General features: G+C 62.9%; 55 protein-coding genes and 1 other annotated feature (2 of these 56 only partly in view). Of the genes, 30 read left to right on the top strand and 25 right to left on the bottom strand.

The features are described from left to right. Positions 1-1,402, top strand: partial view of a peptidoglycan DD-metalloendopeptidase family protein gene (locus tag H8790_RS12580; protein ID WP_187332859.1) — the 3' portion only. It extends 287 nt beyond the left edge of the window; the window shows 1,402 of its 1,689 coding nt (coding positions 288-1,689); the start codon falls outside the window, past its left edge; it ends in the stop codon at positions 1,400-1,402. Between the two features lie 67 nt (positions 1,403-1,469). On the opposite strand, the gene H8790_RS12575 is transcribed toward H8790_RS12580, so the two are convergent. Then, positions 1,470-2,096, bottom strand: coding sequence for a GntR family transcriptional regulator (locus tag H8790_RS12575; protein WP_187332858.1), 627 nt, complete (start codon positions 2,094-2,096; stop codon positions 1,470-1,472). Positions 2,097-2,294: 198 nt separating this feature from the next. On the opposite strand from H8790_RS12575, the gene H8790_RS12570 reads away from it, so the two are divergent. Beyond that, entirely contained in the window at positions 2,295-3,722 is a 1,428-nt protein-coding gene (locus H8790_RS12570) for a sodium:solute symporter family protein (RefSeq protein WP_187332857.1), read from the top strand. A 40-nt stretch (positions 3,723-3,762) separates the two neighbouring features. After that, positions 3,763-4,761 carry an ornithine cyclodeaminase family protein gene (locus H8790_RS12565; protein WP_187332856.1) on the top strand — a complete coding sequence of 333 codons (999 nt, stop codon included), beginning with the start codon at positions 3,763-3,765 and terminating at the stop codon, positions 4,759-4,761. Positions 4,762-4,894: 133 nt separating this feature from the next. Here the strand turns inward: H8790_RS12565 and H8790_RS12560 are convergent, their stop codons facing one another. The 16 genes from H8790_RS12560 to H8790_RS12485 all read right to left on the bottom strand — a co-directional run bounded on the left by H8790_RS12560 (position 4,895) and on the right by H8790_RS12485 (position 19,736). Then, entirely contained in the window at positions 4,895-5,773 is an 879-nt protein-coding gene (locus H8790_RS12560) for an HAD family hydrolase (protein ID WP_187332855.1), read from the bottom strand. 63 nt (positions 5,774-5,836) lie between these two features. Beyond that, positions 5,837-6,505, bottom strand: a complete 669-nt coding sequence (locus H8790_RS12555; RefSeq protein ID WP_187332854.1) for a DivIVA domain-containing protein — start codon at positions 6,503-6,505, stop codon at positions 5,837-5,839. Positions 6,506-6,624: 119 nt separating this feature from the next. Then, complete coding sequence (locus H8790_RS12550; protein WP_187332853.1) at positions 6,625-7,077, bottom strand: cell division protein SepF; 453 nt, start codon at positions 7,075-7,077, stop codon at positions 6,625-6,627. 31 nt (positions 7,078-7,108) lie between these two features. Next, complete coding sequence (locus tag H8790_RS12545; RefSeq protein WP_187332852.1) at positions 7,109-7,807, bottom strand: YggS family pyridoxal phosphate-dependent enzyme; 699 nt, start codon at positions 7,805-7,807, stop codon at positions 7,109-7,111. A 41-nt stretch (positions 7,808-7,848) separates the two neighbouring features. Further along, on the bottom strand, positions 7,849-9,057 hold the full coding sequence (locus tag H8790_RS12540) for an HlyD family efflux transporter periplasmic adaptor subunit (RefSeq protein ID WP_187332851.1): 1,209 nt from the start codon (positions 9,055-9,057) through the stop codon (positions 7,849-7,851). A gap of 49 nt (positions 9,058-9,106) precedes the next feature. Further along, positions 9,107-9,334, bottom strand: coding sequence for an RNA chaperone Hfq (gene hfq, locus H8790_RS12535; RefSeq protein WP_187332850.1), 228 nt, complete (start codon positions 9,332-9,334; stop codon positions 9,107-9,109). A gap of 71 nt (positions 9,335-9,405) precedes the next feature. Continuing rightward, positions 9,406-10,350, bottom strand: a complete 945-nt coding sequence (gene miaA, locus H8790_RS12530) for a tRNA (adenosine(37)-N6)-dimethylallyltransferase MiaA (protein WP_187332849.1) — start codon at positions 10,348-10,350, stop codon at positions 9,406-9,408. Position 10,351: 1 nt separating this feature from the next. After that, positions 10,352-10,543, bottom strand: a complete 192-nt coding sequence (locus H8790_RS12525) for a DUF6440 family protein (RefSeq protein WP_187332848.1) — start codon at positions 10,541-10,543, stop codon at positions 10,352-10,354. Positions 10,544-10,564: 21 nt separating this feature from the next. Next, positions 10,565-12,577, bottom strand: coding sequence for a DNA mismatch repair endonuclease MutL (gene mutL, locus H8790_RS12520; RefSeq protein ID WP_187332847.1), 2,013 nt, complete (start codon positions 12,575-12,577; stop codon positions 10,565-10,567). Positions 12,578-12,593: 16 nt separating this feature from the next. Then, a complete protein-coding gene (locus H8790_RS12515; RefSeq protein WP_187332846.1) occupies positions 12,594-13,085 on the bottom strand; it encodes a hypothetical protein in 492 nt (163 codons plus the stop codon). A 13-nt stretch (positions 13,086-13,098) separates the two neighbouring features. After that, positions 13,099-13,809, bottom strand: a complete 711-nt coding sequence (locus H8790_RS12510) for a CPBP family intramembrane glutamic endopeptidase (protein ID WP_187332845.1) — start codon at positions 13,807-13,809, stop codon at positions 13,099-13,101. A 35-nt stretch (positions 13,810-13,844) separates the two neighbouring features. After that, a complete protein-coding gene (gene mutS / locus H8790_RS12505) occupies positions 13,845-16,442 on the bottom strand; it encodes a DNA mismatch repair protein MutS (protein ID WP_187332844.1) in 2,598 nt (865 codons plus the stop codon). Positions 16,443-16,474: 32 nt separating this feature from the next. Beyond that, positions 16,475-16,930, bottom strand: coding sequence for a SufBD protein (locus H8790_RS12500; RefSeq protein WP_187332843.1), 456 nt, complete (start codon positions 16,928-16,930; stop codon positions 16,475-16,477). Between the two features lies 1 nt (position 16,931). Beyond that, a complete protein-coding gene (locus H8790_RS12495; protein ID WP_187332842.1) occupies positions 16,932-17,759 on the bottom strand; it encodes an MBL fold metallo-hydrolase in 828 nt (275 codons plus the stop codon). A gap of 19 nt (positions 17,760-17,778) precedes the next feature. Next, the gene (gene miaB / locus H8790_RS12490; protein ID WP_243208509.1) at positions 17,779-19,197 is read right to left on the bottom strand and encodes a tRNA (N6-isopentenyl adenosine(37)-C2)-methylthiotransferase MiaB; all 1,419 of its coding nucleotides are present in this window, start codon (positions 19,195-19,197) and stop codon (positions 17,779-17,781) included. A 152-nt stretch (positions 19,198-19,349) separates the two neighbouring features. Next, positions 19,350-19,736: a hypothetical protein gene (locus H8790_RS12485; protein WP_187332841.1), complete on the bottom strand. Its 387-nt coding sequence runs from the start codon at positions 19,734-19,736 to the stop codon at positions 19,350-19,352. A gap of 117 nt (positions 19,737-19,853) precedes the next feature. Between H8790_RS12485 and H8790_RS12480 the strand changes: the two genes are divergently transcribed. The 3 genes from H8790_RS12480 to H8790_RS12470 all read left to right on the top strand — a co-directional run bounded on the left by H8790_RS12480 (position 19,854) and on the right by H8790_RS12470 (position 21,975). Next, positions 19,854-20,111, top strand: coding sequence for a helix-turn-helix domain-containing protein (locus tag H8790_RS12480; RefSeq protein WP_187332840.1), 258 nt, complete (start codon positions 19,854-19,856; stop codon positions 20,109-20,111). A gap of 130 nt (positions 20,112-20,241) precedes the next feature. Continuing rightward, positions 20,242-20,772 (top strand): inorganic diphosphatase, encoded by a 531-nt coding sequence (locus tag H8790_RS12475; protein WP_187332839.1) that lies wholly within the window; start codon positions 20,242-20,244, stop codon positions 20,770-20,772. A 108-nt stretch (positions 20,773-20,880) separates the two neighbouring features. Continuing rightward, on the top strand, positions 20,881-21,975 hold the full coding sequence (locus H8790_RS12470) for a hypothetical protein (RefSeq protein ID WP_187332838.1): 1,095 nt from the start codon (positions 20,881-20,883) through the stop codon (positions 21,973-21,975). 80 nt (positions 21,976-22,055) lie between these two features. Here the strand turns inward: H8790_RS12470 and H8790_RS12465 are convergent, their stop codons facing one another. Beyond that, positions 22,056-24,206: a polyribonucleotide nucleotidyltransferase gene (locus tag H8790_RS12465; protein WP_187332837.1), complete on the bottom strand. Its 2,151-nt coding sequence runs from the start codon at positions 24,204-24,206 to the stop codon at positions 22,056-22,058. A gap of 196 nt (positions 24,207-24,402) precedes the next feature. Then, positions 24,403-24,669, bottom strand: a complete 267-nt coding sequence (gene rpsO / locus H8790_RS12460; protein WP_187332836.1) for a 30S ribosomal protein S15 — start codon at positions 24,667-24,669, stop codon at positions 24,403-24,405. Positions 24,670-24,975: 306 nt separating this feature from the next. Here rpsO and H8790_RS12455 point away from each other — a divergent pair, with 306 nt between their 5' ends. Genes H8790_RS12455 through H8790_RS12435 form a run of 5 tightly spaced genes read left to right on the top strand, consistent with a single transcriptional unit; the run spans position 24,976 to position 29,222 of the window. Beyond that, the gene (locus H8790_RS12455) at positions 24,976-25,341 is read left to right on the top strand and encodes a GntR family transcriptional regulator (protein ID WP_187332835.1); all 366 of its coding nucleotides are present in this window, start codon (positions 24,976-24,978) and stop codon (positions 25,339-25,341) included. After that, positions 25,334-26,230: an ABC transporter ATP-binding protein gene (locus H8790_RS12450; RefSeq protein ID WP_187332834.1), complete on the top strand. Its 897-nt coding sequence runs from the start codon at positions 25,334-25,336 to the stop codon at positions 26,228-26,230. Before H8790_RS12455 ends, H8790_RS12450 begins: the two co-directional genes overlap by 8 nt. After that, positions 26,205-28,211: an ABC transporter permease gene (locus tag H8790_RS12445; RefSeq protein ID WP_187332833.1), complete on the top strand. Its 2,007-nt coding sequence runs from the start codon at positions 26,205-26,207 to the stop codon at positions 28,209-28,211. The genes H8790_RS12450 and H8790_RS12445 overlap by 26 nt, the downstream gene beginning before the upstream one ends. A 6-nt stretch (positions 28,212-28,217) precedes the next feature. Next, a complete protein-coding gene (locus H8790_RS12440) occupies positions 28,218-28,859 on the top strand; it encodes a peptidoglycan recognition protein family protein (RefSeq protein ID WP_187332832.1) in 642 nt (213 codons plus the stop codon). Between the two features lie 3 nt (positions 28,860-28,862). Then, positions 28,863-29,222 carry a hypothetical protein gene (locus tag H8790_RS12435; RefSeq protein WP_187332831.1) on the top strand — a complete coding sequence of 120 codons (360 nt, stop codon included), beginning with the start codon at positions 28,863-28,865 and terminating at the stop codon, positions 29,220-29,222. Positions 29,223-29,314: 92 nt separating this feature from the next. Here the strand turns inward: H8790_RS12435 and prmA are convergent, their stop codons facing one another. From prmA to mnmE, 4 genes are all read right to left on the bottom strand, one after another. Beyond that, positions 29,315-30,268 (bottom strand): 50S ribosomal protein L11 methyltransferase, encoded by a 954-nt coding sequence (gene prmA, locus H8790_RS12430; protein ID WP_187332830.1) that lies wholly within the window; start codon positions 30,266-30,268, stop codon positions 29,315-29,317. 14 nt (positions 30,269-30,282) lie between these two features. After that, on the bottom strand, positions 30,283-31,155 hold the full coding sequence (locus H8790_RS12425) for a DegV family protein (protein ID WP_187332829.1): 873 nt from the start codon (positions 31,153-31,155) through the stop codon (positions 30,283-30,285). 36 nt (positions 31,156-31,191) lie between these two features. Then, entirely contained in the window at positions 31,192-31,719 is a 528-nt protein-coding gene (locus H8790_RS12420) for a DUF1836 domain-containing protein (RefSeq protein ID WP_187332828.1), read from the bottom strand. 131 nt (positions 31,720-31,850) lie between these two features. Continuing rightward, positions 31,851-33,194 (bottom strand): tRNA uridine-5-carboxymethylaminomethyl(34) synthesis GTPase MnmE, encoded by a 1,344-nt coding sequence (mnmE, locus tag H8790_RS12415; protein ID WP_187332827.1) that lies wholly within the window; start codon positions 33,192-33,194, stop codon positions 31,851-31,853. A 172-nt stretch (positions 33,195-33,366) separates the two neighbouring features. Here mnmE and H8790_RS12410 point away from each other — a divergent pair, with 172 nt between their 5' ends. The 11 genes from H8790_RS12410 (at position 33,367) to H8790_RS12360 (ending at position 45,776) form a co-directional block, all read left to right on the top strand. After that, positions 33,367-34,167: a ParB/RepB/Spo0J family partition protein gene (locus tag H8790_RS12410; RefSeq protein ID WP_187332826.1), complete on the top strand. Its 801-nt coding sequence runs from the start codon at positions 33,367-33,369 to the stop codon at positions 34,165-34,167. A 135-nt stretch (positions 34,168-34,302) separates the two neighbouring features. Continuing rightward, positions 34,303-36,138 carry a VanW family protein gene (locus H8790_RS12405; protein WP_187332825.1) on the top strand — a complete coding sequence of 612 codons (1,836 nt, stop codon included), beginning with the start codon at positions 34,303-34,305 and terminating at the stop codon, positions 36,136-36,138. A 193-nt stretch (positions 36,139-36,331) separates the two neighbouring features. Further along, positions 36,332-37,000 carry a TVP38/TMEM64 family protein gene (locus H8790_RS12400; RefSeq protein WP_187332824.1) on the top strand — a complete coding sequence of 223 codons (669 nt, stop codon included), beginning with the start codon at positions 36,332-36,334 and terminating at the stop codon, positions 36,998-37,000. Positions 37,001-37,108: 108 nt separating this feature from the next. Continuing rightward, positions 37,109-37,345, top strand: a binding site (T-box leader). A 46-nt stretch (positions 37,346-37,391) separates the two neighbouring features. Further along, positions 37,392-37,652, top strand: coding sequence for a PF20097 family protein (locus H8790_RS12395; protein WP_187332823.1), 261 nt, complete (start codon positions 37,392-37,394; stop codon positions 37,650-37,652). 15 nt (positions 37,653-37,667) lie between these two features. Next, complete coding sequence (gene ileS / locus H8790_RS12390; RefSeq protein ID WP_187332822.1) at positions 37,668-40,481, top strand: isoleucine--tRNA ligase; 2,814 nt, start codon at positions 37,668-37,670, stop codon at positions 40,479-40,481. 111 nt (positions 40,482-40,592) lie between these two features. Beyond that, positions 40,593-41,651 (top strand): acyltransferase, encoded by a 1,059-nt coding sequence (locus H8790_RS12385; protein ID WP_187332821.1) that lies wholly within the window; start codon positions 40,593-40,595, stop codon positions 41,649-41,651. 25 nt (positions 41,652-41,676) lie between these two features. After that, the gene (locus tag H8790_RS12380) at positions 41,677-42,114 is read left to right on the top strand and encodes a GNAT family N-acetyltransferase (RefSeq protein WP_187332820.1); all 438 of its coding nucleotides are present in this window, start codon (positions 41,677-41,679) and stop codon (positions 42,112-42,114) included. Between the two features lie 33 nt (positions 42,115-42,147). After that, positions 42,148-42,639, top strand: coding sequence for a signal peptidase II (gene lspA / locus H8790_RS12375; RefSeq protein WP_243208508.1), 492 nt, complete (start codon positions 42,148-42,150; stop codon positions 42,637-42,639). Beyond that, positions 42,620-43,537 (top strand): RluA family pseudouridine synthase, encoded by a 918-nt coding sequence (locus tag H8790_RS12370; protein ID WP_187332818.1) that lies wholly within the window; start codon positions 42,620-42,622, stop codon positions 43,535-43,537. The genes lspA and H8790_RS12370 overlap by 20 nt, the downstream gene beginning before the upstream one ends. Positions 43,538-43,647: 110 nt before the next feature. Beyond that, on the top strand, positions 43,648-44,328 hold the full coding sequence (locus tag H8790_RS12365) for a DUF2461 domain-containing protein (protein WP_187332817.1): 681 nt from the start codon (positions 43,648-43,650) through the stop codon (positions 44,326-44,328). A gap of 248 nt (positions 44,329-44,576) precedes the next feature. Continuing rightward, positions 44,577-45,776, top strand: a complete 1,200-nt coding sequence (locus H8790_RS12360) for an aminotransferase-like domain-containing protein (protein ID WP_187332816.1) — start codon at positions 44,577-44,579, stop codon at positions 45,774-45,776. A 23-nt stretch (positions 45,777-45,799) separates the two neighbouring features. On the opposite strand, the gene H8790_RS12355 is transcribed toward H8790_RS12360, so the two are convergent. Both H8790_RS12355 and H8790_RS12350 read right to left on the bottom strand, forming a co-directional pair. After that, complete coding sequence (locus tag H8790_RS12355; protein ID WP_187332815.1) at positions 45,800-46,783, bottom strand: ATP-binding protein; 984 nt, start codon at positions 46,781-46,783, stop codon at positions 45,800-45,802. Between the two features lie 16 nt (positions 46,784-46,799). Beyond that, positions 46,800-47,711: a DnaD domain-containing protein gene (locus H8790_RS12350; protein ID WP_187332814.1), complete on the bottom strand. Its 912-nt coding sequence runs from the start codon at positions 47,709-47,711 to the stop codon at positions 46,800-46,802. 250 nt (positions 47,712-47,961) lie between these two features. Between H8790_RS12350 and H8790_RS12345 the strand changes: the two genes are divergently transcribed. The 8 genes from H8790_RS12345 to H8790_RS12310 form a co-directional block, all read left to right on the top strand. Next, positions 47,962-48,288 carry a cell division protein ZapA gene (locus tag H8790_RS12345; protein ID WP_187332813.1) on the top strand — a complete coding sequence of 109 codons (327 nt, stop codon included), beginning with the start codon at positions 47,962-47,964 and terminating at the stop codon, positions 48,286-48,288. Beyond that, positions 48,278-50,371, top strand: coding sequence for a U32 family peptidase (locus H8790_RS12340; RefSeq protein WP_187332812.1), 2,094 nt, complete (start codon positions 48,278-48,280; stop codon positions 50,369-50,371). Before H8790_RS12345 ends, H8790_RS12340 begins: the two co-directional genes overlap by 11 nt. A 159-nt stretch (positions 50,372-50,530) precedes the next feature. Beyond that, positions 50,531-50,962 carry a dUTP diphosphatase gene (locus tag H8790_RS12335; protein WP_187332811.1) on the top strand — a complete coding sequence of 144 codons (432 nt, stop codon included), beginning with the start codon at positions 50,531-50,533 and terminating at the stop codon, positions 50,960-50,962. 76 nt (positions 50,963-51,038) lie between these two features. Beyond that, entirely contained in the window at positions 51,039-51,620 is a 582-nt protein-coding gene (locus H8790_RS12330) for a Maf family protein (protein WP_187332810.1), read from the top strand. Positions 51,621-51,638: 18 nt separating this feature from the next. Continuing rightward, positions 51,639-52,478 (top strand): rod shape-determining protein MreC, encoded by an 840-nt coding sequence (mreC, locus tag H8790_RS12325; RefSeq protein WP_187332809.1) that lies wholly within the window; start codon positions 51,639-51,641, stop codon positions 52,476-52,478. 18 nt (positions 52,479-52,496) lie between these two features. Further along, positions 52,497-53,009 carry a hypothetical protein gene (locus H8790_RS12320; RefSeq protein ID WP_187332808.1) on the top strand — a complete coding sequence of 171 codons (513 nt, stop codon included), beginning with the start codon at positions 52,497-52,499 and terminating at the stop codon, positions 53,007-53,009. Positions 53,010-53,020: 11 nt separating this feature from the next. Further along, a complete protein-coding gene (locus H8790_RS12315; RefSeq protein ID WP_187332807.1) occupies positions 53,021-55,111 on the top strand; it encodes a peptidoglycan D,D-transpeptidase FtsI family protein in 2,091 nt (696 codons plus the stop codon). A 41-nt stretch (positions 55,112-55,152) separates the two neighbouring features. Then, positions 55,153-55,253: the beginning of a glycoside hydrolase family 13 protein gene (locus H8790_RS12310; protein ID WP_187332806.1), read on the top strand. 1,753 nt of this gene lie beyond the right edge of the window; the window shows 101 of its 1,854 coding nt (coding positions 1-101); the start codon lies at positions 55,153-55,155; the stop codon falls past the right edge of the window.

Raw genomic sequence — 55,253 nt, 5'->3', positions numbered from 1 at the left:
AAAGACCTGGAGCCTTCGCAAAAGAAGCATCAACGCCTACGCCCACCTGCGTTCCGGTTTGGAGCGCCGCAAAATCCACCCCGCCCTCTTTTTAAGCTCGGCGGCAGTGGTGGCGGTATTGGCCGTCCTCTCCTCCCTCTACACCTTCGGCACCACGGTGAAGTTCGACGGCAGCGTCATCGCCTCCGTCCGCTCGCTGAACACGGTGGAAAGCGCCTTTACCGACCTGGAGCGCATCACCGCCCGCACCCTGGGCAGCGCCTACACCATCGACGAAAACCGCATCCAGTACACCTCCGGCTTCATCTCCCGGTCCGCGCTGGTGGACGAGGCCACGCTGGAGGAGGAGCTTTCCGACCAGCTGGGCCTGGTCACCTACGGCTACTCTTTGTACGTGGACGGCGAGCTCATTGGCGCCACCACCTATGAGGGCGCCCTCGAGGAGCTGCTCCAGCAGATCCGGGAGGCCTACACCGACGAGAACACCGTCTCCTGTGACATCATCGAGGACGTTCAGATCCGCCCGGAGTACGTGCCCACGGACAAGGTGATGAACCTGGGCTATATCGCCGAGCTGCTCAACAGCACCAAGGCCGGCGAGGTGACCTACACCGTGGTCAAGGGCGACACCTGGTCTGAGATCGCGGAGCGCTACGACATGACCTCCAAGGAACTTCTGGCCATGAACCCCGGCTACGACATCAACAAGATCGCCATCGGCGACGTGCTGACCATCTCCAACGCGGTGCCCTACCTGACCGTCACCCAGGTCCAACAGGAGCGCTATGTGGAGGATATACCCTACGCCATCGAGTACCAGGACAGCGCCTACCTCTATCAGGGCGACTACAAGGTACTCTCCGCCGGTTCCTACGGCTCCGCCGACGTGGTGGCCAACGTCACCTATGTCAACGGCGAGGAAACCCAGCGGGATGTGCTCTCCTCTGTCACGCTGGTGAACCCCACCACCGAAGTCCAGGCCCGCGGCACACTGGAGCGGCCCACCTGGGTGGCCACCGGCAACTTCCGCTGGCCCTGCTCCGGCCGGATCACTTCCCGCTACGGCTACCGGAACCTGAGCTATGCCAAGGCCTCCAAGAACCACAAGGGCATCGACATCGCCAACGGCTACGGCACCGCCGTGTGCGCGGCCGACGGCGGCACTGTGGTCTACGCCGGATGGATGAGCGGCTATGGCTATCTGGTCCAGATCGACCACGGCAACGGCTATGTGACCTACTACGGCCACAACTCCAGCCTCCTGGTCAGCGTGGGCGACCACGTGTACAAGGGCCAGCAGGTGGCCCGCATGGGCTCCACCGGCAACTCCACGGGCAACCACTGCCACTTTGAAATCCGCTACAAGGGAACGCCCAAGAATCCCCTGAACTACCTGCCTTAAGCAAAATAAAAAAACGCCTCCCTCGTCCGTTTAGGACTGGGGAGGCGTTTTTTTTCGGTCTGTTGTCTCAATCCCCGGCAATGTGGGAGTTGGATCGCTCGCACAGGATATCCTTGACCAGCTCACTCTTCCCTTCCCGGACTGCCTCGATCAGGGCCCGGCTGCGCTGGGCATTGTGCTCCCAGTCAATGGAGCGGTCGCAATGGTTATAAACATAGGCCAGGTATAAAAAGTCCAGCTGGCCGTCGAACATGGAGAGGAACATATCGTTTTCCGTGGCGGTGACAAAGCAGCGGTCAAAATACAGGATGCCATAAATCCGCGCCTTTTCCCCGGAGGACAAGCTGGCCAGAAGGTCCTCATAGCGCTGTTCCAGCTGGAGCAGCAGCGTCTGCTTTTTCCCCCGGCGGCAGCAAATCTCGTACGCCCCAAGCAGCATGGTATTTACCGCGTCCGTCAGCTCATTGTAAATCCGGGGCGTCAATTCCACCACATGGGCACCGGTATTGGGCCGCATAACCACCAAATGATCCTTCACCAGCAGGGCCAGCGCCTCCCGGACGGGAGAGTTGCTGACGGACAAGTCCTTGCAGATGGCGTCGATATTCAACTTTTCCCCAAAGGCATACTGGCCGTCCAAAATACGCTCTTTCAGCGTATGATAGATCATCTGCTTGACGGTAACAGCCTCCATATACATCACTTCCCTTGCAGCGCTAATTTTATTATTTTACCCCTCTTTTCCCGATTCGTCAATGTTGCCGGCGCCTGGGGAAAAAGATGGCAAATGTCCCTCTTGACAAATTGTGCATCATGCATTATTCTCTTAGTAAGAATCGTGCACGATTTGTAGCAATCCTCCAGGAGCCTACTACAGAAAAGAGGGTGAAACATGACATCAACGACGAAAGCTCTGATCACAGTCGCGGCGACCATCGGAATTTTGGCCTTCAGCTTCCTGCTGACGACTTTGATCAACAACCGCGGGAAAAAGCACACTGGCAGTGACGCCACCGATGATTGGAACATCGGCGGACGCAGCCTCCCCCTCTACGTTGTGATCGGCACCCAGTTCGCCAGCGCCATGGGCGGCGGCGTTTTGGTAGGCCAGGTCGGCAACGCCTATAACAACGGCCTGGCCATGATGATCTATTCCCTGTTCGCCTGTCTACCCTTCCTGATCTATATGCTCATTGGAAACTGGATCCGGGAGAATGAGTTTGAGACCATCCCCGACATGGTGGGAAGCTTCTGTCAGGACGACCGCTTCGTGCGATTTCTCGCCTCCATCCTGACCATCCTGGTGCCCTTCGGCTGGCTGATCTCCCAGATGACCGCCTTTGCCAAGATCTACCGGGAAATCACCGGCATTCCCCTGGAAGTTCTGATCATTGCCATCGCGGTGTTCAGCATTCTGTTCGTCATGCCCGCGGGTATGAAAACCGTGGCCTGGACCGACTTCTTTTTCGCCTGCTTCATGATCCTGATGATGATCGTCACGCTGGCTTTTGTGGTAAAGAACGGCGGCTCCTTGGCGGAAATCCGCTCCTTGGTGCCCGCTGAGATCATTGACATGCCCAAAGGCTTTATCAGCGTGGGTTGGAGCACTGTATTTTTGTGGATCTTTGCCACCGTGCCCGGCGGCATGACCAACCAGATGTATTTCCAGCGCATCTGCGCCATGAAGGAGAAAAAGCAGATCAACAAGAGTCTGGTGATTTCCGGCAGCGTCACCTTCATCGCCCTGATCTGGTCGTGCTATCTGGGCCTGGGCATCCACGCCATGAACCCCGGCCTGGAGGGGGAAAACGCCACAGGCTGGCTGCTGACCCAGCTGCCCATTGGGCTGATCGCCCTGTTCGCCGGGCTGATCGTGGCCACCATCATGTCCACCATCAGTTCCGCCGCCCAGTCCGTGGTGGTGAATATCACCCACGACATCTATCAGCCCGTCCATCCCGAAGCCAGCAGCCAGCAGGTTCTGAAGCTCTCCCGGATGCTGAGCGTGTTGGTTCTGTTCATAGCGGCTGTGCTGTCTATCGTCTACCCTAACGTACTCAACGCCATCGTCACCACCTATGCCTATTCCGCCGCCGGACTGGCCGCGCCCATGTATCTGGGCTATGCCCTGCGCAAGAAGAATATGCTGACCACCATGGGCATCCGGGCCAGCATGGTGTGCGGCATTCTGGGCTGCGTGGCAGCCACGCTGCTCAAGTCCTCCGTGCCCTATGTGATCTGGGGGCTGGTGGCCTCCGTAGCGGCTCTGTTCCTGGGCAGTATGCTGAGCAAGCAGAGCAAGGTTTCCCCGAAGGAATAAGTTTACATCAATCATTGAAATGGAAAGGGAGTAAAAAAGCATGGAACACAAGACAATGTTGCTGAACCAATCCGATATCAAGAGCCTCCTCACTATGAAGGACATTGTTGAGATCGTGGACAAAACCTTTGTCGGCTTCGGCGAGGGTACCACCATCAATCCCACCAAGGTCAACCTTGACCTGGGCGAAACAGCCTCCTATCCTGACTACCATGGCTTTATGAACGCCATGCCCGCTTATGTGGGCTGGGAGGACATCGCGGGCATCAAGTGGGCCGGCGGCTTCCTGGGCAAGCGCCGGGAAATGGGCCTGCCCTACGTCACCGCCATGATCATGCTGATCGACCCCGCCATCGGTGAGTTCAAATGCGTCATGGACGGCGCCCTGATCACAAACCTGCGCACCGGTGCCCAGGCTGCCGTGGCCGCCAAGTACATGCATCCCGGCAAGGAGATCACCATCGGCCTTTACGGCGCCGGCATGCAGGGGCACATGCAGACCCTGGCTTTCGCGGAGCTGTTTGACATCAAGGAGCTGCGGGTTTACGACGTGTTCCCCGCCGCTGCCGAAAAGTTCAAAGAGGACATGAAGGACACGGTCAAGGGCGAGATTATTGTCTGCAAAGAGCCCCAGGAGGCCTCCATCGGCGACGTGGTGGTGGGCTTCACCCAGTCCAAAGATAAATTCATCAAAAGCGAGTGGATCAAGCCCGGCCAGATCGTCTTTCCCATGGGCTCCTATACCGAGTGCGAGGATGAGCTGCTATTGAACGCCGACAAGATCATCGTGGACCATATTGGTCAGTGCATGCACCGCGGCGCTCTGCACGATGTGGCGGCGGCCGGAAAGCTCCACGAAGAGGACATCTATGCCACCATCGGCGATGTGGCCGCCGGCAAGAAGCCGGTTTCCAATCCCCAGAACGAGCGCATTGTCTGCGTACCCATTGGCACCGGTGCCATGGATATCGCCGTGGCTGGCGTAGCCTACAAGCGGGCCCTGGAAAAAGGTCTGGGCGGTTCCTTCAACTTCCTGTAAGTCCCTTGTAAACTTCTGCTCCTGTTTTTATACCTTGTTCTATTCCTGCTGACATTTGAATACACTCACTTTCTTCTTATTGCCAAGGAAGCCCCCGGGTCCACACTCCCGGGGGCTTCCGCCTTTATTCCTGTCAATCCTGGAACAAACTGGCCTGGTCTGGCAGCACGTCCCAGCCGATCCGCTTGAGCTGCTGTGTGTTCTCCTCCGTCAGTCGGTCCAAAATGGACATCTTGGTGATGATGTTCTTCACCGTGGCGTCCAGGTCCGTGCCCTCGCTGTAGTCCGCCGGGAAGATGAAGTCCACCCGCCCCTTGCTCAGCAGGTCCTCCACGCCGGGGCGGTTGCCGTCCTGGTACACGGCGATGGCCTGGCCGCCGTAGGCCCGCATCATCTTCATGCAGGGCACGTCGGAGAGCCCGTCGCCCATGTAGATCATGTTGGTGAAAGGCACCCGCTTGCTGTCATCGGGCATGGAGGCGTTCAGGTCCTTGTCGTTGGACACGTCCAGCACGCCCTTGTTGATGCGGTAGACGAACTGGGTTTTGGCCGTAAAGTTGACCGCCAGCTTGGGCCACACCGGCACGCCGGTTTCATCGTAATAGAACTCACTGGCGTAGATTTCCTTAAACTCGCCGCTGATGGACGAGCCCTCAATGATCTCCCGCAGGCCGGAGGAGATGATGTAGTGCTCCACCTCCACCCCCTGGGACGCTCCGAACGCATTGATCCGCCGGAACCAGTCCTGCACCCCTGGGAAAAGAACGATGCTCCGGCCCTTTTCCACCAGGCCCTGGCGGGTCCAGGGCAGGTTCCTGCTCCTGGACTCCTGAAGCATGGTGTACATGTAGGCCAGGATGCCGTCCATGTGGTTCTCCCAGCCGAACCGGTTGGCCTTGCGCCAGAACTCGGACGGGGTCATCCCCAGGCTGGGGATGAAGGCGTAATCCTGCATGTCCGTGGTGCAGAGAGTCTTGTCAAAATCATACAGGATGGCGACGATGGGCGTCATGGCGCCCCTCCTTTCTCTTTCGCGGCTCAGAAAAAAAGCGGCTCTTGCAAGAGCCGCTTTCCATTATTTCCCGCCGTTGTAGTTGCGGCCGAACTTCAGATCATCCAGGTTGATGGTCCGGGTGGCGTCGTCTAAGAAGGGGTTTTGCTCCTCTTCCTTCGCAGGCTTCTCCTCCTCCGGCTCCCCGGCGGCAGGCTGCTCTTCGTTGTAGGCGGCCAGGATCTGTTCTTCGATCTCCTCAACGGAGTGGCTCTTCTCCTCCGGGGGCTGCACCGCCTGGACCGGCAGCTCCGGCAGCCCCTCCAAGAACGCCAGCTGCTTTTCACAGGCCTCCTTGGAGGTGCGGATGAACTCCGCCAGGGACTGCTGGCCGGCGCTCAGCCGCTGCTGCTGCGCCGACACCTCGTTCTGCAGGTCGCCGATCCGCTCTCTGGCCTTGGTCTCCGCCTCGGCAAGCAGCTCGTCCCGCTTCTTCTCGGCCTCCTGCACAATGCTGCCCGCCATCTTCTGGGCCGTCAGCAGCGCGGCTCGCATGGCGTCCTCCGTGGAGCGGTATTCCTCCACCTTGTCCACCAGGACCTTCAGCTTCGCCTTCAGCGCGGCGTTCTCCTTGTAAAGCGACGTATAGTCGTCGGTCAGTTCATCCAGGAACTCGTCCACCATGGCCATGTTGTAGCCACCCATCATCGCCTTGGTAAAGGCGTGGTTTGAAACCTCCTGCGGCGTCAGCATCAGAAAAACCCTCCCATAGGGGCGTCGCCCCTGTCTTTATTCATCAGCCTGACCAGCTCAGGCCACACATTCCCAGGCCGCGGCAGGGCGGCCGTCTCTTCGGCGTTCAGGACCGGCGCTCAAAAGTACAGGCCGTTGTTCTCCAGCTCGTCGATCAGGTCGCCCTCAATGTCCACATGGTAGGGGGTGATGATGTACGTGTTGGCAGCCACCTTTTTGATCTTGCCCTCGCCGGCATAGGCCACGCCGGACAAAAAGTCGATCAGGCGGCGGGCAATGTCCTTGTTGGTGGACTCCAGGTTGATGACCACGGTGCGCTTGTCCTTCAAGTGGTCGGCAATCTCAGAGGCGTTTTCAAAGCGCTCCGGCTTCACCAGCACCACCTTCAGCTGGGTGGTGGCGTGGATGTTTACCACCTTGTTGCGCCGGTCCTCGGCCACGGCCTTGCGCTCCGAGCGCCGGTCCTCAAAGGGGGACTCCTTCTTGCTCAGGTCAGGGAAGTCGTCCTCATATTCCTCGTCCTCATCCTCATAGGGATGAGTCCACTTCTTCAGCTCGTCCAGAATGCTCATGGCCGCAGCCTCCTCTTCTTGTGTAAGTCGTTTATTGGGCGCCATAATTCCGGGCGCCAAAGATCGCAGTGCCCACGCGGACCATGGTGGCACCGGCACGGATGGCATCGGCGTAATCGCCGCTCATGCCCATGGACAGGTATTTTAATTTATTATGAAACAATTTCTCGTTCATGTCAACATATAGTGTGTGAACTTGATGAAAAAACACCATATTTGCATGGGGAGCCGTTTCCACCGGGGGGATGGTCATGACCCCGCAGACCTCGACGTGTTCTTTTTTCAGGGCCTGCTCCGCCGCGCCCATCATCTCCGAGGGCGCAAACCCGGACTTGCTCTCCTCCCCGCCGATGTTGACCTCCAGCAGCACCTTCTGCCGCAGGCCCTGCTTGGCGGCGCATTTTTCAATCTCCTCCAGCAGCTCCAGGCTGCCCACGGACTGAATCAGCTCCACCTTGCCCACCACCTGGCGGACCTTGTTGCGCTGCAGGTGGCCGATAAAGTGCAGCGGCGCGCCGTCGTAGGCGTGCTGTTCGTACTTTTGCAGCATCTCCTGGACCCGGTTCTCCCCCAGCACGTCGATGCCGGCGGCAATGGCCTCCCGGCAGGCGGCCGCGTCGTTCATCTTGCTGGCGCCCACCAGGGTGATCTCCTCCGGCGCCCTGCCCGCCTCCCGGGCTGCGTCGGCGATATTCCGGCGCACTTGTGCAATGTTTTCCGCAATAGTCATATGAAAGCCTTCCTTTCCCAAACGCTTCTCTGTTTCCTCCGTCAATTTCCCACAATCTTTCCGTCGTACAGCTCACCCGCCGACAGGATCACCTGGTCGCCGGCGCGCAGCCGGCGCTTGTCCTCATCGGACGTGCCCCGGATCAGGCAGAAGTCCTCCCCGGTGTAGGTCACCTCCACAGGCTTAAACCGGGCGGTGACGCCCACCCGGCAGTAGACGCCGCTTTGGCCCGATTCGTCCACACGGACGGCGCTGCGCGGCACCCGCAGCCCCTCATGGGAGGAGCGGACCACGTCCGCGCTCTGCTGGCGCAGCAGCGTCACCTCGGAGAGGAACTTGTTGGTGGAAAAGACCACCACGCATCGGCCCTCCTCCGGCTCGCTCACGGACTCCACCTTCACGCGGAAGGGCGTGTCGATGCCCTTTGCAAAGCGCAGCGTGGTGCTGGAGGCCAGGCTCTCGGCGTCGGACTGGCGCAGCAGCGTCACAAAATACCAGGTGTCGCCGTAGATCAGCTTCCCCACCCGGGAGGAGACGGATCCGTCCCGCTCGATGGCGCGGAACTCCTTCGCCGTCATGGTCTTCAGCGTGTCCGGCACCAGGACGGTCTCATAGCCGTCCACCACCGCCGAATAGACGCCAGAGCTCTTGGCGGCGATCACTGTGGTGGCCGCCGAGGTCGTAGAGCGCAGGGCCTGGATCTGGCTCTGCACGTCGGCGATCTCTCCGGAGAGGTCCGCCGCGTCGGTATATGTATAGTCCCGTTTTAAAATCAGGGACCGCAGGTCGGAGAGGACGCTGTCCGCCGAGGTCAGCTTGTCCTCGGAGAGCGTCGTATGCAGGCTGGTGATCCGGGAGAGGATGTCGCTGTCCAGCCGCAGCGACACTTCCGAGGAGAGGGAGGCGTCCTGGGCGTACTGAAGCTGCTCCAGACGGGCGGAAAGCGCCTCGATCTGATCCCGGGCGTCCAGGGTGGACTGGTCCTTGTAGACCACGGCCAGCGTCTGGCCCGCGCCCACTTTTTCCCCTTCGCTCCGGCGCAGGTCCAGCACCCCGGCGCCGGCGTCGGAGAGCACCTCCTCCTGGCGCACCACGTACCCGGTGACGGTGACCGCGTCCTCCACCTGATACTCGTAGGCCGTGACCGTGGACAGCGGATCGGAGAAGTATCCGCCGATCTGGATCCCAAAGTAGGCCAGGATGCCCAGCATCAGCACGGTCAAAATTCCTTTTGTGACACCCGACTTCATGAAGCTTTCCTTTCTTCTGTAGACGCCCGCGGCCGAGGGCCGCCTTTTTTTATTCCTCTTCCTTCATCTCCACCGACCTGGCCGGCACCACCGTGGAGATGGCGTGCTTATAGATCATCTGCTGCTTGCCGTCGCTGTCCAGCATCACCACAAAGCTGTCAAAGCCGGAAATCACGCCCCGCAGCTGGAACCCATTCACCAGAAATACCGTCACCGGGATCCGGCCCCGTCTCACCTGGGAAAGAAACAGTTCCTGGTAGTTGGCTTGCTTTTGCATAAAACGTCCCCTTTTCTCTCTTGCGGCATGGCCGCTTCTTTGAAGTACGGACGTCCTGCGCCCGCCTGAGCTTATCCTAAGCCCTGGGCGGTGAGGATTTCTGTCGAACGGCGGAGCGCCGCGGCAAAATCCCGCTCCTTTTCCCACCAAATCCAGTGAATCTCCGGATTGCGGCGCAGCCACGTGAGCTGCCGCTTGGCATACTGGCGGGAACGGAGCTTGACCTCTTCAATGGCCTCCTCCTCGCTCTTCTCCCCCTCGATCACACCGGCAAACTCCTTGTAGCCGATGGCCTGGAGCGCGGTGGCGTCCCGGGGGAGGCCGCTTTGCAAAAGAGCCTTCACCTCATCCACCAGCCCATCGGCCACCATGCGCTCCACCCGGGCATCGATGAGGCGCTTCATCTCCTCCCGGTCCCGGAAGGCAAGGCCGATATACACCGCCTCATACCGGGGCGGCCGGAGCCTGCTCTCCTCGTTGTGGGCGGTGATGGTCTTTCCCGTCTCCAGATAGACCTCCAGCGCCCGCAGGATGCGCTTTTCATCCGCCGGATGCAGCCGCTCGGCGGCCTGGGGGTCCACTTGGCGCAGCTCCCGGAGCAGCGGTTCGATGCCCTGGCGCTCCAGCCGCTCCTGAAGCTCATGGCGGATTGCCCCGCCGGAGCCGCCGGGGGCGAAGCGTTCGCCCCGGATTAGAGCGTCCAGGTAGAGGCCCGTGCCGCCCACCAGGACCGGCTGCTTTCCCCGGCGGAGGATGTCCTCCACGCAATGGGTGGCCTCCTGGACAAAGCGGGCCACAGACCAGCTCTCCGCCGGATCGGCCACCCCCACCATGTGGTGGGGGACACCCCGCATCTCCTCGGGCGTGGGTGCCGCAGTGCCAATGGCCATGCCCCGGTAGATCTGCATGGAGTCCACGCTGACCACCTCGCCGCCCCAGCGCATGGCGATCTCCACGCCCAGGCGGGTCTTCCCCGAGGCGGTGGGGCCCACCACACAGATCAGCTTTCCCGCCATGTCAGTCCTCCGTGTCCATCAACCGTGTGACCAGCGGCCTGCCGTCCGCTCCCAGAAGCGGCGTCAGCCCGCCGCCGTAGCCCGAGCTGTGGTAAAAATAATTCACGCCGCTGGTCCGGTCCACCCAGACCTCGTTGGACTCCCCAATGGAGGATTCCTTATAAACCCGGACAAATCGCTTTTCCTTTCCCATATGGCTCCTCCCTTGCGGGCACTATGCCCGCTTGAACATCTTCTCCAATTCGTAGCGGCTTAGCTTCACCGCCACAGGGCGGCCGTGGGGGCAGTATTTGATCTCCCCCGACTGGACCCGGTCCACCAGCACCCGCAGCTCCTGCTCAGAGCTCTCCATGCCCGCCTTGATGGCGGCCTTGCAGGCCATGGTGTGGAGCAGCTTCTCCCTGCGCTCATCCACGTCCCGGCCGCTGCGCAAATTTTCCGCAAACTCCTCCAGCGTGGCCTCCGCGTCGGCCGCGTCGATGTCCGCGGGCACCTCCCGCACCAGGACCGACCCACCGCCGAAATCCTCGCAGGCAAAGCCGAATTCCCTTAATAGCTCCAGGTTCTCAAGCAGCAGCGCCCCGTCCTCCCGGGAAAGCCCCAGCGCAATGGGCGAGAGGAGCTGCTGGCGCATGGGAGGCTCCAGGCGGGCCTTCATGCGGTCAAAATTCACCCGTTCATGGGCGGCGTGCTTGTCGATGAGCCACACGCTGCCGCCCGCCTCCTCGCAGATGATGTAGGTCTTGAGCACCTCCCCGGCAATGCGCCAGGGCGTCTCATCGTCCCCGCCTCCCCCGTCGGGCAGGGGCATGGACTGCTGCTCCGCTTCCGGAGGGCGCCCGGCAGTCTGCTCCGCCAAAGCCGGCTTCTCCCCGCCCGCCGCGCGCTCTCCACGCAAAGGCTCCGCGTCCGGCGGGGCGAACTCAGATTCCCGCCGGTAGGCCGGGGCCTGAGGCGCCGTGTCATGCACCGCCCACTTCCCGCTCAGCTCCGTGTCCCAGGCCGGAGGCTGAGCGGGCAGCACAATACGGCCTGACGCCGGTCGCACGGCCGGCGCGGCGGGGCGTACGGGCGCGGCAGGAACGATGGGCCGCGTGCCGGAGGGCGCCGGAGCAGAGGGCCTTGGGGCCGCAGAGGGCACGGGAACCCCATCCGCCCGTCCGCCAACACTCTCCCGATAGGTTTGGGCGTCCATGGCCTTGAAGAAGTCCTCCCGGTGAGCGGGGGCCGCTGGTTTCCCATCCTGGTCCAGCGCGTCCAGCACCGTGTGGAACACGGCGTCAAAGACTTCCTTCTCCCGGGCGAACTTCACCTGGGTTTTGGCCGGATGGACGTTCACGTCCACCGCCGTCACCGGCAGCTCCACATGGAGCACGCAGCCGGGAAAGCGGCCCTTCATAATCTGGTTGCGGTAGCCCTCCTCCAGCGCCGCCGTCAAAAGAGGCGACTTGATGAAGCGGCCGTTGACAAAAAAGGTCTGCATGCTGCGGGACCCTCGGCCCGCCAGGGGCTTGGTGACAAAGCCATGCACCGCCACCTCGCCGCCCCGGCCGGAGACCTCCACCAGGCTGTGGGCAAAGTCCCGGCCCAGTGCGGCGTACACGGCGGAGGACAGCTTCCCGTCCCCCGGGGTGTGAAGGGCCTCCACGCCGTCCTTGATGAACTGGCAGGAAACCTCCGGGTGGGACAGCGCCAGGTGCTGCATCAGCCCCATCACCGCCGCCGTCTCAGCCATGTCCTTCTTCATGAACTTGAGCCGGGCCGGTGTGTTGTAAAAAAGGTCCTGTACTGAAACCGTGGTGCCCTGAGGAGCCCCGGTCTCCTCCACCCGGCCGGGCACGCCCCCCTCCAGATGGAGCCGGGCGCCGGTCAGCGCCCCGGCGGGGCAGGTGCAGATATCCAGCCGGGACACGGCCGAGATGGCGGCCAGCGCCTCGCCGCGAAACCCCAGCGTGCCGATCTTCCCCAGGTCGCTCTCCTGGCGCAGCTTGCTGGTGGCGTGGCGCAAAAAGGCGGTGGGCAGCTCCTCCGGCGCGATGCCGCAGCCGTTGTCCGTGACACGGATCAAGCCCATGCCGCCCCGGCGCACCTCCACCGTCACGGCGGTCGCGCCCGCGTCCACCGCGTTTTCCACCAGCTCCTTCACCACGCTGGCAGGGCGCTCCACCACCTCGCCGGCGGCAATCAGGTCCGCCACATGGGAGCTCAGTTGTTGAATTCTTGCCATGTTCCGGTTCCTTTCCCTATGGCCTGCTCCAGGCTCCGCCATAGCCCAGTGCCTCCACCAGATTCCTAAGCGACTGGGCGGACTGCTCCGCCCGTCCCTCCTCGCTGAGAGACCGCAGCAGGATGTTTTTCCCGTCGGTCTCAATGTTTACGGTCCAGCCCGGTTTGTCGTTGCCCAGGGCGTCGCGGTTGGGCCAGCAGTGGACGGAGCGGATCTGATCGCGGCCGATGGATGTTCCCGCCAGCTTCAGCGTGGAGCCGGACACCGTCCACTCCACCGACTCCTCCCGCCTGCCGCCGGGGAGCAGGCGGTCAAAGACGGGGTAAAAGACCCTAAGCAGCACATAGGCCAGCAGCGCCGACAGGATGCTGAGCGGCAGGGCGTCTATGGGCAGGGACCGCACGGCCCAACAGACCGCGCCGCCGCAGAGCAGCGCGCTCAGCAAAGCCGTCAGCGCCGTGTGCTTCCATTCCCCGGCCGGGGCCAGGGTCAGCGTTCCGCTTTTCATACCGTATCCCCCCTCATGAAAGCAGCATGGTCACCGACAGGGCGTTGACCCCGGCGTGGAGCAGAATGGACGTCCACAGCGTCCCGGAGTGCTCGTAGGCCCAGCAGAAGACCACGCCGGGCACCAGGTACTCCACCGTCAGCACCAGATAGGAGAGATCGTGGCTGCCCACGGCGTATTGCCACACATGGAGCAGGGCAAAGAGCAGGCAGGACGCGGCGTAGGCCGCGAAGCGGCTGCGGGGCCGTATGCCGCCGAAGACCAGCCCCCGGAACAGCACCTCCTCCACAAAGGGCGCGAGGGCCACCACAATGAGGATGGTGGTGCGGGGCGCGGCGCTGATCTGAGCGGAGATGGTCATGTCGTTGAGGTTGGTGTGGGCGCCGGTGGCCATTTTGGCCAGGCGGTACACCAGCTCGTTGAGGCCGTAGAAGGCCACAAAGCCCATGGCCAGCGTTTTGAGGCTGTTGTTGAGATTGTTGACGAACAGAGTGGACGTGCGTCCAATGAAGCGGTGAAACAAAATCAGCGTCACCGCAAATACGACATAATAATAAATGGTGTTGCCCAGGGACTCCCCGATCTCCACCCCAAGCAGCCGGCCCAGCAGGTCCAGGGCCGGGCGGGTGGCAAAGGGCAGCACCGCCACATAGAGCACAAAAAACACGGTGCCGGCGATCTTTTCCCCGTCGCTTAAGCCGGCGGCAGCGGCCCGTCTTGCCATGGATGTTCCTCCTCTTGTTGAGTTTGTTCCGCCGCCTACGACAGCTTCTGCTTGAGCTGGTAGAGGAGGTTCATGGCCTCCAGGGGCGTCAGCGTCTCCACCTGGCAGCGGCGCAGGGCGTCCAGCACCTCCGCCTCCCCCACGGCCGAGAGGGATACCTGGGGCTCCTCGGTCCGGGGCGCCACGTACTGCACGCCGTTGGCCTCCTCCAGTTCCTTAAGAATCATTTTAGCCCGCTCCACCACCTTCGCGGGCAGGCCCGCCAGCCTGGCCACCTCGATGCCGTAGCTGCGGTCCGCGCCGCCGGGCAGGATCTTGCGCAGGAAGATGATGTCCTCGCCCCTGGTCTTCACGGCGATGTTGTAGTTCACGGCGCCGCTGAGGCTGTTCTCCAGCTCCGTCAGCTCGTGGTAATGGGTGGCGAACAGTGTCTTGGCCCGCTTTTTCTCCGCGCAGTACTCCAGCACCGCCCGGGCGATGGACATGCCGTCAAAAGTCGAGGTGCCCCGGCCGATCTCATCCAGGATCAGAAGGCTCCTGGAGGTGGCCTGGTGGAGAATCTCCGACACCTCGGTCATCTCCACCATAAAGGTGGACTGCCCGGCGGCCAGGTCGTCGCTGGCGCCGATGCGGGTGAAAATCCGGTCCACCACGCCGATGCGGGCGGAGGCGGCCGGTACAAAGGAGCCCATCTGGGCCATGAGGACGATCAGCGCCACCTGGCGCATGTAGGTGGACTTTCCCGCCATGTTGGGGCCGGTGATGATGGCCACCCGGTTCTCCTTCTCCCCCATGAAGGTGTCGTTGGGCACAAAGAGGCTGTCCTTGAGCATCCGCTCCACCACTGGGTGGCGGCCCTCGTGAATCTCCAGGGCGCCGGATTCATCCACGCTGGGGCAGCAGTAGTGGTTGCGCACCGCCACCTCCGCCAGCGAGCACAATGCGTCCGCCTCCGCCGCGGCAGCGGCCGTCCGCTGGATGCGGACAGCCTGGGCGGAGACCTTCTCCCGCAGCCGGGTAAAAAGCTCATATTCCAGCGCCTTCACCCGGTCGGAGGCCGTCAGGATGGTGTGCTCCAAATCCTTGAGCTCCTGGGTGATGTAGCGCTCTCCGTTGGCCAGGGTCTGCTTGCGGATATAGTGGTCCGGCACCTTGTCAGCGGCGGACCTGGATACCTCGATGTAGTAGCCGAACACTTTGTTGTAGCCCACCTTCAAGGTGCGGATGCCGGTCTTCTCCCGCTCCTGGGATTCAATGCCGGCGATGACGCCCTTGCCGCCGGAGAGGATGTCCCGCAGCCGGTCCACCTCCGCGTCGTAGCCCGGGCGGATAAAGCCACCCTCCCGGACGGAAAAGGGCGGCTCGTCCCCAATGACGGCGGCGATCTCCTCCGCCAGGTCCGTGAGGGGGTCCAGCTCCCCGGCCAGCTCGCCAAGGCGGCGGTCGGTGAAGCGGCCTAACTGCTCCAGCACGGCAGGCAGCCGCTCGGCGGAGGCGCGCAGGGCGGCCATATCCCGGGCCCCGGCGGTGCCGTAGACGATGCGCCCGATGAGCCGCTCCAAATCCCCCATGCCGGTGAGGGCCGCCACGATCTCCTCCCGGGCCGCCGTATCCTCCACCAGGGCAGAGACGGCGCTCAGTCGGCGCTGGATGGCCGTAACGCTCAGAAGGGGCCGCTCTAAGAAGCTGCGGAGCATCCGCCCGCCCATGGCGGTTTTCGTCCGGTCCAGCACCCAGAGGAGGCTCCCCTTCTTCTCCTTGCCCCGGAGCGTCTCCGTCAGCTCCAGGTTCCGCCGGGCGGTCAAATCCAGCTCCATGAACCGGCCCTGCTCATAGTAGTCCAGGTCGTTGATGTGGGAGAGGGTGGTCTTCTGGGTCTCATAGAGATAGCTCAAAAGGCCCCCCAAGGCCATGGCGGCCGCGGGATTCCCAACGGGCAGGCGGGAGAGCGCCTCCCGGCCGAACTGCATGGCGATGTGCTCCTCCGCAGCCTTCAGGCCGAAGCGGCCCTCGCCGCCGTTTTCCACCCGGCAGTGAAACCGCTCCCGCAGCGTCTCCGTCAGCTGCCCCTCCGACGCGGCGGCATCGTTTAAAATGGCCTCCGCCGGGGAAAAGCGGCCGATCTCGTTGATCACATGCTCCAGCCGCTCCCGGCCGGAGCAGGAGGTAAGGTGGGTTTTGCCGGTGGTGATGTCACAAAAGGCCACGCCGGCGTTCTGTGAGTCCAGGTACACGCCGCACAAAAAGTTGCTGCTCTTATCCTCCAGGCAGGCGCTGTCGATCACCGTGCCCGGGGTGATGACACGGATGATGTCACGCTTCACCAGCCCCTTGGCCGTGGCCGGGTCCTCCATCTGCTCGCAGATGGCCACCTTATAGCCCTTGGCGATGAGCCGGGCGATGTAGCTGTCGCTGGCGTGGTAGGGAATCCCGCACATGGGAATTTTCTCCTCCGCGCTCTTGTTGGGGTCCTTGTCCCGGCTGGTCAAAGTCAGGTCCAGCTCCTGGGAGGCTGTCCGGGCGTCCTCGTCGAACATCTCGTAAAAGTCGCCCAACCGGAAAAAGAGGATGGAATCCTTGTTCTCCTCTTTGATCTTCAAATACTGCTTCATCATGGGGGTCAGCTCTGCCATGTACTCACCTCGCCTGTTTTTCTCTGTCTTTTTTATTCGGCGGCCAAAAGGCGGTCCAGCGCCTCATTCCGGTCCGCCTCCACCAAAGGGGCCATGGATGGGGCGTACCGGGAGGCGTCCGCCTGCCGCAGCGCACGCTTAAGAACCGGTTTCAGGTCCGGCCGCGCCTCGCCGATCAGCCACAGGTGCTGGATGCACTGCCGGGCCACGATGGGCTTAGGATCCTCCACGCAGGCAAGGTAGTCCCCCAGCGCCCGATCCACTTTTCCATCCCGGTCCCATTGGGCGTTGGCCGCCACCAGCCGCAGTCCCCGCATGCGCACAAAGCTGCTCTTGTGGGCCAGCATGGCGGCAAAGTCGTCGAACCAGCCGAAGACAGCGTCGCTCTCACGGCTTTCGGCCTCCAGGGCCAGGAGGCTTGCATAGGCGGCGCCTGCGTCCTTGCCGGTCAGCAGGGCCACATGGGCGCCGATCTCACGCTCCAGCATCCTACACCTCAAATACGGTGCCGGCGGACATGTAGTCCATCCGGCCGCCCAAGAGTTCCTTCAAAATCCCATAGGCCTCGGCCCCGGTGCAGTGGCCCGTGCGGTAGACGGTGCCCGCTCTTCCGGCAAGCTCCCGCCCCACGGCCTCCACCAGCTCCCGGGGCTCGGCGGCGCCGGTGCCGGGGTTGAAGAGGTGGAAGCCGGAGAACACGCAGTCCGGTGAGCGGCCCAACATCCCCTCCGCCGCGCGGAGGATGTTGACGATGCCCCGGTGGGCGCAGCCGGCCACCAGCACCGTCCTGCCTTCGGCGGTGATCAGAAGGTTCTGCTCATGGCGGAAGTCCTCCGCCGGATACTCGTCCCCTTCCCTGCGCCGCAGCGTTTTGTTGGCGCCGGAAGGATAGTCGCGGCTCTCCACCCGGGAGAAAAGGCGCAATTCATCGTCTATCACCTCGTCCTCGCCGCACAGGACAAAGCGGCCCCCGTACCTGCGCGCCGCCTCGGAGAGGCCGATGTACTCCGGCGTGCCGCTTCCCACGGCGTAGTGAGGCTCAAAGGCGTAGCGGCTCATGTAGACTTTGGCGCGGCTGTTGCGCCTGCAAAAGAGCTCCAGGCCGCCGCCGTGGTCATAGTGGCCGTGGGAGAGCACCGCCGTGTCCACGGCGGAAATGTCCACGCCCAACTTCTCCGCGTTTTCCAAAAAGGCCGCGTTTGGCCCCATGTCAAAGAGAAGCCTGTGGCCCGGCGTCTCGATATACAGGCTCAGCCCATGGGCGTGGGCCAAGTCCGGCCGGCAGGCTGTGTTTTCCAAAAGGGTGACGACTTTCATCCGCTTCTCCTTTCCTTACTCACTCCACCGCCTCACCGAAGAGGGCCCAGGTGTTGGCGTCCGTGATGCGGGCGGTGGCAAAGCTGCCGATCAGGTCCCTGCTTCCCAACAGGTGCACCAGCCGCCCGCCGTTGGTCCGGGAGCTGAGGGGCCAGCGCTCATCGCCGCTCTCCCCATCCACCAAAACCCGGACCGTGCTGCCCACATAGGCCGCGTGCTGCCGGGCAGAGATTTCGTTCTGTGCGTCTAACAGCCGGTCGAACCAGACCTGCTTTTCCGCCCGGGTGGCTGGGTCGGGCATGGCCGCGGCCGCCGTGCCCGGCCGGGGGCTGTAGATAAAGGTGAAAAGGGCGTCAAAGCCCACCTCCCGCACCAGGGACACGGTGTCCATGGCCTCGGCCTCCGTCTCCCCGGGAAAGCCGATGATCACATCCGAGGTCAGAACCAACCCCGGCATCACGTCCTTGGCGTAATTCACCAGCTCCAAATACTTCTCCCGGGTGTAGCGGCGGTTCATGGCCTCCAGCACCCGGTTGTTGCCGGACTGGAAGGGCAGGTGGAGCTGCCGGGCCACGTGGGGGCAGCGGGCCATAGTGTCAAAGAGCTTGGGCGTGGCATCCTTGGGATGGCTGGACATAAAGCGGATGAGGTAGTCCCCCTCCACCTCGCCGTCGATCCGCGCCAGAAGGTCTGCAAAGTCCATGCCCGTGCCCAGGTCCCGGCCGTAGGAGTTGACGTTCTGTCCCAGGAGGGTGATGTCCTTGTACCCCTCCGCCACCAGGCCCCGCACCTCCTCCAGAATGCACTCCGCATCCCGGGACCGCTCCCGGCCGCGGACGTAGGGCACGATGCAGTAGGAGCAGAAGTTGTTGCAGCCGTATATGATGGAGACCCAGGCCTTGACGCCCTTGTCCCGCACCACCGGCAGCCCCTCGGCAATCGTGCCCGGCTCGTCGTCGATGGAAAAGACGCGACCCCGGCGGGTGTAGACCTGGTAGAGGAGCTCCGGGAACCGCCACAGGGCGTGGGGGCCGAACACCAGGTCCACGTGGCGGTAGCTCTCCCGCACCTTTTTGGCAACGGAGGGCTGCTGGGCCATGCAGCCGCACAGGCAGATCACCTGGGCGGGGTTGGCCTTTTTCGTATGGGTCAGGGCGCCCAAATTGCCATAGACCCGCTTTTCCGCGTGCTCCCGGACGGCGCAGGTGTTCAGAAGCACCAAATCCGCCTGGGCGGGCTCGTCGGTAAAGGTGAAGCCCATAGTCTGGAGCATCCCCATAATCCGCTGTCCGTCGGCCACATTCTGCTGGCAGCCGAACGTATCCACGCAGGCCGTGGGGGCCTTTCCCTGGTCCTGCCAGTAGGCCATGATTTTTTGCTCAAATCCCCGCTGGCGGGCAAGGTCCGCCTGGGGAACCAATACACGATTTCGTTCCAAACTTCTATCCTCCGAAAAAAGGGTAAAACCCGCGAATTTAACTGAATGATTATAGCACAACGCACAAAAAAGCACAAGAAGACATTCCGGGAAAGCGCGGCGATTACAGCAAAGGCAGCCGGCAAATACCTATCTGTCGGCTGTCCATCCGCTTAATTTACGTTTTCTCCGTCTATCTCTATAAATTGTGGGTATCTTTCACAAATCAAAGTCATTGCAGCCATTGTGTTCGGCAGATCATCTTTTTCCCAGTGAGCAGCCTTTCTCCAACCCTGTGCGGCGCCTCGTTTCCATCCTCTTAATAGAAACCGGCTGATTCCCTGCTTGATCGTCGTACACGTGACTCCCTGCTCGTCGGCAATCTGCTTGATAAAGGAATTGCAGTCAAGGCAATCTTTGTTTTGTATGGAAAGTGTCAACATCCGTTTGAGATACTTCCTGCCCTTTCCCAACGGCAGCCCAAACTGGCTGATGTAGCGTTCTATCCGGTATTCATCCTCGTCATGCATACCTGCCCCCGCCCCCTGTTCAAAAGCCAAATTTGCACCATCATTATACTTTTGCTCATAATATTAGTCAATAGCTTACCAATAAAGACAGCAATATCCTGCGCAAAACTTTATACTATCCATATAGCAAGCGAAAGGGCGGTGTTTATGAAAGAAGTCGAATTCTCGAACCGCGACCGGTTTATAGAACTTGGCCTCACGATCGCCGCCCTGCGGAAGAGAAAAGGCATGTCTCAGGAGCAATTGGCAGAAAGGGCCAGGATCAGCCGTTCGTTCTTGAGCACCATCGAAGCACCAAACATCCTGCGTCCTTTCTCTGTGGAGGTGCTCTACAACATTGCCGATGCCTTGGAAGTCCGGGCGGGGGACCTGCTGAACAGTTCTTTTCCTGCGGAGAAAAAGTAAATCAAATATACGAAGCCCGCCTTTTATAAAGGCGGGCTGGTTTTATGAATTACCTGCCGCCGCCCTTTCATAGCCATTGCTGCAAGAAACGGCCTCCCGCGGGCATACTACGGAAAAAGGAGGAGTTTCCATGCATCTTTGGCACGACGTCTCCCCGGCCCACATGGCCCCGGAGGACTTTTGGGCGGTGATCGAAATTGAGAAGGGCTCCAAGAACAAGTACGAGATCGACAAGGAGACCGGCGCGCTGCGGCTGGACCGCATCCTCTACACCTCGACCCACTACCCCGCCAACTACGGCTTTCTGCCCCGGACCTTCGCCGACGACGGCGACCCCCTGGACGTACTGGTGCTGTGCAGCGAGGGCATCCACCCCATGAGCCTGGTGCGCTGCTTCCCCATCGGCGTCATCGTCATGCACGACGGCGGCAGCCGGGACGAAAAGATCATCGCCATCCCCTTCGACGACCCGGCCTGGAACGTCTACAGCGACATCTCCCAGCTACCCGCCCACATCGCCACGGAAATGCGCCACTTTTTCTCCGTCTACAAGAACTTAGAGGGTAAGCGCACGGAGATCGGCCAGGTGTTCTCCCGGCCGGAGGCCGTCCGGGTCATCGAAGACTGCCTGGAGGCCTACCGGATCAAATTTGAACAATAGTCGAGAAGGAGGAACGGACGTTCCTCCTTTTTTGCCGCTGGAAAGGGTGGATTTCCCGGGAAAATCAGATTACAATGTCCCTTAAGCTACAAAGAAAAGAGGGATTCCATGAAATCAGACCGGACCCACATCGGCCTTTCGCCCCTGGGGCTGGAGCCGGGCAGCGAAACCGGGGCCCTTCAGGAGAAATCCGGCGGCCCGGAGCCCCTCCCCGCGCTCCTGCAGGAGCAGGAGTGGAAGGTCTTCTTCACCGGCAGCTTTTGGGGCCACCACGGCCGGGAGCGGGCGGGCCGGGAGGTTCGCGTCGGGGCCTCCTTTCCCTGGGGAGACGCGCTGTGGCGGGTTCCGGCGGTCTACGTCTGCGGCAAGGGGCTGGTGGCGGACTTCTGTGCCCGGGTGGCGCCGGAACGGGTGCTCGCCTTTTGGAACAAGTGGGACCTCTCCCCGGAGCGCGGCGAACCAAATCTCACCGACGAGCAGCGGATGGAACTGGAGGCGGAAAATCCCTTGTCCCTGAACGTGGACACTCAGATGGCGGTGAACGGCAGGCCCCTGCCCAACTCCCACGGCTGCGGCTTGAGCTGGAACCCCTGCCTGCCGGGGGAGATGCAGGAGCGGGAGGCCCGGGACATCCTGGCCCACTACAGCCTGGACCCGGCCTATGGCTGGATTTTGCTGCGCCGTTCCTTCCGCTGGGTTACATCGCGCCCGCCGGCTCTGCGCTCCCTCCAGGTGACGCTGCGCCAGGAGCCGCTCTCCCTCCCCGGGCCCCGGTTCCGTGTCTCCGGGCCAGGCGATTCCGTCCCCTTTACCCATCCCCTCACCGGCGCATCCCACACGCTCTATGTGGACGACTGCCAGCCCCAGGAGCTTTCCAATCTCCGGACGGACGGCCTGCCCACCCACTTTTGCCTGATGCGCTACCACCTTCTGCCGGACCTGCCGCAGGACGGCTTTTCCGTCCGGGACTGCCGGGAAAGCGACCCGCCCCGGAACCGGGAGGGGGCCGGTACGGCCCTGGGCGGCGCGGTGACGGTGGGCATCATCGGCGGCGCCGACGGCCCCGTCGCCGTATTCACGGAGGGAGGCTCCAATCAGCGCGCTGCCTGCTCCTCTCTAAGGTTCGAGCCACCGCCGGAGGTGGAGTGGCGCATGGAGTTCCGGGTCAAAACCCAGCCGGATCAAACGGCGGACCTCCTGTAAGCACGCTCCCCGCGGAATGCGCGATTGTCGCTGCCATATTAAAAAAAGAGCGAAGGCCGAATGGCCTTCGCTCTTTTGGCTTATTTGACGCGCTCGCCGGCTGCTTCCTTGGCGGCGATTTCCTTCATGGCGTCCTTGTGGGAGAGGTTCACACGGCCCTTCTCGTCGATCTCGGTGACCTTGACCCACATCATGTCGCCGATCTTGCAGGCGTCCTCCACCTTTTCGATGCGGTGATCGGCCAGCTTGGAGATGTGGACCAGGCCGTCCTTGCCTGGGGCCAGCTCCACAAAGGCGCCGAAGGTCATCAGGCGCACCACGCGGCCGTAGTACAAAGAGCCCACCTCGGGCACGAACACGATGTCGTCGATGCACTTCTTGGCGGCGTCGCAGGACTCGGGGTTGGGGGCGGAGATGAACACGGAACCGTCGTCGTTGATGTCGATCTTGGCGCCGGTGTCGGCCACGATCTTCTGGATGACCTTTCCGCCGGAGCCGATGACCTCCCGGATCTTATCGGGGTCGATGTGCATAGTGATCATCTTGGGGGCGTACTTGCTGACCTCCTTGCGGGGTGCGGCGATGCAGGGCAGCATGATCTGGTCCAGAATCTCACAGCGGGCGTCGTAGGTGATGTCCAGCGCGTTGCGGATGATCTCCATGGTCAACCCGTCGTTTTTGAGGTCCATCTGGATGGCGGTGATGCCCTTCTTGGTGCCGGCCACCTTGAAGTCCATCTCGCCGTGGAAGTCCTCCACGCCCTGGATGTCGATGAAGGTGGTGAAGCCGCCGTTGTCGTCCTGGATCAGTCCGCAGGAGATGCCGGCCACAGGGGCCTTGATGGGCACGCCGGCATCCATGAGGGCCAGCGTGGAGCCGCAGATGGAGCCCTGGGAGGTGGAGCCGTTGGAGGAGACCACTTCGCTGACCACGCGGATGGCATAGGGGAACTCCTCCACAGAGGGCAGCACCGGCAGCAGCGCCCGCTCAGCCAGGGCGCCGTGGCCGATTTCCCGGCGGCCGGGGCTCCGGGCGGGCTTGGCCTCGCCCACGCTGTAGCCGGGGAAGTTATAGTGGTGCATATAGCGCTTTTCCGTCTCCTCCCAGATGGTGTCCAGCTTCTGGGCGGCGGAAAGGGTGTCCAGGGTGCAGGCGGAGAGGACCTGGGTCTGGCCGCGGGTGAAGAGGCCGGAGCCGTGGACCCGGGGCAGGATGCCCACCTCGGCGCTTAAGGGACGGATCTCGTTGCTCTTGCGGCCGTCCACACGGTGGCCCTCCAGCAGCCAGGCCTTGACGATCTTCTTCTGGAACTTGTAGGTGATCTCCTCCAGGTACTGGTCCATGTTGGGATAATCCTCCAGGAACAGCTCGTGCCAGTGGTCGATCAGGGCGTTCCAGCGGCTTTCCCGGACGTTCTTGTCGTCGGTGTCCATGGCGGCCTTGGCCTCGTCCATGGTGGCGGAAACAATCTTGTCAAAGAGCTCCTGGTCAAAGTCCGCGTGGGGGTAGTCGAACTTGGGCTTGCCGATCTCGCTCACCATCTGGTTGATGAGGGCGATCTGCTTCTGGTTCTCCTCATGGGCCATGCGGATGGCCTCGTACATGGTATCGTTGTCCACCTCGTTGGCGCCGGCCTCGATCATGACCACCTTCTTGCCGGTGGAGACCACGGTGACGTCCAAATCGGAGGTCTTGCGCTGCTCACTGGTGGGATTGAAGACCAGCTTGCCGTCCACCAGGCCCACCTTCAGCGCGCCGATGGGGCCGTTCCAGGGGATGTCGGAGATGGCCAGGGCGGCGGAGGTGCCGATGAGGGCGGCGATCTCCGGGGAGCAGTCGTGATCCACGCTCATGACCGTGGCCATGATGGAAACGTCGTTGCGGAAGTCATAGGGGAACAGGGGGCGGATGGGGCGGTCGATGACCCGGGCGGTCAGGATGCCCTTCTCGCCGGGGCGGCCTTCCCGGCGGTTGAAGCTGCCGGGGATGCGGCCCACGGAGTACATCTTCTCCTCAAAGTCCACACTCAGGGGGAAGAAGTCGATGCCGTCCCGGGGGCGGGGGGCGGCGGTGGCGCACACCAGCACACGGGTGTCGCCGTAGCCCACCATGACGGCGGCGTTGGCCAGCTCGGCCAGCTTGCCCACCTCCAGGAAGAGGGGCCGGCCGGCCAGCTCCATTTCGTATCTGCGGCAGCCGGGGAATTGTCTTTGGGTGATGATTGTTGACATGGTTTGTCTCCTTTACAGAATTTTTCCGCATGGGAGCCAAACCATTAGCACTTGAAGCGGCGCCCGCAAAGCGCTGCGCGACCAGCGCGGCGCTGAAAAGGCGCTCCTTCAACTGCTAAAGGCTTTGTATGGCTCTCATGCGACGCGGGGATGAAAGAAAGGGTGGTGCGCCAATGCCACACCACCCTCATTTCCATTACTTGCGCAGGCCCAGCTTGGCAATCAGGGCGCGATAGCGCTCGATGTCCTTGCGCTGGAGATAATCCAGCATGTTGCGGCGCTTACCGACCATCTTCAGAAGGCCTCTCTGGGAGTGCTTATCCTGGGGGTTCTTCTTCATGTGTTCGGTGAGCTGGTTGATGCGCTCGGTCAGAATGGCCACCTGTACCTCGGGGGAACCGGTGTCCTTCTCGTGGGTGCGGTTTTCGCTGATGATCTTCGTCTTCTGCTCTTTGAGCATCATAGGGTTTGTCCACCTTTCCATAAGTCCCCGCAAAGCTGAGTCCCGGGCCGGTGAATCCTTCCGCGGGCCAAGCTCTGGGGCAGTTTCAAATTCACGCCTCATACGCGTGCTCTTTTATTATACCACAAAAAAGGCGGATGTAAAGCGAAATTTTATGAAAAATCGCTGAGTTTTCAACGCTTTTCCCCCTTTCCCACCGGGAATTTGCGGCAAAAAAGCGGCTCTTGACAGCGGGCGGGAAATGGTCTATATTAACTGTATTAGTACGAATAGTACAGTTGGAGCTGATGAACAGGAGGTGAGTGGATGATCAGTCTGAACTATCGGGACTCCCGGCCCATCTACGAGCAGATACGGGACGGCCTGAAAAAGCTGATTGTCACCGGTGCGCTGGCTAAGGATGACCGGCTGCCCTCAGTGCGGGCGCTGGCAACACAGTTGGCCATCAACCCCAACACCATCCAGCGGGCGTACAACGAGCTGGAGACGGAGGGCTATATCTATTCCGTGCAGGGCAAGGGAAGCTTCGCCGCGGGAAACCCGGAGGCGGACCAGGCCCGGAAGGAAGAGCTGATGAACCGTGTGAGGGAAACTCTGGCCGAGCTGCGCTATCTTCAGGTGGCGGAGCAGGACCTGGAAGCACTGTTCAGGGAAGGAGCAAGACATGATTGAGGTGAACAACGTCGTCAAGCGCTTTGACGGCTTTGCCGCTTTGGATGGGGCCAGCCTGAGCGTGCCGGCGGGCGCGGTCTACGGGCTGGTGGGCCCCAATGGCGCAGGAAAATCCACGCTGATCCGCCATCTGACGGGCATTTACCGCCAGGACTCCGGCACCATCACCATCGACGGGCAGAAGGTCTGGGAGAACCCGGAGCTCAAATCCCGCATCGCCGCCATCCCCGACGACTGGTACTATTTCCTCCAGTCCTCCGCCCGGGATATGATGCGGTTTTACCGCGGGTTTTATCCCCGCTTCTCCATGGAGCGGTACGAGAAGCTGAAGGATATCTTTGAAATCGACGAAAACCGCACCATCCGCCGCCTGAGCAAGGGCATGCAGAAGCAGGTCGCCTTCTGGCTGGCCATGTGCTGCCTGCCGGACGTACTGGTGCTGGATGAGCCGGTGGACGGCCTGGACCCGGTGATGCGCCGCCAGGTGTGGGGCCTCATTATGAACGACGTCAGCGAGCGGGGCACCACGGTGCTGGTCTCCTCCCACAACCTGCGGGAGCTGGAGGACGTCTGCGACCACGTGGGCATCATGAACCACGGCCAAGTCCTCCTGGAGCGGTCCCTGGCCCAGCTCCAGGACAACATGGTCAAGATGCAGGTGGTCTTCCCCGACGGCGTTTCGGAGGTTCCCCCGGAGCTCCCCGTGCTCCACGCCTCCCGGGTGGGCCGCATCCACACGCTGATCATGCGCATGGGGGCCGAGGAGGCCGAGGGCCGCCTGGCAGCATACACTCCCCTGCTGGCGGACGCCGTGCCGCTGACGCTGGAGGAAATCTTCATTTATGAGTTGGGAGGTGCCGACTATGCAGTCAAAGACATCATCCTCTGATCCGGTCAGGATGCCCCTGCTCTCGGGCACCTTGTTCCGCAAAAACCTCACCCGGTTCTGGCCCCTGTGGGCGGCCTATGCACTGATCTGGACCCTGGCCCTGCCGCTGACCCTGTTCACCCGGCTGCACAGCGGGTACAGCTACTACCCGGAGCCCGCCTACCCGGACCTGGCCCGGGATATTCTCAGCAGCGCCAGCGACTTCTCCCTCTATATGACGCTTTTGTTCGGCTGCCTGATGGCCATGGCCCTCTACAGCTATCTCTGCACCGCCCGGTCCGTGGGTTTTGTCCACACGCTGCCCATCCGGCGCGCCGGGCTCTTCTGGACCAACTATCTCTCGGGGCTGTTCATGTTCTTCTCAGCCCATGTGCTGGTCTTTGTCCTGACCTATCTGGTGCTGCTCACCGGCAGCGCAAGCATGCCCATGCGGGAGCTTGTGATCTGGCTGGGGGTGAGCTGCTGCCTCTCGGTGCTGTTTTTCTCCTTCGGCGTGCTGTGTGCCATGTTCACCGGACAGGTGCTGGCCATCCCCGTGTTTTTCGGCGTGGGGAACGTCCTCGCAATCGGCATCGACTACCTGGCGCGGACCTTCTCCTCCATTTTTCTCTACGGCTACCAGAGCGGCGGCAGCGGCGGGTTTACCCTGTGGGCCCTCCGGCTTTCCCCTGCGGTCTATCTTTCCCGGAATCTGCGGGTGGAATACGTATGGGATGAAAGCTATACCGATATTCTCTCCGTCCGCATCCTGGGGCTGGGCGCGGTGTGGATCTATGTCGCCGTAGGCGTGGCATTTGCCCTGGCGGCCTTGGCGCTCTACTGCTGCAGAAACAGCGAGACCGCCGGCGACACCGTGGCCGTGGGCTGGGCAAAGCCGGTGTTCAAGTACGGCGTGGCCTGCTGCTCCGCCTTAGGGCTTGGCCAGGGTCTGTACTATCTGACCTGGGGCCAGTACCAGTTCCAGTCGGACTACTCCCTGGCGGGCGTGCTGGTGTGCATGATCCTCATGGGCCTGCTGGGCTATTTCGCGGCAGAGATGCTGATGAAAAAGTCCTTCCGGGTGTTCCGCGCCTCCTGGAAAGGCGCAGCGGTGCTGACGGCGGTGCTGCTTGCCTTCAGCCTCTGCATGTCCATGGACCTGCTGGGCCTGGAGGCCAAAGTGCCCGCCGCGGAGGACATCGAGAGCATCAGCTACTCCATCAGCGGCCCCTCTCAATACTTCGACGCTGAAACGGAGGACCCCGCCCTGATCGACCTGCTGCGGGAGGTCCACGGCAGGTCTGTGGCGGAAAAGGACTTTCAGATGGACCGGTCCCGGGAATATGACCGCTGGCTCAGATCATCGAACCTGGAGCGGCCCGCCTATTCCAGCATGTATCTGCGTCTCACCTACCGCCTTGCGGGCGGCAGTGAGCTGAGCCGGAGCTACACCTACTATTATCTGAAGGAGGAGCTGACGGACAGCAAATTCGCCGTCTGTGCCCTGCGTGCATTCTGCGCGGAGCCTCAGGCCCAGATCGAATACATGCTCAACGGCGGCGACCTCACCAAGGTCAGCGGCGGCGAGTTCGAGTACTTCACATTCTCCGAGCGGGGCTCCTCCTCCAACAACTGGTACAGCCTGACCACAGACGAGGCCAGGGCGGTGGCAACGGCCATTTGGGAGGACATCCAATCCGGCCGTGCCGGCCAGAACCTCTTTGATGAGGACAGCCAGATGACCAACAGCCTGGAACTTTACTGCCTCATGGATCAGCACAACCAGACCAACTATGTCCGCATCGAACTCAACACCGGCATGCGCTCCACCCTCCAGGTGTTGGAAGAGCTGGGCATCGCCGGCGAAGAGCGGCCCCTGATGACGGAGAAGGAGCGGCGGGAAACGGAAAACGCGTTCTACAACGAGACCCTTGCGGAAGAGGAAGGCGTCATCGGCGGGGCCGATGGCCCCACGGAAATCGTTGCGGCGGAGGCGGCCTGATCTCCTATGGCGACACGACACAGAAAGAGAACCCGGGGCATTACCCCGGCACCGCTGCTGCTGGCGCTGGCGTTTCTATGCTTTGGCGCGTGGGTTTTGCTGCGCTCAAGGCCGTCGGACGTCCAGGCACCCGGGTGGGTGGAACAGCAGTTTCTGACGGAAAACCCCTGGTCCCGGCCCGGCGACAAGCTGAAGGAGGTCCGGGGCGTGGTGATCCACTATGTGGGCAACCCCGGCACTTCCGCCCAGGCCAACCGCAACTACTTTGAATCCCTCTCCACCGGGGAGGAAGACACCTATGCCAGCGCCCACTTTGTGGTGGGGCTGGAGGGGGAGGTCATCCAGTGCATCCCCCTGACGGAGATCGCATACGCCTCGAACAGCCGCAACGACGACACCGTGGCGGTGGAGGTGTGCCATCCGGACGAGACCGGGCAGTTTTCCGACGTGACCTATGGGCAGGTGGTGGAGCTGACGGCCTGGCTGTGCGAGACCTATCATTTGAAACCAAATGAGGACGTCATCCGTCATTATGATGTAACGGGAAAAATCTGCCCCAAATACTATGTGGACCATGAGGACGCCTGGACGCAGTTCCTCTCAGACGTGGAGGCGCGTCTCAATGAGGGCTTTGAAAAGGAGGACTGAAGGATGAATGCGGCGTGGAAGGAAAAGAAGCTGTGGCTGGGGATTGCCGCGCTGGCCATCGCCCTTGCGGCCGTGGTGTGGTGCCGCTTCCAGCACACCTTCACCACGGAGCGCTGGCTCAGTTCCCCGGAGCGGCGCGCGGACCTGGTGGACAACCTGCTGGGCCGCTACGACCTGGAGGGCATGAGCGTCCACCAGGTGAAGGCCCTCCTTGGGGAGGAGACGGTGTATTTAACAGACTCCGGCGCCTTTCTCTCCTATGAGTTGGGGATGGAACCGGGGCTGATCTCCATCGACTGCGCCTTTTTGACGCTGGGGCTGGAGAATGACCGGGTAGCCAGCGTATCGGTGTCCACCAGCTGACAACAGAAAAAAAGCAGAGGCAAGCTTGCCTCTGCTTTTTTCTTTCCCATTGCGCCGGGGAAGCGCAACCCTCCGCCGGCCTTCCGTCCGCGCTATCTGCAAAGATAGGAAAACCAGCCCTCGCTCTCCCTGGTCTCCAAAATGGCAAGGCCCGCCTGGCGGAGCCGGTCCGCCACCTCCACCGCCCGGTCGTCAATGATGCCGGAGCAGAGGAACAGCCCCTCCCGCTTCTTCAGCTCCCCCACCATGGGGGCCAGGGCGATGATCACATCCGCCACAATGTTGGCCACCACGATGTCGTAGCCGGAGCCGATCTCCTGCCGGAGGGCGTCGTCGGAGAGCACGTTGCCCACCAGCACCCGGCAGCGGTCGCGGCCGATGTGGTTGAGGGACGCGTTTTCATAGGCCACGTTCAGACACTTGTCGTCGATGTCCACGGCCACGGCGTGCTCCGCCCCCAGCGCCAGGGCGGCCACGGACAAAATGCCGCTGCCGCAGCCCAGGTCAAGCACCTGCTCGCCGCCGCGGACGTGGCGCTCCAGGGCTGTCAGGCACAGCCGGGTGGTGGCGTGGCTTCCGGTCCCAAAGGTGAGCCCGGGATTGAGGATCAGGGGGATGCGGCCCCCGGTGTCCGCCTGTTCCCACTCGGGGATGACGATCAGCCGCTCCCCGATCTCCATAGGCTTATAGTACTGCTTCCAGTTATTCTCCCAGTCGGAGTCCTGAAGGTTCTCCATGGTGAGCAGCAGCGTGCCGCAGTCGCTCCGCTCCCGCTTGAGGGCGGAAAGGGCGATGCGCACCTGGCCTAACAGGCTGAACCCCGATTCGTTCTCCTCCAGGTAGAAGGTGATGCGGGACTTGCCCCGCTCCCGCGCCATCAGCTCCTCGTCCACATAGTCCCAGTACTGATGGTTGTTCTCCAAAAACTCCAGGAACTCTCCCTCGTCGTCCACCACCACGCCGTCGATCCCCAGTGCGGAAAGCAGCGTGGTCACCGGCTCCAGCCCGGCGGGAGAGGTGTCAATGTGCAGCTCCAGCCAATTCATTCCGCCGCCTCGCTTCAGCGCTGGCTGCCCAGGAAGAACAGGGCCACCGTGCCCGGGCCGGAGTGGTTGCCGATGACGGGCCCAACGAAATTGAGGTAGATCTGCTCCGTGCCGAAGCGCTTTTTGATCTCGTCGGCCACAAACAGCGCGTCGCCCTCGCAGTCGCCGTGGCTGATGAACACGGTCTGATGGGCCGGGTCCACGGCGGTCTTTTCCATATGGTTCACCAGCTCCACCAGGGAGGACCTGCGGCCCCGGGCCTTGCTGACAGGCACCAGGTGGCCTGTGTCGTCCACGTGCATCACCGGCTTGATGGAGAGCATGGTGCCGAAGAGCGCCGTGGCGGCGCTGATGCGGCCGCCCCGCTTGAGATGGTTCAGATCGTCCACGGTGAACCAGTGGCAGACCCTGCCCTTGGTGGCCTCGGCGAAGGCGTGGACCTCGTCGATGGTCGCGCCCCGCTTTTTCTCCTGGGCGCAGAGATAGACCAGCAGCCCCTGGCCCAATGAGGCGCACAGGCTGTCCACTACCAGGACCTTGGCCTCGGGGAACTCCGCGCGCATATCCTCGGCCGCAATGGCCGCGGACTGGTAGGTCGTGGACAGGGCCGAGGAAAAATTGATGCACAGGATATCTCTTCCCTGGCGGAGGATGGGGCGCATCCGCTCCTCAAACGCGCCGACGCTGATGGCAGAGGTGGTGGCCTCCTCCCCGGAGCGGATGCGGTTGTAGAAGTCCTGGAAGCCGATCTCGCTGCCGTCCAACAGGTTGCGGTACTCCTGAGCACCCATGTGCAGCGACAGGGGCAGCACCTCCAGCTCCAAATCCGCCGCCATTTTTGCGGTCATGTCGCAGCAGCTGTCGGTCATAATGACAAACTCTCTCATAGTTCCTCTCTCCTTCAGAAAACCGGCGCCGCCGGCTTATTTTTTCCTCTTGCTCTCCGGCTCCAGAGACCGCAGCACGTTCACGTAGCGCCGGCTGGCCACGCCGGCGGCATAGCTCAACAGGGCAAAGTGGACGGCGCCGTCAGCCAGCTTCTCCTCGTCCAGATAGGGGTCCATCTCCCCGGCGGCATGCTCCAGCGCCTGGTCCAGGCTGGTGCGAAAACGCTGATACATCTCCTCCACCGAGTGGCTCCCCTCCGTCTCCTTGCCGATGATGAGCGCCATGTCCCGGGCGGACATCACCTGCTTGAGGGCGCAGATGGCCGTCAGATAGGCCAGATGCTCCCGGCCGTACTTCTTCCCCTCGGCCCGGGGCACCAGTCCGCTTTTGGTGTAGTTGTTCACCATGGCGGAGGTCAGCGCGTCGCTCTCATCCACGCGGATGCTCTGCCGGTCCATGTAAGAGAGCACCTGATCCATATACAGCGGGATGTCGGGCAGCTGATCCCACTCCACCGGCCGTTGGCCGCGCAGCACCTCCTGCAGCGCGTGCAGCTCGTCCATTTCCTTGCCTCCTTCTTTTGAAACTCCATAGAAACAGACATAGCATACCACAAAAATCTGGTTTTGTAAATCATTTAACGGCTGATTCAATATCGCTTTTCATGCAAAAAACGCGCTCCTGCCGGTTTTCGCTATTTTCCCACGCAGAACCGGGCGAACACCTGCTCCACAATGTCTTCCCTCGGCGTGGCGCCCAGGAGCTCCCCCAGGGCAGCCATGGCCTCCTCCACATCGGTGAGGGCCGCGTCCGGCGTCAGCTCCAGGGCCTGGCGGGAGCGCTTCACGGCCTCCAAGGCCCGGCGCACCGCGTCCTGCTGGCGCTGGTTGGTCAGGGTGAAGGCGGCCTCCGGCGACGGGAAGAGTCCGCCGACCGCCCGCACTATGTCCTCTATGCCCCGGCCGGTCTTTGCGCTGACCGAAAGGGCCTGGGGAAAGCGCTCCGCAAGGCCCGGCTCCTGGGGCAGGTCCGCCTTGGACCGCACCACCAGCAGGCGCTTTGCGGCGGAGGCGGCCTCCAGCGCCTGCTCATCCTCCCCGGACCAGGGGGCGGACCCATCCAGCACCAAAATGGCCAGCTCCGCCTGGGCAGCGGCCCGGCGGGAGCGCTCCACGCCCAATCGCTCCGCCTCCTCCTCCGCGTCCCGGATACCGGCGGTGTCGATGAGCCGCAGCGTCACGTCCCCCAGCCGTACCGGCTCCTCCACCGTGTCCCGGGTGGTGCCGGGCCGGGCGGTGACGATCACCCGCTCTGTCCCGGCCAGGGCGTTGAGCAGGGACGATTTGCCAGCGTTGGGCCGTCCGATGAGGGCGGTGGGCACACCGGTCCTCATGACCGCCCCCCTGCCGGCCGTGGAAAGCAGGGCGGAGAGCGTCTCCTCCGCCCGATCCAGCGCGGCGCGGATCTCATCAGGGCGGACGTCCTCCAAATCCTCGTCCGGGTAATCCACCACCGCTGAAAACCGGGCGGAGAGGTCCAGCAGGCCGTCATAGACCGCCTGGGCCGTGCGGCCCAGGGCGCCGCCGCTCTGAGAGGCGGCCAGGCGGGCCGCTTCCGCTGTCTCCGCGTCGATGAGGTCCATCACAGCCTCCGCCGAGGTCAGGTCCATACGGCCGTTCAAAAAGGCGCGGCGGGTGAACTCCCCCGGCCCGGCCTGCCTGGCCCCGGCTTCAAAGAGGGCTTCCAGCACCTCTCCCATGGCCACCGGGGAGCCGTGGCAGTAGAGCTCCGCCGACTCCTCGCCGGTGTAGCTGCGGCCGGCGGGGAACCAGACGGCCATCCCCCGGTCCACCGTGCGGCGGCGCCGATCTGACATGGTGCCGTAGTGCATGGTTCTGGGGGGACATTTATCCAGCGGCTTTCCCGCGGCAGGGGAAAAAACGCGGCTGGCCAGGGCGGCGGCTCCTTCGCCGCTGACGCGGATCACGCCGATGGCCGAGGGGGCCAGGGCGGTGGCAATGGCAGCAATGGGTTCCATGGTGCACCTCTTTTTCTCACAAACTCATTCAAAACCTTGCGGATTCCTCCGAATTGAACCAGTATAGCAAATCATTTGAAATTTTCCCACCCCTTCGACGGTTTTTTCAGGTAAAGTCGAATGAAAATCCGTAGGATAGAAAGAAGAGTATTTCCGGGAAAGGAGTCTTTTCATGCAGTTTTACCGTAAGGCGGGGTCCGTGCTCCGCATCCCCCTGGAGAAAATCCGCCCCAACCCGGCCCAGCCCCGCCGCCACTTTGAGGAGCGCGCGCTCTCGGAGCTGTCGGAGAGCATCCGCCGCTACGGGGTGCTCCAGCCCCTGACGGTGCGGCGCAAGGGGGACGAGTTTGAACTGGTGGCCGGTGAGCGCAGGCTCCGTGCCTCGGCGCTGGCCGGGCTGCGGGAGGTGCCCTGTATTGTGGCGGCCATGGGCGATGAGGACTCCGCCGCCCTGGCCCTGGTGGAAAACCTCCAGCGCCAGGACCTCCACTATTTTGAGGAGGCCGAGGCCATGGCCAAACTCATCGGGGACTACGGGCTCAGCCAGGAGGAGGTTGGCCGCCGGCTGGGCAAGTCCCAGAGCGCCGTGGCCAACAAGCTCCGGCTGCTGCGGCTGAGCGAGGCGGACCGGGCGCTGCTGCGCCAGGCGAACTTAAGCGAGCGCCACGCCCGGGCGCTGCTGCGGCTGGAGGAGGAGGGCGAGCGGACGGCGGCCCTGCGCTACATCATCGACCACGGCCTCAACGTGGCCCAGAGTGAAACCTACATCGACCAGCGCCTCGCCCATCTCCAGACCGCGCCGCCCCAGCGCCGGGCCACCTTCATCCTCAAGGACGTGCGGCTGTTCCTCAACAGCGTGGAGCGGGGCCTCGGCGTGATGCGCCGGGCCGGCGTGGACGCAGGGTGGGACCGCCGGGACACGGACAGCGAAATCCTGCTGACCATCCGCATCCCCAAGCAGAGCGGACGGTAAAGCAGTTGTTACGGGATTGTAATGCTTTTCCCCCGATTTCTGTGGTAAAATGGGTCACGTGGTGATAACCCGCCCGCCGGTTGCATAGGGTGTGGTTGTCCGCAGTTGATTCAATTGTTCCATAGGAGGGCATACATGGAAGGAAAACACATGGAGGCAGGGAAAAAATGGAATAAGCGGGGCCTGGCCATCGCCGCCGTTGCCGCGGGCATCCTGCTCTTGTGTTACATAGCCCTGTGCTTCGCGGCCAGCCGCAGCACCACCATCTTCCCCGGCATCCGCGTGGCGGACACCTGGGAGGTGGGCGGGATGACCATCGCCCAGGCGGAGGCTCAGTTAGAGGCCCACCAGGGCGCCTGGACGGACGACACGGCTGTCGGTTTGACGCTGGCTGAGTCCGGGGACGATTACTCCGGCGCCGAGGTGCCCCTGACCTTCGGTGACCTGGGCGGCGTGACCATGGACAGCGCCGCCACGGCCCGGGCGGCTTACGACTACTGCCACAGCGCAAGCTTCCTTGCCTCCGGCTGGCACTACCTCAGCGGGATGCTGAGCGGCGGCGGCGTGGACGCGGTCCTCCAGGCCGAGAAGCTGGAGGAGCTCTCCCCCGCCCTTGCAAAAAAACTGAGCCGCGAGCCGGTGAACGGCGCCTACACCATGGGGTCGGAAGCCGTCTACATCACCAAGGCCAAGGACGGCTATTCCCTGGACCCGGACACGCTGGTCCAGGTGCTGAGCGAGGCGCTGGGCAAGTGTGACTACGAGTCCGTCTCCATCCCCTACACGGTGGTGCAGGGCACGGTCCTCACCGCCCAGGCGGTCCACACCGCCGCGGCCCGGGAGGTGAAAAACGCCGGGTACGACGCAAAGACCGGCAGCATCTACGAGGCCGTGGTGGGCGCTGAGTTTGACCAGGAGGAGGCCCAGCGGCTGTTGGACGAGGCGGAGCCCGGTGAAACCGTGGAGATCCCGGCGGTGGTGGAGTATCCCGCCGTGACGGCAGATGAGCTCCGGCCGCTTTTGTTCCGGGATGTGCTGGGCACTTACAAGACCCACGTGAGCGGAAGCTCCAACCGCATCGGCAATGTGAAAAAGTCCGCGGCAGCAATCAGCGGCTTTGTGCTCAACAGCGGCGACGTCTTTTCCTACAACGACGTGGTGGGTGAGCGCACCGCGGCCCGGGGGTACCTGCCGGCCCCGGCCTATGTGAAGGGCGAAACCGTGGACGAGATCGGCGGCGGCATCTGCCAGACCTCCTCCACCCTCTATATGGCGGCGCTGCTCTCCGATCTGGAGATCGTCACCCGGGCGGCCCACCGCTATGCGCCGTCCTACATCACAAAGGGCATGGACGCCACCGTGTCCTGGGGCGGGCCGGAGTTCCGCTTTGCCAACAACACGGACTATCCCATTAAAATTGTCGCTGTTTACTCCAAAAATTTCCTGACCGTCACCATCTACGGCACCAACCTGACGGGAAAATACGTGAAGATGACCAAGGAGGACTTGAGCACCACGCCCTTTGAGGTGGTCTACGAGGACGATCCCACGCTGCCGACGGGCACGGAGAAGGTGAAGACCACACCCTACATAGGCTACAAGGTCCGCACCTACCGCAATGTATACGACGCCAGCGGCAAGCTGATCTCCAGCACGTTCGAGGCCTCCAGCGACTACAAGGTCCGCAACAAGGTGATCCTGCGGGGCACCAAGGAGGTCCCGGATACGCCTGTTGTGAAACCCGTAACTCCGGAGGTCACCGATCCGGTGACGCCGGAGGTGCCGGAGGGTGGAGGCTCCACGCCCGTGACGCCGGAGACCCCGGAGGGCGGCGGCACGCCCACCACCCCGGAGACGGAAGGCGGCACCTCCGCGCCGGAAAATCCGGACGGCGCCATCAACTGGCCTGTGCCGGAGGATGGAAGCGCCTCCAGCGCCGGACAGGGCGGCACCCAGCAGGGCGGTACCTAAAAAAATAACGCCGTGCCGGAGTATCCCGGCACGGCGTCATTTTATGATTTACATTCCGGCCCTGCGGCGGTATGATAATAAGATAAACTGCAGGTTCAAAATCTTGCGCTTTCATCCGGCTCAGCAGGCGGCAGAGTGGCCAATGCAACGGCCGGAGGGGCGCAGGCCCAATCACAGGGAAAGGAGCGGGACTTTGGAAAAAAAGGAGCCTTTGGGAAAGCGGCTTTTGCGGCTGGCGCCTATGGCCGTGACCATTGCCCTGGTGATCTGGGTCCTGGGGACGGACCGGGACCTCACCGTGGAGGCCCTGCTGGATCACACGCCGGAAAACCAGCTGCTGGCGGCGCTGCTCCTTTTGCTGCTCTATGCGGTCAAGAGCCTGTCCGTGCTGCTGCCGCTGGCCCTGTTCGAGGTAGCGGCCACGCTGGTCTTCCCCCTCCCGGCGGCCCTTGCCCTCAACCTCTTGGGAGTGGGGGTGGCCTGCTCCGTGCCCTTTTTCACCGCCCGGTTCTCCGCGGGCCAGAGCGTGGAGCGCCTGATGGAAAAGCATCCAAAGCTCCATGCGCTCCGGGACTTCCGGGTGGGAAACGACTTTATCTACGCCTTTTTGGTCCGGGTCGTGGGCCTATTCTCCTGCGACATCGTCAGCATGTACATGGGGGCCTCCGGGCTGCGCTACCGGCCCTATGTGCTGGGCTCGGTGCTGGGCTTCGCCCCCCAGACCATCTGCTTCACCCTGATGGGAGACGCCATAGAGGAGCCCGGCTCCCCCCAGTTCCTGATCGCCCTTGGGGTCATGGCGGCCACCACGGCGGCGGCTGTGGCGGCCTACGGGCTGTGGCGGCGTCGCGGCAGGCTGTGAGGCTCAGAGGGGATAAATGCGGGAAATCGGAGAAAACAGGAAAAAATACCGTCTGTTCGGTTGACAAAAAGGATCAAAACGGGTATCATACCAGAGTAATTGAACAGAAGTAAGGCGTGGAAGAGGAAGAGTAGCCCGGGAAAGCCGCAAAGAGAGCCGCCGTTTGGTGAAAGGCGGAGGGCGGAACCGGAGGAAAATCACCTTGGAGCCTCCCGCTGAAGAAAGCAGTAAGCGCGGACGCAGGACGGGCGTTATCCGTCGCCCCAAGCAATTGGGGGATGAGCGGCCGCTTTGCGCAAGCAATGCGGCAACCAAGAGTGGTACCGCAGAGGCTTCGCCCCTGTCTCTTAGGAGACGGGGGCGTTTTATTTTTTTGTTAGGAGGCTGCGAGATGAACTGCCCCAAATGCGGGAAAGAGATGGAATCCGGCGACCTGCACACCCAAAAATATCCCTTCTGGACCCAGCAGGAGCTGCGCTTGTTCCGCGGCCCCACCGACCAGGTGGACCTCGGGCCCCTGGACGATGACGACGCCTCGATGTTCACCCGCGATCCCTTCCCCACCTTTCCCGGCGCCATGCTCTGCCGGGACTGCGGGCTGGTCACTTTTCCCTGCAAGCTGATTGAAAAAGGCAAACGCCGCCAACAATAGGAGGAAACACAAGACATGGACTACAACAAGACCATCAACCTGCCCCAGACCGAGTTCCCCATGCGGGCGGGCCTGCCCAAGCGGGAGCCGGACATGCTGAGGCGCTGGGAGGAGTCGGACCTTTACAACGAGATGCTGAAAAAGAACGAGGGCAAACCCCTCTTCAGCCTCCACGACGGCCCTCCCTTCTCCAACGGCGATCTGCACATGGGCCACGCGCTGAATAAGGCGCTGAAGGACTTCATCACCCGCTCCTATGCCATGCGGGGCTACTACACCCCCTATATCCCCGGCTGGGACAACCACGGTATGCCCATCGAGTCCGCCATCATCAAGAAGAACAAGCTCAACCGCAAGGCCATGAGCGTTCCGGAGTTCCGCTCCGCCTGCCACGACTTTGCCCAGCACTATATTGACGTGCAGATGGAGGGCTTCAAGCGCATGGGCGTGCTGGCCGACTGGGAGCACCCCTACAAGACCATGGACCCCCGCTTTGAGGCGGAGGAAGTCAAGGTCTTCGGCGAGATGTTCAAAAAGGGCTATATCTACAAGGGCCTCAAGCCCGTGTACTGGTGCCCCAAGGACGAGACTGCCCTGGCCGAGGCGGAGATCGAGTATCAGGACGACCCCTGCACCACGGTGTATGTGAAGTTCCCCATGCACGACGATTTGGGCAAGCTGGGCGCCTACGACCCCAAGAAGCTCTTTTTCGTGATCTGGACCACCACCATCTGGACGCTGCCCGGCAACCTGGGCATCGCCCTGCACCCGGAGGAGCCCTACGCCCTGGTCAAGGCCCCGGGCGGCGAGGTCTATATCATGGCCGAGGCCCTGGTGGAGAAAGTGATGAAGGTCGGCGGCGTGGAGGGCTACGAGGTCGTGGAGACCCACCCCGGCGCCTTCTTTGAGAACATGCTGGCCGACCACCCCTTCCTGCCCAAGACCTCCCGGGTGCTGTTGGCAGACTACGTCACCATGGATTCCGGCACCGGCTGCGTCCACACCGCCCCGGGCTTCGGCGCCGACGACTACGAGACCTGCAAGCGCTACGGCATGGACATGGTGGTGCCCGTGGACGACCAGGGCCGCCACACCGACTACGCCGGCAAGTACGCCGGCATGAAGACCGACGAGTCCAACCCCATTATCCTCAGCGATATGAAGGAGAGCGGCGCCCTCTTTGCAAGCGAGGACATCGTCCACTCCTATCCCCACTGCTGGCGCTGCAAGGGCCCCATCATCTTCCGGGCCACGCCCCAGTGGTTCTGCTCCGTGGAGTCCTTTAAGGACGAGGCAGTGGCTGCCTGCGACGACGTGCGCTGGGTCCCCGCCTGGGGCAAGGAGCGGATGATCTCCATGATCCGGGAGCGCAACGACTGGTGCATCAGCCGCCAGCGCAAGTGGGGCCTGCCCATCCCCGTGTTCTACTGCCCCGAGTGCGGAAAGCCCATCTGCAACGACGAGACCATCGCCGCCGTGGCCGGCCTCTTTGAGCGGGAGGGCTCCAACGCCTGGTTCGCCAAAGAGGCGGAGGACATCCTGCCCAAGGGCTTTACCTGCCCCCACTGCGGCGCGGACCACGGCTTTACCAAGGAGGAGGACACCCTGGACGGATGGTTTGACTCCGGCTCCTCCCACGTGGCCGCCATGCGCAAGGAACAGGGCTTCTGGCCCTCCACCATGTATCTGGAGGGTCTGGACCAGTACCGCGGGTGGTTCCAGTCCGCGCTGCTGACCGCCGTGGGCGCCCTGGGCAAGGGTGCGCCCTTCCAGGAGTGCCTGACCCACGGCTGGACCGTGGACGGCGAGGGCAAGGCCATGCACAAGTCCTTGGGCAACGGCATGGACCCGGCGGAAATCTTCCGGGATTTCGGCGCGGACCTGCTGCGCCTCTGGGCCGCCAGCGCCGACTACCACGCTGACGTGCGCTGCTCCAAGGAGATTTTCAAGCAGCTCTCCCAAAACTACCTGAAGTTCCGCAACACCGCCCGCTACTGCCTGGGCAATTTGGACGGCTTTGACCCCAACGACCTGGTGGCCCCCGAGGATATGGAGGAGCTGGACCGCTGGGCGGTGACCCGGCTGAACGGCCTGGTGGAGGCCGGTCTGAAGGCCTACGACAACTATGAGTTCCACGTGCTGACCCACCTGGTCAACGACTTCTGCGTGGTGGACCTCTCCAGCTTCTACCTGGACATCATCAAAGACCGCCTCTACTGCGAGGAGAAGGACGGCGCGCTGCGCCGCAGCGCCCAGACTGCCCTGTACCTGATTTTGGACACCATGACCAAACTGATGGCCCCCATTCTGGCCTTCACCTGCGACGAGATCTGGCAGGCCATGCCCCACCGGGAGGGCGACGATCCGCGCAATGTGGTGCTCAACCAGATGAACGGCGTGTTCTCCGACTACGCCCTCAGCGACAAGGCGATGGCCAAGTGGGACACGGTGATCCGGCTGCGCAGCGATGTCAACTCGGTGCTGGAGGCCGCCCGTGCCCAGAAGAAGATCGGCAAGGCCCTGGAGGCCCATGTGACCCTCCACGCTGCGGACGGCGACGCCATGAGCGCCCTGGCCCAGGTGGCCGCGCTGAACCTGGCGGAGCTGTTCATCGTCTCCGAGTGCACCATCACCTCCGCCGAGGCCGCGTCAGACTCCGTGGTGGGCCAGGGCACAAACTTCCCGGGCCTGAGCGTGGAGGTCTCCGAGGCCGCGGGCGAGAAGTGCCAGCGCTGCTGGATGCACTCCCTCCAGGTGGGCGAGGACCCCAACCACCCGGGCCTGTGCCCGCGCTGCGCCAACGTGGTCCGCAAGCTGCCCCAGTTCTAAGGGCGCACGGTTTTGGTTGCATATTTCCCGAAAAACGATTAAACTGGAGAGCGGGGCAAGCTGCCCCGCTCTTCCCTTATTTTCCGCCTTGATGAGATGAAAGGGGCTTCTATGGAAAAAACGCTTCCCGTGCGCAGGCGCAGCAGCGCGGTGGACCTTGTCAAGACCGTGGCGATTTTGGACGTGCTCATCAGCCATGTGGCGGTGCCCGCCTTTGCGGCGGACGCGGTGGGCACGCCGGCCTGGCTGTGCGCGCTATTCTGGGCCTGCGTCTCCCATGTGAGCGTATCCCTGTTCCTCATGGCCAGCGGCACGCTGCTGCTGAACCCCGACCGGCCCATGACGCTGAAAAAGCTCTATACCAAAAATTTCCCCCGCCTGCTGGTGGCGCTGCTGTTCTGGGCCGTGTGCTACAAGGTCTTCTCCCTTCTGGCCTTCTCTCAGCTGACGGCGCCCGCGCTGATCCAGGCCCTGAAGGAGGTGGTGCTCTTCCGCCATGAGGAGCATCTCTATTACCTGCACATCATGCTGTTGGTGTACGCCTTTTTGCCCATCACCCAGCTTGTGGCCGCCCACGCGGACAGGCGCCAGCTCTCCTACCTCTTGGGGCTGTGGTTTTTGCTGGGGATCCTGTACCCCACAGTCAAAACCTTCTGGCCCTTCACCCTCCTGGTGGGCATCCCCAAGCAGTGGCTGATGAACATGACCTACGCTTCCATCGGCTATACGCTCCTGGGCCGCTATCTCTCGGCCTATCACAGCGGCGCTCACCGGCGGTGGCCCTGGGCGATCACAGCCCTCGCGGGCTTTTTGACCGCCTTCTGCGGCAGCTGGGCCGCGTCCTCCGCCGCCGGGAAGTTGGACACCCACTTCATTGAGGGCATGGGGGTGGGGATGTGCCTCATCGCCGTGGGCGTCTACGGCCTCTGCCTGTCCGTCCGCATTCCGGAGGCCGCTGCCTCCGTTCTGGAGTACATCTCCAAGGCCTCCTTCTGTGTATTTTTGGTGCACATTTTCTTTTTAAAAGCCTTTGCCCATTTCGGCGTGACCGCGCTGGTGGGCCCGGCGATTTTGACCGTCCCCATGATGACGCTGCTGCTTTTGGGCTGCGGCTGCCTGGTATATGAGGTGCTCCGCCACATCCCCCTGGTCAACCGCTGGCTGATCTGATGATTCGATTGGAGGAGTGAGACCTGTGGACTTTTATAAAATCGGGCCGGAGGGCGCCGGCCGCCTATACGAAATGGTGGCCAAGCTGGCCGCTTACCTGGGCAAGGAATCGGAGCTGACCGCCACGGAGGCGGACATCCGCGCGCTGTTGGAGGGGCCCATGGAGGCCGTCCTTTTGAAAGAGGACGGCCGGGACGTGGGCATGGCCACCTACTTCTACATGGTGTCCACCTTTTCCGGCCAAAAGATCCTCTACATCGAGGACCTGTACGTGGAGGAGTCCGTTCGGGGCAAGGGGTATGGCCGCGGCTTTTTCAACTGCCTGGAGCGCCTGGCAGCGGACAGCGGCTGCGCGGGCCTGGAGTGGAAATGCTTCCTCCGGAACACCAGGGCCCAGGCCTTTTACAGCCGGCTCGGCGCCCAACGGGTGGACGACTGGCTGACCTATCGGAAGGCGCTGTAGGCGCGATTCAAACCAATGAGAGGAATTGTATTTATGCATTCTTTGCCCTATATTGCCCTGGCCGCGGCGGCGCTGGCCGCGGACCAGTGGGTCAAGCACTATGTCACCACCAATCTGATCCTGGGCGGGACCCAGGCCCTGATCCCCGGCTTTGTGGAGCTGCAGCTGGTTCACAACTACGGCGCCGCCTGGTCCAGCTTTTCCGGCATGCGGTGGCTGCTTGTGCTGGTGACCAGCGCCATTGTGGCGGCGGTGGCCTATCTGGCGGCGCGGCGGATCGTCCGCCACCCCCTGGGCCTGACCGCCTGCGCCCTGATTGTCTCCGGAGGCCTGGGCAACATCATCGACCGGGTGCGGCTTGGATATGTGGTGGACATGTTCAACTTCCAGTTCATGCGCTATCCCGTGTTCAACGTGGCGGACATCTGCGTGGTCACGGGAGCCATTCTGGCGGCAATTTACTATCTTTGGTTCTATGAAGCCCACGACAAACAGGAGCGGCCCCATGGCAAGGATCACGCTTGAGGTCCCGCCGGAGGCCGCGGGGAGCCGCATCGACGCCTTTTTGGCCGCCTCGGCAGAGGGCCTGAGCCGCTCCGCAGCCGCGCGGCTGTTGGAAGAGGGACGTGTGCTCTGCGGCGGCAGGGCCGCGGCCAAAAATCTGCGCCTGGCGGGCGGCGAGGTGGTGGAGGCAGACCTTCCGGAGCCGGAGGCGCTGGATGTGAAAGCCCAGGACATCCCCCTGGACGTGGTCTACGAGGATGGGGATGTGATCGTGGTGAACAAGCCCAAGGGGCTGGTGGTGCACCCGGCCCCGGGCCACAGCGACGGCACGCTGGTCAACGCGCTGCTCCACCACTGCGCCGGAAGCCTCTCCGGCATCGGGGGCGTGCTGCGCCCCGGCATCGTCCACCGCATCGACCGGGACACCTCGGGGCTCATCATCGCGGCCAAAAACGACGCGGCCCACCTCTCCCTCTCATCCCAGCTCCAGGACCACACCCTGGCGCGGACCTACGAGTGCCTGGTGACAGGCAATCTGAAGGAGGACCGGGGCACGGTGGACGCGCCCATCGGACGCCACAAAACCGACCGCAAGAAGATGGCGGTGGTCAGCGGCGGCAAGGAGGCGGTCACCCACTGGGAGGTCATCGGGCGCTACCCGGGCTGCACCCACGTCCGCTGCCGCCTGGAGACCGGCCGCACCCATCAGATCCGGGTGCACATGGCCTATATCGGCCACCCGATCCTTGGCGACACGGTCTACGGGGCCAAAAAGGCGGTGCCGGGTCTCCAGGGCCAGTGCCTCCACGCCGTGGGGCTGCGGTTCATCCACCCCCGCACCGGGGAGGCGGTGGAGCTGAGCTGTCCCCTGCCCGAAGAGTTTCAGGCCCAGCTGCGCGCGCTGCGCTCCAGGCGGTAGGCCGTCCTGACCGGATGAAATGGCGGGGCGGGCACCATGGAACAGCGTGGGATGGCCATCACGGCGCCAGTATCGGCTGCCCCCCAAGCCAGGAAGACAAGGAGTAGGATATGTTTCAGGGATTTGACGACGCAACCGTGGATTTCATGTGGGGAATCCGCTTCAACAATGAAAAGCCGTGGTTCGAGGCCAACAAGCAGGCCTATCTGGATCACTTTTACACCCCCATGCGCCAGCTGGCGGATGAGGTCTACGCCCACCTTTCGGAAAAGTGCCCGGACTACGGCCTGATCTGCCGGGTCTCCCGCATCTACCGGGATGCCCGCCGCCTCTTTGGCCGCGGCCCCTACAAGGACCACCTGTGGTTTTCCGTGGAGCGTCCCGGCGGCGCGTGGAGCGTGCAGCCCTGCTTCTGGTTTGAACTTGGGCCGGAGGCCTGGGGCTACGGCCTGGGCTATTATTCGGCCCAGCCGGTGACCATGATGAAGCTCCGCGCCCGCATGGACGCCAACCCGGCCCCCATGGAGAAGCTGACCCGCTCGCTCAACCGCCAGAGTGAGTTCCAGCTGGAGGGCGAGGAGTACAAAAAGCCCAGGGCCCAGGCGCCCTCGCCGCTGCTTGCGCCCTGGTACCGGAAGAAAAACTTTTCCATCAGCCACAACGAAAAGCTGTCGGAAGAGCTGTTCCACCGGCAGCTGCTGGACCGGCTGATCCAGGGCTACGATTTCCTGGCCCCCTACTACAGTTACTTTGTGACGCTGGAGGGCGACCCCGATCCCCGGGAGGCATAGTCTCAAAACAAGACATGCCCCGGAGCCAGGCTGGCTCCGGGGCATATTTGACAGGCCGCGGTTGGCGGGTAACAGCGCCTTCCCAGTTTTCCTGCGCTCCGGGCGGAGTCCGGTTTTTGTGTAACTCCCCTCAGGAAAAATTTGCTTCCCTTCCCGGAGGTTTCGTACTATAATGGTTTAAATGACTAATTCAAGCCTATGGGCCAGGCAAACGCAGCGGCCCGTACAACAGATAAAGGAGTTAAACTATGCAGATTCAGATTTCAAAGAGAATGTCAAAGCCTGATTTCCAGGGCGAGTTTGTGGACGCCATGCTCAAAGCCGCCACGGCCCCGGATTTGATCTCCTTCGGCGGCGGGCTGCCCAACCCCATCTCCTTCCCGGTGGAAGACATTGAGGCGGCGGTCAACAAGGTGCTCCAGGAAAACGGCGTCCAGGCCCTCCAGTACAGCTCCACCGCGGGCTACGGACCTTTGCGCAGCTTCATTGCCAAGCGTTACGCCCGCTTCGGCGTGACCCTCAGCGCCGACGACATCATCATCACCAACGGCTCCCAGCAGGCGCTGGACATGCTCAGCGCGGTGCTGGTGGACCCCGGCGACGAGGTGCTGGTTGAGCGGCCCAGCTATCTGGCAGCCCTGCAGACCTTCCACCTGTACGACCCCGAAGTCCTCACCGTGGGCCTGACCGAGAGCGGCGCGGACTGCGATGAGCTGGAGGAGCTGCTCAAGCACCACTCCCCCAAGTTCTTCTACGCCATCCCCAACTTCCAGAACCCCACGGGCCTCACCTACTCCAAGGAGGTCCGGGAGCGGGTGGCCACCCTGGTCGCCTCCACCAACATGCTGATGGTGGAGGACAACCCCTACGGCGAACTGCGCTTCCGGGGCGAGGGCGGCGAATCCTTCGGCCGGTACTTAGGCGAGCAGTGCTGCATGTTGGGCACCTTCTCCAAGACCGTGTCCCCGGGCATGCGCATCGGCTGGATCGCCTGCCCCAACCGGGCGCTGATGGAAAAACTCCTGGGCTACAAGCAGGTCATGGACCTGCACACCAACATCTTCTGCCAGATGGTGCTGGCCCAGTACTTGCAGGACAACGACCTGGACGCCCACATGACCAAGATCAAGAATCTCTACCAGCATCAGGCGGACGTGATGATGGACTGCATCGCCCGCTATATGCCCGAGGGCGTGCGCTACACCAAGCCGGAGGGCGGCATGTTCATCTGGGCCACCATGCCCGACGGCCTCTCCGCCGTGGAGGTGCAGAACGAAGCGGTGAAGCGGGGCGTGCTGGTCACCGCCGGCGACCCCTTCTATGAGAAGGACCGGGGCGTGGCCACCATGCGGCTGAACTACTCCAACTGCACAGACGAGAAGATCGAGCAGGGCATCCAGATCCTGGCCCAGGTGATCCGGGACTTGCTTCAGGCCCGCCAGGGGTAAGATGATAAAAAAACGGGAGCGGCTCACTGCCGCTCCCGTTTCAATTTCCGGATGTCGTCGCCGAAAAACACCAGCACCTCGTACTCCCCCTCAATCCGGGAGGCGATCTGGGGCGTGTAGCGCCGCCGCAGCTCGTCCGGGGTCAGGTTGGTGTTGAGGATGGTGGACTTGTCCGTCATCATGCGCGTGTTCACGATCTGGTACAGGGCGCTCTGGATGAAGGAGGTGGTCATCTCCGTGCCCAGGTCGTCCAAAATCAGCAGGTCGCAGTTCAGCACCCGGCGGACCTCCTCGTCCCCTTCCCGGCCGAACTTCTGGTCTTCAAACCGGGAGAAGATGCTGCCCGCCGTGTCATAGACCACGGAAAAGCCCCGGCCGCTGACCTCCCGGGCGATACAGGCGGAGAGGAAGGTCTTCCCCAAGCCCGGTGCCCCGGTCATCAGCAGGTTGGCGCTCTTTTTTCCAAAGCTGCGGGCATAGTGGACACAGGCCTCGTATACAGTCTCCATATGGGACCGGGGCGAACGCCCCATCTCCGGCCAGACGTTCTGGTCGTACCAGTCCAGGGAGAACGTGTCGAAGCTCTGGCTGCCCAGGTCCAGCAGCCTGGACAACTCCTTCATCTGCTCCTCAGCGTAGTAGCGCTGCAGGCACCGGCACATCCGCCCGTCCCGGTACCCGCTGTCGCCGCACAGGGGACACGCCGGCGTCTCGTCCAAAAAGTCGGCGGCGTAGCCCCGGCTCATGAGCAGGCGCCGCTTCTCCTCCTGAAGGCCCAGGTTCTGGTCCCGGATCCGGCCGATGGCCTCCGACGGGTCCTGGCCCTGGCGCAGTGCCTGGGCGATGATCTGGCGCATGGTGCCGGCCAGCTCCCGGTCAATGGCCGATATCTCCGGAATCCTGGCATAGACCGCCGCCCGGCGGGCGGCAAACTCGTCGGTGCGCCTCTGCTTGTCCGCCTCATAGCGGCTCAGCGCCCGGCGCATCACCTTTCCATCCACTGCCACAGAGCGTCCTCCTCCATCACTTCAAATACTTTTTCAGCTCCGCCGCGCTCCGGCGGCTTCCCTGGGCAGCGGCCGGCACGGGGGCGGGGCGGGGCCCGTCGCCGGACTGGATCTCATCCACCGTGTGAAGCCCCTTCTCATCCCACTTTTTCAAGATGCCGTCCAGGTAGTTCATCTTCAGCTTGTGGCAGCGCAGCATGGTCCTGTCATAGGCCAGGGCCACCGCCTCCGGGGAAAAGCCCATGTCGGCCCAGGCGGCAAGGTACTTCTCCTCCGAGGGCGCAGGGGGCCGGTCCCCCAGCTGAAGCGCCTCCATGTACCGGGGCAGCATGCCCTGGCGGAGGGCGTACTGCTTGAGGTAGGCTGCCGCCCGCTCCTGGGTGTCGATGCCCCGGGCCGCCCAGGCATAGCCCTCCTGCTCAATCCGGCGCAGCGAGGGCCTTCGGCCCGGCCCGTAGCGCGCCGCAGAGCGCTCCATGCAGTGGCACACCAGCAGGTAGATCACGTCCGCCGGCAGTCCCAAATAGTCATACAGCCCCAAAAGGGTGCCGAGGTCCGGGGTGGACAGCTTCTTCCCTAACTTCCGCTCCACCTCCGCCGTCAGGCAGCGGAACTCCTCGCTGTGCTCCAGGCAGTTCAGCACGTCCTCCCGCTCGTAGGCGGGCGGCGGGCTGGGCGCGGCCTCCCGTTGCTCTCCCGCCCCAAGCAGGTTCATGGCCCGGAGCTCGTCCTCGGCGGTCTGAAGCCGCATCCGGTCCCACTTCAGTTCCCGGCCGGCCTGCTCCGTGGAGATCTCGCCCCGGCGGCGCAGCAGGCAGAGGTACAAAAGGGCCGCGTCGCCGCTGCCGCTTCCGATGAGGCGGCGCAGCACGGGCCCGGACACCAGGACGCTCTCGTCCCCGTCCACAGGCAGCAGACAGCTTGCCATACGCCGCCTCCTTTCTCTTGGTTCCGTTCAGATTTCTTCCCTATTCTACACGAAATCTCCTTCAAGGACAACAGCAACTTTTTGAAAAGCGGCTCTTCTTGCAAATTGGACAAATTCTCTTTACCGGGCCTGTTTTTATGGTATAATAACTGCATATGAGTGTTGTGGGATCAATTTGGCAGATCATGAAAACAGCGGACCGGCACGGGCCGGTTCGATTGTGTTACGAAAGAAAAGGGAGGCCATTTGGATGGAAAACCATGTTGTCGTCAGTATCTGCGGCGAGGAATACAACTTTGTAGCCCAGGAGGCACCCTCCTACATGCAGCGGGTGGGCAGCTATGTGGACGCAAAGATGACGGAGGTGCTCAAGGGGGCCCATGTGGGCCGCACCGACGCGGCGGTGCTCACCGCCGCCAACATCACCGACGAACTGTTCAAGGCGCAGGAGGACGCGGAGAACCTCCGCCGCCAGCTGAAGGAGTATGTGGAGGAAGCCGGCCGGGCCAAGGCCGAGGCGTCCGAGCTCAAGCGGGAGATCTTCCGTCTCCAGAACGGGAACAAGCATGACCGGTAGGCCCGAACTCCTCTCTCCCGCCGGCTCTCCGGAGGCGCTGCGCGCCGCCGTCCAGTGCGGAGCAGACGCCGTTTACCTGGGCGTGGGCAGCTTCAACGCCCGGCGGGGCGCCAAAAACTTCTCCGAAGAGGACTTCCTTCAGGCCCTGTCCTACTGCCACCTGTTGGGCGTCAAGGTCTATCTGACGCTGAACACCCTGCTCACGGATCGGGAGCTGCCCCAGGCCCTTCAGACCGCCCGCATGGCCTCCCAGGCCGGCGTGGACGCGGTGCTGGTACAGGACTGGGGCCTTTTTGAGTTGCTGCGCCAGACGCTGCCGGACCTGCCCCTCCACGCCAGCACCCAGATGAGCATCTTCACCTCCGGCGGCGCGCTGGAGGCCTCCCGCATGGGCTGCACCCGGGTGGTGGTGGCCCGGGAGCTGAGCGGAGAGGACATCGCCCGCATCATCCGCGCCAGCGGTGCCGAGATCGAGGTCTTTGCCCACGGCGCCCTGTGCATGAGCTACAGCGGCCAGTGCTCCATGAGCGCCTTTTTGGGCGGCCGCAGCGGCAACCGGGGCACCTGCGCCCAGCCCTGCCGCCTTCCCTACCGGCTGGAGCGTGACGGCCGGACGGCCAAACCCGGCCATCCCCTGAGCCTCAAGGACAGCTCCATGGCCGATCACCTGGAGGAGCTGCGGAAGATGGGCGTGGCCTGCCTGAAACTGGAGGGCCGGATGAAGCGGCCGGAGTATGTGGCGGTGGTTACATCCATTTACGCCCGGCTCCTCAGGGAGCGCCGCACTCCCACGGCTGAGGAGGCTCAACAGCTCTCCGACGCCTTTTCCCGCAGCGGCTTTACAGACTGGTATTACCACGGCAAACGGGGTGCCGGCATGTTCGGCACCCGCCCCGAGGGCGCCCAGGAGCCCCGGGAGCTTTTTGCCCAGATCCGCTCCTCCTATGAAAGCGGCACGCTGCGCACCGTGGGCGTCTCCTTTTTCTGCCGCGTAGGCGTGGGCGTGCCCGTGGTGCTCACCGCCACCGACGACCGCGACCACATCGTCTCCGTCACAGGGCCGGTGCCCGAGGCCGCCCGCAGCCGGGCCGTCACCGCCAGCGAGGTGGAGGAGCGGCTCAAAAAGACCGGCGGTACCGCCTTTCACTGCACCGGAGCCACCGCTGTGGTGGACGAGGGCCTCTCTTTAAGCGCCGCATCCATCAATGCCCTGCGCCGCCAGGCGCTGGAGGAGCTGACCACGGAGCGCGTCCGCCCGCCCAAACGACGGAGCCTGGAGCCCCAGCCCCTGCCTCCGGCCCTTGGGAGCTGCGAGGGGCCGCCCCGCCTCACCTGTTCGCTGAGCCGCGGCAGCCAGCTCAGCGAGGAGCTTGTGGACCAAGGCCCGGCCCGGATCTACCTGCCCCTGGAGCGGATCGGCGAATTTGACCTGGCCCCTTATCTTGGGAGGACCGAGTTTTACGCCCTGTTCCCCCGGGTCTGGCGGGATACGGACGAATCGGAGCTCCGCTCGCTGCTGCTCACCGCCCGGGACAGCGGCGTCACCGGCCTGGGCCTTTCCAACCTGGGCCACTTTCCCCTGGCCCGGGAGTCCGGCATGACTCTTGCGGGGGACTTTGGGCTCAACGTCTTCAACTCCCGCTCCCTGCTCTTTTTGCACCAGCGGGGGCTTTCCTCCGCCGCAGTCTCCTTTGAGCTGCGCCGGGAGCAGATCCGGGACCTTCAAAAATTCCTCAGCGTGGAGGCGGCGGTCTACGGCCGCCTGCCTCTTCAGATCACGGAAAACTGCCTGGTGCAAAACGACGGCGGCTGCCCCTGTGACGGCACGGCCGTCCTCCGGGACCGCACCAACGCCTCCTTCCCCATCCTCCCCGCCTACGGCTGCCGCAGCGAGCTGCAAAACAGCCGCGTGCTTTGGCTGGCGGACCGGGAGGACTGGAAGGACATCGGTTTATCATACGCCCGGCTCCGCTTCACCACCGAATCCGCCGAGGAGTGCGCCCAGGTCTTCCGGGCCTACCGCCGCACCGGGGAGCCCCCGGCCCTCTTTACCCGGGGTCTTTTCTACAAGGGTGTGGATTGACCGGCGCGCCACAGGCCAGAGTGAACGGCCTTCCTGCGATGCATTTGTAAAACTTTTAGTATATTATTGTTGTTATAATACTTTTTGCAATCAATTTCATCAGATTTTTCTGCATTTTTGCAGAATTGGTCTGAGCTTTCTGATACAAGGAGAAACTTTATGGAGACCATTCGCGTCAAATATTTTTCAGACGACTCTCCCCGGCTTTGCTATGTGGAGGGGAAATCCGACTGGATCGACCTTTCCGCGGCGGAGGATGTGACCCTTTCCGCCGGGGAGTTCCGGCTGATCCCCCTGGGGATCGCCGTGGCCCTGCCGGAGGGCTACGAGGCCCACATCGTGCCCCGCAGCTCCACCTTTAAGAACTACGGCATTTTGCAGGCCAACTCCATGGGTGTGGTGGACTGGTCCTACCGGGGCAGCGGCGATGAGTGGCGGATGCCGGTCTATGCCACCCGCAACACATCCATCCCCAAGGGCAGCCGGATCTGCCAGTTCCGGATCATGGCCCACCAGCCCCGCCTGGTGTTCGAAACCTGCACCTCCCTGGAGGAGTCCGACCGGGGCGGCTTTGGTTCAACTGGTAAGTAATTATACTTGTCACTTCATGCGGCAGGCGTGTTTGCCTGCAAACTTTGAACGATGCGCCTATGGCGCTTGGAGGAACATGGCACAGATTGTATTGGCCTCCGGCTCACCCCGGCGGCAGGAGCTTTTGGCCCGGATCGGCATCCGGGAGTTTGACATCCGCGTTCCGGAGGTGGAGGAGTGGTACCCCGGGGGCCTGACGCCGCCCCAGGTGGTGGAGTACATCTCCCGGGAGAAGGCGGAGGCTGTCCGGTGCACACCGGAGGAGATCGTCATCACCGCGGACACCATGGTGTTTTTGGACGAGGAGCGGCTGGGCAAGCCACGGGACGAGGAGCACGCGCTGAAGATGCTCTTGTCCCTTCAGGGACGCACCCACACCGTCTGCACCGGCGTCACCCTGCGCCGGGGAGATCGGTTTTTGACCGAATCGGAATCCACCGCCGTCACCTTCCGTCCTGCCTCCGAGCGGGAGCTGCGCTCCTACATCCGGAGCGGCGAGCCCATGGACAAGGCGGGCGCCTACGGCGTCCAGGGCCTGGGCGCGCTGTTGGTGGAGGGCATCTGCGGTGACTTTTACAACGTGATGGGGCTGCCGCTGCTGCGTCTTTCCCGGATGCTGGCCCGGTTCGGCGTGACGTTTTTGGACGAGGGTTTGTAACGCAGGAGGAGGCGCCCTTTGAAACACTTTTTGAAAAAACACGGACTGTGGATTCTCTTTGCCGCGGCGGTCATCGCAGTGGCCCTTTCCGTCATGTCCGTTTTCACCAACACCTCCGCCCCGCTGACCAACCTGGCCGGAGTCATCACCTCTCCCTTCCGCAGTGCCTTTACCGCAGTGGCGGAGTGGTTCAACGACAAGCAGGCCTACTACGCCGACTACAAGGCGCTGGAGGCGGAGAACGCGGAGCTGCGCAACCGGATTGCGGAGATGGAGGAGGCGGTGCGCCAGAGCGAGGCGGACAGCGAGGAAAACGCCCGGTTCCGCTCCCTTTTGAACCTGCGGGAACAGCGCAAGGAGTTTGACTTTGAATCCGCCCACATCACCGCCCGCAACACCTCCAACTGGACCTCCTCCCTGACGCTGAACCGCGGCACGGACCACGGCGTGGCCGTGGGGGACTGCGTGGTCAACGAGCAGCACTATCTGGTTGGCGTGGTTTCCGAGGTAGGGCTGAACTGGTGCACGGTCCTCACCACCATCGACACGGACACCCAGTTGGGCGCCATGGTCTTCCGCACCGATGAGATCGGCGTGGCCAGCGGCGACTTCAACCTGATGGGTGAAAAGCGCCTCAAGCTCAGCTATCTGCCCGCCGACTCCACGCTGCTCAACGGCGATCTTGTCGTCACCTCCGGCGTGGGCGGCTACTATCCCACGGGTTTGGTCATCGGCTCCGTGGAGGAGGTCAAGTTAGACGACTCCGGCCTGACCCAGTATGCGGTAATCGCCCCCATGGTGGACTTTGATGAGTTGAGCCAGGTGTTCATCATCAAGGACTTCGACATTGTGGAGTAAGGAAAGGAGGCGCTGCGTTTGCCTTTTCGAAATGTTACGGTGGTCCGCTGGCTGCTCTACAGCCTGGCCTTCCTCCTCTGCTGCCTAATCCAGGGCCTTGTGATGCAGCACATCCTCCTGCGGGGCGTTTTCCCCTTCCTCTACCCGGCTGTGGTGGCGGTGCTGGCCGCCCAGGAGGGGCCGTTTTCCGGCACCGCCTTCGGCCTGGTGGCTGGCCTGGTCTGTGATCTGACCGTCGATGGTCCCCTGCCCTGCTTTTACACCCTGCTTTTCCCACTGGTGGGCCTGCTCGCCGGCCTCATTGCCGAGGGGCTGGTCTCCGCCGGGTTCCTCTGCTCCCTGGCGGCCACGGCGGCGGCCTTTGTGTTGGTGGACGGGGCACGGATCCTCCTCTTGCTGCTCAGCGGCCTGGACGATGTCTCCCGGGCGCTGATGCTCTCGCTCCAGGAGACGGCCCTGACGCTGGTCTTTGTCCTGCCGGTGCACCTGCTCTTTGCCGCCATCCACCGCAAGTGCCGCGACATCGATTGAAAGGAGTTTCCATGGAGGAGCGCAACTATTTTCACATCCGCATCTCTGTGATTGTTCTGTTTCTAAGCGCCTGCCTTACGGCCTTTGTGGGTGTGCTCTACTCCACCCAGATCGTCCACGGCCAGGACTACCTGGAGCAGTCGGTGCGCACCATCACCCAGCGCGAGACGGTGGAGGCCTCCCGGGGCATTCTCACCGACCGCAACGGGAAAACCTTGGTGTCCAACCGTTTGAGCTATACGCTGACCTTTGACAGCTCCCTTTTGGGGGAGGGGGAAAGCGAGGCGGAATCCATCTGGAAGCTGATCCAGCTCTGCCGGCGCTACGGCGTGGAGTGGGTGGAGAACCTGCCCATCACCTCCCAGGCGCCCTTTGCCTTTGCCCTGGAAGGCCTGGATTCCACCCAGAGCACCCGTTTCCTCAAATACCTCCAGGCCAACAAGTGGGTGGCGGACTCCCTGCCCGCCTCCTACAACACGGAGGGGATGACCCGGCAGGAACAGCTTGCCGCCTACCTGAAGGAGAGCGGCCTGAGCGCGGACGCGCTCCTTGCCAACATGCGTTCCCTCTTGAACGTGCCCGCCTCCTACACCGACGCCCAGGCCCGCTCCGTCATGGGGGTGCAGTACGAGCTGGCTGTGCGTAAACTGGTGAATACCACAGCCTATATCTTTGCCGAGGACGTGAGCACGAAGCTGATCTCCGAGATCACCGATGGGGATTACCCCGGCGTCAAGGTGGGCTCCTCCTCTGTCCGGGATTACCAGACCACTGCCGCGGCCCACATCCTGGGTACCGTGGGGCGCATGGAGGACGAGTACGAGGAGCTGAAGGACCAGGGCTACGCCCTGGACGACCTGGTGGGCAAGTTCGGCGTGGAACTGGCCTTTGAAGAGTACCTCCACGGCACCGACGGCACCCGGGTGGTGTCGAAAAACAGCGAGGGCAAGACCACCAGCGAGCTCTACACCAAGGCCCCCCAGCCCGGGAGCACCGTGTCGCTGACCATCGACCTGCCCTTCCAGGAGGCGGTGGAGGCCGCCCTCGCAGCCACCGTCACCTCCATGAACAAGGAGGACGGCCATACTTCCCGCGGCGCCGCCGCCGTGGTGGAACAGGTGGGCACCGGAGAGGTGCTGGCCCTGGCCTCCTATCCAACCTTTGACCTCTCCACCTACCGCCAGGAGTTCAACCTTCTGAACGACCCGGAGCAAACCCCCGGCAGGCCCCTGGTGAACCGGGCCACCCAGGGCACCTTCCCCCCCGGCTCCACCCTGAAGCCCTTCACCGCCATCGCAGCCCTGGAGTCTGGGGCCGTCACGGTCCAGGAAAAGGTCCGGGACACCGGCAAGTGGGTCTACCCCGGCTTTCCGGACAGCTACACCTGGTGCTGGAACCACGCGGGCCACGGCCTTTTGAACGTCTCCGGGGCCATCACCAACTCCTGCAACTACTTTTTTGCAGAAATGGGCTACCGCATGGGCATGGATACCCTGCGGGAGTACCTCACCGCCTTTGGCCTGGGGCAGAGCACGGGCATTGAAATCGGCGACAAGCCGGGCTCCCTGCCGGAAAACCCCGAGGGCCAGAACCTGTCCCCCTGGGCGGCCTACGGCCAGGCCAACCAGGTATACACGCCGGTCCAGCTCTGCAACGCCGTAGCCACGCTGGTTTCCGGAGGCAAACACTGCGAGGCCCACCTGCTCAAATCCGTGAAGTCTTACGACAATTCCCAGGTGCTGGCAGCTGGGGACACCGCCCCCGTCAACACCATTGACATCCATGACTCCTCTCTCCAGGCGGTGAAAAAGGGTATGTACGACCTGACCACCGCCGGATCGCTGGCCCCTTATTTCAAAAACTGCGTGGTGGAGGCTGGCGCCAAAACCGGCACCGCCCAGCGCGGCGGCAACTTCACCAACAACGGCGTGTTCGTATGCTTCGCCCCCTATGAAGAGCCGGAGATCGCCGTGGCCATCGTCATTGAGGAGGGCGGCTCCGGTTCGGCCCTGGCCTCCACCGCCGTGGAGATCCTCAACGCCTATTTCTCCACCGACGAGATCGGCGCGGCGCTCATCGGCGAGGACCAGCTGCTGCAATAAGGCGCATTTGTTCTATATTATCATCCGAAAGGACTGGAGCTATGTCCCCTTGCTTTGACTCCCGGGACCCCCGCTGCAAGACCCCTTACGGCGCGGTCCCCACCTCCACACCTGTGACGCTCACCCTCCGCCCGGACGGCGC

Source organism: Oscillibacter hominis (assembly GCF_014334055.1).
Classification (GTDB): Bacteria; Bacillota; Clostridia; order Oscillospirales; family Oscillospiraceae; genus Oscillibacter; species Oscillibacter hominis.
The sequence above is the reverse complement of the archived record's forward strand: the minus strand, read 5'-3'. Positions and strand labels throughout refer to the sequence as shown.

Excerpts from the sequence above, each read along its gene's own strand:
- H8790_RS12575 (WP_187332858.1), bottom strand. The coding sequence starts at position 2,096 with ATGGAGGCTGTTACCGTCAAGCAGATGATCTATCATACGCTGAAAGAG.
- H8790_RS12570 (WP_187332857.1), top strand. The coding sequence starts at position 2,295 with ATGACATCAACGACGAAAGCTCTGATCACAGTCGCGGCGACCATCGGA.
- H8790_RS12565 (WP_187332856.1), top strand. The coding sequence starts at position 3,763 with ATGGAACACAAGACAATGTTGCTGAACCAATCCGATATCAAGAGCCTC.
- H8790_RS12560 (WP_187332855.1), bottom strand. The coding sequence starts at position 5,773 with ATGACGCCCATCGTCGCCATCCTGTATGATTTTGACAAGACTCTCTGC.
- H8790_RS12555 (WP_187332854.1), bottom strand. The coding sequence starts at position 6,505 with ATGCTGACGCCGCAGGAGGTTTCAAACCACGCCTTTACCAAGGCGATG.
- H8790_RS12550 (WP_187332853.1), bottom strand. The coding sequence starts at position 7,077 with ATGAGCATTCTGGACGAGCTGAAGAAGTGGACTCATCCCTATGAGGAT.
- H8790_RS12545 (WP_187332852.1), bottom strand. The coding sequence starts at position 7,807 with ATGACTATTGCGGAAAACATTGCACAAGTGCGCCGGAATATCGCCGAC.
- H8790_RS12540 (WP_187332851.1), bottom strand. The coding sequence starts at position 9,057 with ATGAAGTCGGGTGTCACAAAAGGAATTTTGACCGTGCTGATGCTGGGC.
- hfq (WP_187332850.1), bottom strand. The coding sequence starts at position 9,334 with ATGCAAAAGCAAGCCAACTACCAGGAACTGTTTCTTTCCCAGGTGAGA.
- miaA (WP_187332849.1), bottom strand. The coding sequence starts at position 10,350 with ATGGCGGGAAAGCTGATCTGTGTGGTGGGCCCCACCGCCTCGGGGAAG.
- H8790_RS12525 (WP_187332848.1), bottom strand. The coding sequence starts at position 10,543 with ATGGGAAAGGAAAAGCGATTTGTCCGGGTTTATAAGGAATCCTCCATT.
- mutL (WP_187332847.1), bottom strand. The coding sequence starts at position 12,577 with ATGGCAAGAATTCAACAACTGAGCTCCCATGTGGCGGACCTGATTGCC.
- H8790_RS12515 (WP_187332846.1), bottom strand. The coding sequence starts at position 13,085 with ATGAAAAGCGGAACGCTGACCCTGGCCCCGGCCGGGGAATGGAAGCAC.
- H8790_RS12510 (WP_187332845.1), bottom strand. The coding sequence starts at position 13,809 with ATGGCAAGACGGGCCGCTGCCGCCGGCTTAAGCGACGGGGAAAAGATC.
- mutS (WP_187332844.1), bottom strand. The coding sequence starts at position 16,442 with ATGGCAGAGCTGACCCCCATGATGAAGCAGTATTTGAAGATCAAAGAG.
- H8790_RS12500 (WP_187332843.1), bottom strand. The coding sequence starts at position 16,930 with ATGCTGGAGCGTGAGATCGGCGCCCATGTGGCCCTGCTGACCGGCAAG.
- H8790_RS12495 (WP_187332842.1), bottom strand. The coding sequence starts at position 17,759 with ATGAAAGTCGTCACCCTTTTGGAAAACACAGCCTGCCGGCCGGACTTG.
- H8790_RS12480 (WP_187332840.1), top strand. The coding sequence starts at position 19,854 with ATGAAAGAAGTCGAATTCTCGAACCGCGACCGGTTTATAGAACTTGGC.
- H8790_RS12475 (WP_187332839.1), top strand. The coding sequence starts at position 20,242 with ATGCATCTTTGGCACGACGTCTCCCCGGCCCACATGGCCCCGGAGGAC.
- H8790_RS12470 (WP_187332838.1), top strand. The coding sequence starts at position 20,881 with ATGAAATCAGACCGGACCCACATCGGCCTTTCGCCCCTGGGGCTGGAG.
- H8790_RS12465 (WP_187332837.1), bottom strand. The coding sequence starts at position 24,206 with ATGTCAACAATCATCACCCAAAGACAATTCCCCGGCTGCCGCAGATAC.
- rpsO (WP_187332836.1), bottom strand. The coding sequence starts at position 24,669 with ATGATGCTCAAAGAGCAGAAGACGAAGATCATCAGCGAAAACCGCACC.
- H8790_RS12455 (WP_187332835.1), top strand. The coding sequence starts at position 24,976 with ATGATCAGTCTGAACTATCGGGACTCCCGGCCCATCTACGAGCAGATA.
- H8790_RS12450 (WP_187332834.1), top strand. The coding sequence starts at position 25,334 with ATGATTGAGGTGAACAACGTCGTCAAGCGCTTTGACGGCTTTGCCGCT.
- H8790_RS12445 (WP_187332833.1), top strand. The coding sequence starts at position 26,205 with ATGCAGTCAAAGACATCATCCTCTGATCCGGTCAGGATGCCCCTGCTC.
- H8790_RS12440 (WP_187332832.1), top strand. The coding sequence starts at position 28,218 with ATGGCGACACGACACAGAAAGAGAACCCGGGGCATTACCCCGGCACCG.
- H8790_RS12435 (WP_187332831.1), top strand. The coding sequence starts at position 28,863 with ATGAATGCGGCGTGGAAGGAAAAGAAGCTGTGGCTGGGGATTGCCGCG.
- prmA (WP_187332830.1), bottom strand. The coding sequence starts at position 30,268 with ATGAATTGGCTGGAGCTGCACATTGACACCTCTCCCGCCGGGCTGGAG.
- H8790_RS12425 (WP_187332829.1), bottom strand. The coding sequence starts at position 31,155 with ATGAGAGAGTTTGTCATTATGACCGACAGCTGCTGCGACATGACCGCA.
- H8790_RS12420 (WP_187332828.1), bottom strand. The coding sequence starts at position 31,719 with ATGGACGAGCTGCACGCGCTGCAGGAGGTGCTGCGCGGCCAACGGCCG.
- mnmE (WP_187332827.1), bottom strand. The coding sequence starts at position 33,194 with ATGGAACCCATTGCTGCCATTGCCACCGCCCTGGCCCCCTCGGCCATC.
- H8790_RS12410 (WP_187332826.1), top strand. The coding sequence starts at position 33,367 with ATGCAGTTTTACCGTAAGGCGGGGTCCGTGCTCCGCATCCCCCTGGAG.
- H8790_RS12405 (WP_187332825.1), top strand. The coding sequence starts at position 34,303 with ATGGAAGGAAAACACATGGAGGCAGGGAAAAAATGGAATAAGCGGGGC.
- H8790_RS12395 (WP_187332823.1), top strand. The coding sequence starts at position 37,392 with ATGAACTGCCCCAAATGCGGGAAAGAGATGGAATCCGGCGACCTGCAC.
- ileS (WP_187332822.1), top strand. The coding sequence starts at position 37,668 with ATGGACTACAACAAGACCATCAACCTGCCCCAGACCGAGTTCCCCATG.
- H8790_RS12385 (WP_187332821.1), top strand. The coding sequence starts at position 40,593 with ATGGAAAAAACGCTTCCCGTGCGCAGGCGCAGCAGCGCGGTGGACCTT.
- lspA (WP_243208508.1), top strand. The coding sequence starts at position 42,148 with ATGCATTCTTTGCCCTATATTGCCCTGGCCGCGGCGGCGCTGGCCGCG.
- H8790_RS12370 (WP_187332818.1), top strand. The coding sequence starts at position 42,620 with ATGGCAAGGATCACGCTTGAGGTCCCGCCGGAGGCCGCGGGGAGCCGC.
- H8790_RS12365 (WP_187332817.1), top strand. The coding sequence starts at position 43,648 with ATGTTTCAGGGATTTGACGACGCAACCGTGGATTTCATGTGGGGAATC.
- H8790_RS12360 (WP_187332816.1), top strand. The coding sequence starts at position 44,577 with ATGCAGATTCAGATTTCAAAGAGAATGTCAAAGCCTGATTTCCAGGGC.
- H8790_RS12350 (WP_187332814.1), bottom strand. The coding sequence starts at position 47,711 with ATGGCAAGCTGTCTGCTGCCTGTGGACGGGGACGAGAGCGTCCTGGTG.
- H8790_RS12345 (WP_187332813.1), top strand. The coding sequence starts at position 47,962 with ATGGAAAACCATGTTGTCGTCAGTATCTGCGGCGAGGAATACAACTTT.
- H8790_RS12340 (WP_187332812.1), top strand. The coding sequence starts at position 48,278 with ATGACCGGTAGGCCCGAACTCCTCTCTCCCGCCGGCTCTCCGGAGGCG.
- H8790_RS12335 (WP_187332811.1), top strand. The coding sequence starts at position 50,531 with ATGGAGACCATTCGCGTCAAATATTTTTCAGACGACTCTCCCCGGCTT.
- H8790_RS12330 (WP_187332810.1), top strand. The coding sequence starts at position 51,039 with ATGGCACAGATTGTATTGGCCTCCGGCTCACCCCGGCGGCAGGAGCTT.
- H8790_RS12315 (WP_187332807.1), top strand. The coding sequence starts at position 53,021 with ATGGAGGAGCGCAACTATTTTCACATCCGCATCTCTGTGATTGTTCTG.